This is a genomic window from Bacillus sp. ISL-41 (assembly GCF_018613235.1).
Classification (GTDB): Bacteria; Bacillota; Bacilli; order Bacillales; family Cytobacillaceae; genus Mesobacillus.
In genome coordinates this window covers 115,343-171,695 of the sequence record NZ_JAGGQP010000016.1, presented here as the reverse complement: position 1 = coordinate 171,695, position 56,353 = coordinate 115,343, and the positions used below count along the sequence as shown (strand labels likewise).

At 42.7% G+C, this 56,353-nt stretch carries 63 protein-coding genes, 2 pseudogenes and 1 riboswitch (1 of these 66 only partly in view); of the genes and pseudogenes, 54 read left to right on the top strand and 11 right to left on the bottom strand.

Annotated features, from left to right (window positions below; translation table 11 throughout):
- The first annotated feature begins 48 nt into the window (after positions 1–48).
- Positions 49–783, top strand: a complete 735-nt coding sequence (locus tag J7I80_RS07870) for a hypothetical protein (RefSeq protein WP_214737249.1) — start codon at positions 49–51, stop codon at positions 781–783.
- Between the two features lie 84 nt (positions 784–867).
- Here J7I80_RS07870 and J7I80_RS07865 read toward each other — a convergent pair whose 3' ends face one another.
- Both J7I80_RS07865 and mciZ read right to left on the bottom strand, forming a co-directional pair.
- A complete protein-coding gene (locus tag J7I80_RS07865; RefSeq protein ID WP_214737247.1) occupies positions 868–1,779 on the bottom strand; it encodes an aldo/keto reductase in 912 nt (303 codons plus the stop codon).
- A 60-nt stretch (positions 1,780–1,839) separates the two neighbouring features.
- The gene (gene mciZ / locus J7I80_RS07860; RefSeq protein WP_214737245.1) at positions 1,840–1,986 is read right to left on the bottom strand and encodes a Z-ring formation inhibitor MciZ; all 147 of its coding nucleotides are present in this window, start codon (positions 1,984–1,986) and stop codon (positions 1,840–1,842) included.
- A gap of 75 nt (positions 1,987–2,061) precedes the next feature.
- Between mciZ and J7I80_RS07855 the strand changes: the two genes are divergently transcribed.
- The 9 genes from J7I80_RS07855 to J7I80_RS07815 all read left to right on the top strand — a co-directional run bounded on the left by J7I80_RS07855 (position 2,062) and on the right by J7I80_RS07815 (position 10,051).
- On the top strand, positions 2,062–2,613 hold the full coding sequence (locus J7I80_RS07855; RefSeq protein WP_214737243.1) for an NUDIX hydrolase: 552 nt from the start codon (positions 2,062–2,064) through the stop codon (positions 2,611–2,613).
- Positions 2,614–3,777, top strand: coding sequence for an endonuclease Q family protein (locus tag J7I80_RS07850; RefSeq protein WP_214737241.1), 1,164 nt, complete (start codon positions 2,614–2,616; stop codon positions 3,775–3,777).
- 119 nt (positions 3,778–3,896) lie between these two features.
- Positions 3,897–4,538: a stage II sporulation protein M gene (spoIIM, locus tag J7I80_RS07845; RefSeq protein ID WP_214737239.1), complete on the top strand. Its 642-nt coding sequence runs from the start codon at positions 3,897–3,899 to the stop codon at positions 4,536–4,538.
- 115 nt (positions 4,539–4,653) lie between these two features.
- Positions 4,654–5,115, top strand: a complete 462-nt coding sequence (gene fur, locus J7I80_RS07840; RefSeq protein WP_214737237.1) for a ferric iron uptake transcriptional regulator — start codon at positions 4,654–4,656, stop codon at positions 5,113–5,115.
- A gap of 184 nt (positions 5,116–5,299) precedes the next feature.
- Positions 5,300–5,527, top strand: coding sequence for a YqzK family protein (locus J7I80_RS07835; protein WP_214737235.1), 228 nt, complete (start codon positions 5,300–5,302; stop codon positions 5,525–5,527).
- 5 nt (positions 5,528–5,532) lie between these two features.
- Positions 5,533–6,426 (top strand): site-specific tyrosine recombinase XerD, encoded by an 894-nt coding sequence (xerD, locus tag J7I80_RS07830; RefSeq protein ID WP_214737233.1) that lies wholly within the window; start codon positions 5,533–5,535, stop codon positions 6,424–6,426.
- 260 nt (positions 6,427–6,686) lie between these two features.
- Positions 6,687–7,868, top strand: coding sequence for a phosphopentomutase (gene deoB / locus J7I80_RS07825; protein WP_214737231.1), 1,182 nt, complete (start codon positions 6,687–6,689; stop codon positions 7,866–7,868).
- Positions 7,869–7,880: 12 nt separating this feature from the next.
- A complete protein-coding gene (locus J7I80_RS07820) occupies positions 7,881–8,705 on the top strand; it encodes a purine-nucleoside phosphorylase (protein ID WP_214737229.1) in 825 nt (274 codons plus the stop codon).
- Positions 8,706–8,746: 41 nt separating this feature from the next.
- Entirely contained in the window at positions 8,747–10,051 is a 1,305-nt protein-coding gene (locus J7I80_RS07815) for a pyrimidine-nucleoside phosphorylase (protein WP_214737341.1), read from the top strand.
- Positions 10,052–10,187: 136 nt separating this feature from the next.
- Here J7I80_RS07815 and J7I80_RS07810 read toward each other — a convergent pair.
- Positions 10,188–10,445 (bottom strand): annotated as a pseudogene (locus J7I80_RS07810) (transposase); the annotation flags it as partial.
- A gap of 399 nt (positions 10,446–10,844) precedes the next feature.
- Here J7I80_RS07810 and J7I80_RS07805 point away from each other — a divergent pair.
- The 11 genes from J7I80_RS07805 (at position 10,845) to J7I80_RS07760 (ending at position 19,754) form a co-directional block, all read left to right on the top strand.
- Positions 10,845–12,017: a D-alanyl-D-alanine carboxypeptidase family protein gene (locus J7I80_RS07805; protein WP_285289122.1), complete on the top strand. Its 1,173-nt coding sequence runs from the start codon at positions 10,845–10,847 to the stop codon at positions 12,015–12,017.
- 142 nt (positions 12,018–12,159) lie between these two features.
- Entirely contained in the window at positions 12,160–12,510 is a 351-nt protein-coding gene (spoIIAA, locus tag J7I80_RS07800; RefSeq protein ID WP_041965294.1) for an anti-sigma F factor antagonist, read from the top strand.
- A 3-nt stretch (positions 12,511–12,513) separates the two neighbouring features.
- Positions 12,514–12,954: an anti-sigma F factor gene (gene spoIIAB, locus J7I80_RS07795; protein ID WP_214737226.1), complete on the top strand. Its 441-nt coding sequence runs from the start codon at positions 12,514–12,516 to the stop codon at positions 12,952–12,954.
- A 13-nt stretch (positions 12,955–12,967) separates the two neighbouring features.
- A complete protein-coding gene (gene sigF / locus J7I80_RS07790) occupies positions 12,968–13,726 on the top strand; it encodes an RNA polymerase sporulation sigma factor SigF (protein WP_192470659.1) in 759 nt (252 codons plus the stop codon).
- Between the two features lie 489 nt (positions 13,727–14,215).
- Positions 14,216–14,833 carry a stage V sporulation protein AA gene (locus tag J7I80_RS07785; RefSeq protein ID WP_214737224.1) on the top strand — a complete coding sequence of 206 codons (618 nt, stop codon included), beginning with the start codon at positions 14,216–14,218 and terminating at the stop codon, positions 14,831–14,833.
- On the top strand, positions 14,823–15,245 hold the full coding sequence (locus tag J7I80_RS07780) for a stage V sporulation protein AB (protein WP_214737222.1): 423 nt from the start codon (positions 14,823–14,825) through the stop codon (positions 15,243–15,245). Before J7I80_RS07785 ends, J7I80_RS07780 begins: the two co-directional genes overlap by 11 nt.
- Positions 15,246–15,248: 3 nt before the next feature.
- Positions 15,249–15,371: a hypothetical protein gene (locus J7I80_RS23470; protein ID WP_285289119.1), complete on the top strand. Its 123-nt coding sequence runs from the start codon at positions 15,249–15,251 to the stop codon at positions 15,369–15,371.
- A complete protein-coding gene (spoVAEA, locus tag J7I80_RS07775; protein ID WP_192470656.1) occupies positions 15,350–15,928 on the top strand; it encodes a stage V sporulation protein SpoVABEA in 579 nt (192 codons plus the stop codon). The genes J7I80_RS23470 and spoVAEA overlap by 22 nt, the downstream gene beginning before the upstream one ends.
- A complete protein-coding gene (locus J7I80_RS07770) occupies positions 15,912–17,390 on the top strand; it encodes a spore germination protein (RefSeq protein WP_214737221.1) in 1,479 nt (492 codons plus the stop codon). Before spoVAEA ends, J7I80_RS07770 begins: the two co-directional genes overlap by 17 nt.
- 236 nt (positions 17,391–17,626) lie before the next feature.
- The gene (lysA, locus tag J7I80_RS07765) at positions 17,627–18,946 is read left to right on the top strand and encodes a diaminopimelate decarboxylase (RefSeq protein ID WP_214737219.1); all 1,320 of its coding nucleotides are present in this window, start codon (positions 17,627–17,629) and stop codon (positions 18,944–18,946) included.
- Positions 18,947–19,376: 430 nt separating this feature from the next.
- A complete protein-coding gene (locus tag J7I80_RS07760; RefSeq protein WP_192470653.1) occupies positions 19,377–19,754 on the top strand; it encodes a GNAT family N-acetyltransferase in 378 nt (125 codons plus the stop codon).
- A gap of 15 nt (positions 19,755–19,769) precedes the next feature.
- On the opposite strand, the gene J7I80_RS07755 is transcribed toward J7I80_RS07760, so the two are convergent.
- Entirely contained in the window at positions 19,770–20,297 is a 528-nt protein-coding gene (locus J7I80_RS07755) for a DUF309 domain-containing protein (protein ID WP_214737217.1), read from the bottom strand.
- Between the two features lie 128 nt (positions 20,298–20,425).
- Positions 20,426–20,521, bottom strand: a complete 96-nt coding sequence (locus J7I80_RS07750; protein WP_079509612.1) for a YjcZ family sporulation protein — start codon at positions 20,519–20,521, stop codon at positions 20,426–20,428.
- A 200-nt stretch (positions 20,522–20,721) separates the two neighbouring features.
- On the opposite strand from J7I80_RS07750, the gene J7I80_RS07745 reads away from it, so the two are divergent.
- The 18 genes and pseudogenes from J7I80_RS07745 to J7I80_RS23285 form a co-directional block, all read left to right on the top strand.
- Entirely contained in the window at positions 20,722–21,465 is a 744-nt protein-coding gene (locus J7I80_RS07745) for a segregation/condensation protein A (RefSeq protein WP_214737215.1), read from the top strand.
- Between the two features lie 4 nt (positions 21,466–21,469).
- Positions 21,470–22,063: an SMC-Scp complex subunit ScpB gene (gene scpB, locus J7I80_RS07740; RefSeq protein WP_214737213.1), complete on the top strand. Its 594-nt coding sequence runs from the start codon at positions 21,470–21,472 to the stop codon at positions 22,061–22,063.
- A 145-nt stretch (positions 22,064–22,208) separates the two neighbouring features.
- Complete coding sequence (locus J7I80_RS07735; protein WP_214737211.1) at positions 22,209–22,628, top strand: hypothetical protein; 420 nt, start codon at positions 22,209–22,211, stop codon at positions 22,626–22,628.
- Positions 22,629–22,789: 161 nt separating this feature from the next.
- On the top strand, positions 22,790–23,278 hold the full coding sequence (locus J7I80_RS07730) for a YpuI family protein (protein WP_214737209.1): 489 nt from the start codon (positions 22,790–22,792) through the stop codon (positions 23,276–23,278).
- 183 nt (positions 23,279–23,461) lie between these two features.
- Complete coding sequence (locus tag J7I80_RS07725) at positions 23,462–24,598, top strand: D-alanyl-D-alanine carboxypeptidase family protein (protein WP_214737207.1); 1,137 nt, start codon at positions 23,462–23,464, stop codon at positions 24,596–24,598.
- Positions 24,591–25,178 (top strand): nucleoside recognition domain-containing protein, encoded by a 588-nt coding sequence (locus J7I80_RS07720; protein ID WP_214737205.1) that lies wholly within the window; start codon positions 24,591–24,593, stop codon positions 25,176–25,178. Before J7I80_RS07725 ends, J7I80_RS07720 begins: the two co-directional genes overlap by 8 nt.
- A gap of 6 nt (positions 25,179–25,184) precedes the next feature.
- The gene (locus J7I80_RS07715) at positions 25,185–25,718 is read left to right on the top strand and encodes a spore maturation protein (RefSeq protein ID WP_214737203.1); all 534 of its coding nucleotides are present in this window, start codon (positions 25,185–25,187) and stop codon (positions 25,716–25,718) included.
- Positions 25,719–26,229: 511 nt separating this feature from the next.
- Positions 26,230–26,955 carry a 23S rRNA pseudouridine(2605) synthase RluB gene (gene rluB, locus J7I80_RS07710; RefSeq protein WP_214737201.1) on the top strand — a complete coding sequence of 242 codons (726 nt, stop codon included), beginning with the start codon at positions 26,230–26,232 and terminating at the stop codon, positions 26,953–26,955.
- Between the two features lie 64 nt (positions 26,956–27,019).
- Positions 27,020–27,541 carry a thiol-disulfide oxidoreductase ResA gene (gene resA / locus J7I80_RS07705; protein ID WP_214737199.1) on the top strand — a complete coding sequence of 174 codons (522 nt, stop codon included), beginning with the start codon at positions 27,020–27,022 and terminating at the stop codon, positions 27,539–27,541.
- A gap of 28 nt (positions 27,542–27,569) precedes the next feature.
- Positions 27,570–29,195, top strand: a complete 1,626-nt coding sequence (resB, locus tag J7I80_RS07700) for a cytochrome c biogenesis protein ResB (RefSeq protein ID WP_214737197.1) — start codon at positions 27,570–27,572, stop codon at positions 29,193–29,195.
- 12 nt (positions 29,196–29,207) lie between these two features.
- Positions 29,208–30,395, top strand: a complete 1,188-nt coding sequence (gene ccsB / locus J7I80_RS07695; RefSeq protein ID WP_214737195.1) for a c-type cytochrome biogenesis protein CcsB — start codon at positions 29,208–29,210, stop codon at positions 30,393–30,395.
- 112 nt (positions 30,396–30,507) lie between these two features.
- Positions 30,508–31,224, top strand: coding sequence for a response regulator transcription factor (locus J7I80_RS07690; protein ID WP_041965633.1), 717 nt, complete (start codon positions 30,508–30,510; stop codon positions 31,222–31,224).
- Positions 31,221–33,008 (top strand): ATP-binding protein, encoded by a 1,788-nt coding sequence (locus tag J7I80_RS07685; protein WP_214737193.1) that lies wholly within the window; start codon positions 31,221–31,223, stop codon positions 33,006–33,008. Before J7I80_RS07690 ends, J7I80_RS07685 begins: the two co-directional genes overlap by 4 nt.
- Before the next feature lie 442 nt (positions 33,009–33,450).
- A complete protein-coding gene (sigX, locus tag J7I80_RS07680; protein ID WP_192470640.1) occupies positions 33,451–34,002 on the top strand; it encodes an RNA polymerase sigma factor SigX in 552 nt (183 codons plus the stop codon).
- Positions 33,977–35,218: a hypothetical protein gene (locus J7I80_RS07675; RefSeq protein WP_214737191.1), complete on the top strand. Its 1,242-nt coding sequence runs from the start codon at positions 33,977–33,979 to the stop codon at positions 35,216–35,218. Before sigX ends, J7I80_RS07675 begins: the two co-directional genes overlap by 26 nt.
- A 397-nt stretch (positions 35,219–35,615) precedes the next feature.
- A complete protein-coding gene (locus J7I80_RS07670; protein ID WP_214737189.1) occupies positions 35,616–36,578 on the top strand; it encodes a M23 family metallopeptidase in 963 nt (320 codons plus the stop codon).
- Between the two features lie 68 nt (positions 36,579–36,646).
- A complete protein-coding gene (locus J7I80_RS07665) occupies positions 36,647–37,459 on the top strand; it encodes a histidinol-phosphatase (protein WP_214737187.1) in 813 nt (270 codons plus the stop codon).
- Positions 37,460–37,944: 485 nt separating this feature from the next.
- Positions 37,945–38,123, top strand: a pseudogene (locus tag J7I80_RS23285) (IS5/IS1182 family transposase); the annotation flags it as partial.
- A gap of 147 nt (positions 38,124–38,270) precedes the next feature.
- Here the strand turns inward: J7I80_RS23285 and serA are convergent.
- Positions 38,271–39,845: a phosphoglycerate dehydrogenase gene (gene serA / locus J7I80_RS07660; protein WP_214737185.1), complete on the bottom strand. Its 1,575-nt coding sequence runs from the start codon at positions 39,843–39,845 to the stop codon at positions 38,271–38,273.
- A 294-nt stretch (positions 39,846–40,139) separates the two neighbouring features.
- A riboswitch (FMN riboswitch) is annotated at positions 40,140–40,270 on the top strand.
- Between the two features lie 163 nt (positions 40,271–40,433).
- Here serA and J7I80_RS07655 point away from each other — a divergent pair.
- Positions 40,434–41,015, top strand: a complete 582-nt coding sequence (locus tag J7I80_RS07655; RefSeq protein WP_214737183.1) for an ECF transporter S component — start codon at positions 40,434–40,436, stop codon at positions 41,013–41,015.
- Between the two features lie 177 nt (positions 41,016–41,192).
- On the opposite strand, the gene J7I80_RS07650 is transcribed toward J7I80_RS07655, so the two are convergent.
- Positions 41,193–41,441, bottom strand: coding sequence for a ferredoxin (locus tag J7I80_RS07650; RefSeq protein ID WP_023627496.1), 249 nt, complete (start codon positions 41,439–41,441; stop codon positions 41,193–41,195).
- A 293-nt stretch (positions 41,442–41,734) separates the two neighbouring features.
- Here J7I80_RS07650 and J7I80_RS07645 point away from each other — a divergent pair, with 293 nt between their 5' ends.
- The 5 genes from J7I80_RS07645 to J7I80_RS07625 all read left to right on the top strand — a co-directional run bounded on the left by J7I80_RS07645 (position 41,735) and on the right by J7I80_RS07625 (position 46,236).
- Positions 41,735–42,781 carry a YpbB family protein gene (locus tag J7I80_RS07645; protein WP_251027652.1) on the top strand — a complete coding sequence of 349 codons (1,047 nt, stop codon included), beginning with the start codon at positions 41,735–41,737 and terminating at the stop codon, positions 42,779–42,781.
- Positions 42,772–44,271 (top strand): RecQ family ATP-dependent DNA helicase, encoded by a 1,500-nt coding sequence (locus J7I80_RS07640; RefSeq protein ID WP_214737179.1) that lies wholly within the window; start codon positions 42,772–42,774, stop codon positions 44,269–44,271. Before J7I80_RS07645 ends, J7I80_RS07640 begins: the two co-directional genes overlap by 10 nt.
- The gene (locus J7I80_RS07635; RefSeq protein ID WP_214737177.1) at positions 44,271–44,873 is read left to right on the top strand and encodes a CPBP family intramembrane glutamic endopeptidase; all 603 of its coding nucleotides are present in this window, start codon (positions 44,271–44,273) and stop codon (positions 44,871–44,873) included. Before J7I80_RS07640 ends, J7I80_RS07635 begins: the two co-directional genes overlap by 1 nt.
- Positions 44,866–45,585, top strand: a complete 720-nt coding sequence (locus J7I80_RS07630; RefSeq protein WP_214737175.1) for a LysM peptidoglycan-binding domain-containing protein — start codon at positions 44,866–44,868, stop codon at positions 45,583–45,585. The genes J7I80_RS07635 and J7I80_RS07630 overlap by 8 nt, the downstream gene beginning before the upstream one ends.
- Positions 45,586–45,777: 192 nt before the next feature.
- Positions 45,778–46,236 (top strand): YpbF family protein, encoded by a 459-nt coding sequence (locus J7I80_RS07625; RefSeq protein WP_192470630.1) that lies wholly within the window; start codon positions 45,778–45,780, stop codon positions 46,234–46,236.
- Between the two features lie 29 nt (positions 46,237–46,265).
- Here the strand turns inward: J7I80_RS07625 and J7I80_RS07620 are convergent, their stop codons facing one another.
- From J7I80_RS07620 to J7I80_RS07610, 3 genes are read right to left on the bottom strand one after another with little or no spacing between them, the layout of a single operon-like run.
- Complete coding sequence (locus J7I80_RS07620; protein ID WP_214737173.1) at positions 46,266–46,835, bottom strand: manganese catalase family protein; 570 nt, start codon at positions 46,833–46,835, stop codon at positions 46,266–46,268.
- A 26-nt stretch (positions 46,836–46,861) separates the two neighbouring features.
- Positions 46,862–47,122 (bottom strand): spore coat protein CotJB, encoded by a 261-nt coding sequence (locus J7I80_RS07615; RefSeq protein WP_214737171.1) that lies wholly within the window; start codon positions 47,120–47,122, stop codon positions 46,862–46,864.
- The gene (locus J7I80_RS07610; RefSeq protein WP_213368303.1) at positions 47,119–47,349 is read right to left on the bottom strand and encodes a spore coat associated protein CotJA; all 231 of its coding nucleotides are present in this window, start codon (positions 47,347–47,349) and stop codon (positions 47,119–47,121) included. Before J7I80_RS07610 ends, J7I80_RS07615 begins: the two co-directional genes overlap by 4 nt.
- Before the next feature lie 145 nt (positions 47,350–47,494).
- Between J7I80_RS07610 and J7I80_RS07605 the strand changes: the two genes are divergently transcribed.
- The 7 genes from J7I80_RS07605 to J7I80_RS07575 all read left to right on the top strand — a co-directional run bounded on the left by J7I80_RS07605 (position 47,495) and on the right by J7I80_RS07575 (position 53,946).
- Positions 47,495–48,127 (top strand): CBS domain-containing protein, encoded by a 633-nt coding sequence (locus J7I80_RS07605; protein ID WP_214737169.1) that lies wholly within the window; start codon positions 47,495–47,497, stop codon positions 48,125–48,127.
- Between the two features lie 269 nt (positions 48,128–48,396).
- The gene (locus tag J7I80_RS07600) at positions 48,397–48,783 is read left to right on the top strand and encodes a hypothetical protein (RefSeq protein ID WP_214737167.1); all 387 of its coding nucleotides are present in this window, start codon (positions 48,397–48,399) and stop codon (positions 48,781–48,783) included.
- A gap of 23 nt (positions 48,784–48,806) precedes the next feature.
- Entirely contained in the window at positions 48,807–49,583 is a 777-nt protein-coding gene (locus J7I80_RS07595; RefSeq protein WP_214737164.1) for a metallophosphoesterase, read from the top strand.
- Between the two features lie 76 nt (positions 49,584–49,659).
- Positions 49,660–50,574, top strand: coding sequence for a MerR family transcriptional regulator (locus tag J7I80_RS07590; protein WP_214737162.1), 915 nt, complete (start codon positions 49,660–49,662; stop codon positions 50,572–50,574).
- Between the two features lie 65 nt (positions 50,575–50,639).
- Positions 50,640–51,224: a genetic competence negative regulator gene (locus tag J7I80_RS07585; protein ID WP_214737160.1), complete on the top strand. Its 585-nt coding sequence runs from the start codon at positions 50,640–50,642 to the stop codon at positions 51,222–51,224.
- A gap of 351 nt (positions 51,225–51,575) precedes the next feature.
- Positions 51,576–52,853 carry a Glu/Leu/Phe/Val family dehydrogenase gene (locus J7I80_RS07580; RefSeq protein WP_167831393.1) on the top strand — a complete coding sequence of 426 codons (1,278 nt, stop codon included), beginning with the start codon at positions 51,576–51,578 and terminating at the stop codon, positions 52,851–52,853.
- Between the two features lie 118 nt (positions 52,854–52,971).
- On the top strand, positions 52,972–53,946 hold the full coding sequence (locus J7I80_RS07575) for a YpdA family putative bacillithiol disulfide reductase (protein ID WP_214737158.1): 975 nt from the start codon (positions 52,972–52,974) through the stop codon (positions 53,944–53,946).
- A 416-nt stretch (positions 53,947–54,362) separates the two neighbouring features.
- Here J7I80_RS07575 and J7I80_RS07570 read toward each other — a convergent pair whose 3' ends face one another.
- Positions 54,363–55,334: an asparaginase gene (locus tag J7I80_RS07570; RefSeq protein WP_214737156.1), complete on the bottom strand. Its 972-nt coding sequence runs from the start codon at positions 55,332–55,334 to the stop codon at positions 54,363–54,365.
- 102 nt (positions 55,335–55,436) lie between these two features.
- Here J7I80_RS07570 and prsW point away from each other — a divergent pair, with 102 nt between their 5' ends.
- Positions 55,437–56,108, top strand: coding sequence for a glutamic-type intramembrane protease PrsW (gene prsW / locus J7I80_RS07565; protein WP_214737154.1), 672 nt, complete (start codon positions 55,437–55,439; stop codon positions 56,106–56,108).
- Between the two features lie 144 nt (positions 56,109–56,252).
- Positions 56,253–56,353 carry the start of a spore cortex-lytic enzyme gene (gene sleB / locus J7I80_RS07560; protein ID WP_251027655.1) on the top strand. It continues 649 nt past the right edge of the window, so the window shows 101 of its 750 coding nt (coding positions 1–101); it begins with the start codon at positions 56,253–56,255; its stop codon lies off the right edge, out of view.

Here is a 56,353-nt window from a genome sequence, read left to right as displayed (position 1 = left end):
GTCCTGTGCGAAAGGGCAATAAGGTAAAAAAAGCAAAGGAGCAAAGCGTTGTTACTTATAACATTTTTACTCGCAGCCGGATTCGTGTTCATCCATTTGTTTTCTAGATTTTTACCTTTCCTCGACAACGTCCCTCGAAGCAGACTGCTTTCAGCTGCAGGAGGCATTTCTGTAGCCTATGTATTCATTCACCTGCTCCCAGAGTTGAATAAACATAACGAGGTCCTTGACAGGAGTATTCAATCAGGTGGCTTGAAGTTCTTCGAAAATCATACATATATTGTTGCTATGATTGGTTTGGCCATTTTTTATGGATTGGAGCGGATGGTAAAGACCTCTAAGAAAAAACAGCAAAGGGAAAACAATATGGACCGGGCTTCCAAAGGTGTATTTTGGATCCATATCGTTTCGTTTTTTCTTTATAACAGTTTGATAGGCTATTTATTGCTTCATGGAGAACAGGAAACGGTAACGGGACTGGTCTTTTACTTTATTGCACTTTCCGTCCATTTCATCACCAGCGACCATGCACTGAGGGAAGCGCATAAGGAAATGTATGATCGTGTAGGGAGATGGTTGCTTGCTGCCGCGATTTTGGCAGGCTGGGCAATCGGCATCACCTGGCAGGTGAATGAAAACATTATAGCCTTGCTTTTTGCCCTTCTTGCAGGTGGAGTTATCTTAAATGTAATGAAAGAAGAGCTCCCGGAGGAGAGGGAGAGCAACTTCTGGGCCTTTGCCGCTGGATTGGCCGGCTATACACTCTTGTTGATGCTGGCATAAGGTTTTGAAGTGGAATAGACTTGCAAAAAAGGAACACTTTCGCATGAGAAATGCCAAAGTGTTCCTTTTTTAGGTTTCCAGTTATTATCTGTGCTGGTCGTATTTATTTGCCTTCGTAATGGACTTAATCAACTTGATTTCTTCAGCGGACAGGGAAGCGGAACTCGCAGCCCTGGCATTTTCCTTGATTTGTTCCGGGGTGCTTGCCCCAGCGACAACTGAAGCTACTGCAGGGTTGGCTAAATTATACTGAATGGCGACTTCGGCAAGGGACCTGGATGAGGCGAGCTTCTCTTTCAATAAAGGAAGAACTTCTTCCAATTCCTCATAGCTGTAATCAAGATACCCTTTGGAAGCTGCCTTCTCGAGCATTCTGTCACTCAGCATGCCTTTAGCGACCGTGCCTCTCGTTACCACACTGATGTTGTGATCATGAAGGAACGGGAGTGCTTCTTCTTCAGGTCGGCGGTCAAGTATGCTGTATTGCATCATGACGGAGATGATGTTTGATTTTTGACCGTATTCACGAATGACATTCGGCCTAATGGACGAAATGCCGTAATACTTAATATAGCCTTCATCTTTCAATTCTTCAAAAGCCTCAATTGTTTCGTCAATATTGTCTTCGATTGTCCCCCCGTGCAGCTGATAAAGGTCAATATAATCGGTATTGAGTCTTTTCAAACTCTGCTTCACGGCTTCTTTAATGTATGCCTTCGATGGATCCCAGGTCCAGCTGTCTTTCGCGTCGGTCCAACGATTGCCGGCTTTCGTAGAGATGATGACCTGATCCCTGACTTTCTTCAAGGCTTGCCCGACAGTCTTTTCATTCTCCCCGAAATCATACAAGTCAGCGGTATCAAAATAGTTGATCCCTTCTTCCAAGGCAGCGTCAATCACCGCCTGTGCCTTCGAATAATCCGTTCCAAGCGACATACAGCCAAGGCCGATTTCACTGACAAACAAATTAGATGTACCCAGTTTACGTCTCTTCATAAGAAATCACTCCGATCCAATGTTGGTTTTATTTTAACGAAAGGAAAGGAGTGCAATCAACTATTCTGGACGGCGATCATGCTGGTTGACAGTCTCAACCCAATCTTTTACAAGTTCATGCTTTTTGCCATACTCTTTTAACGTGTGTTTGATTTCCCATGCTTTACCGGCTAGAGTGATTCCCTGGCCATGGACGTAAATTTTCATCCGTCTACTCCTTTCGGATAAGTATGATAAAATGTATGAGCATTTGATATCGGATTAGAACAGGAGTGGACATGCATGAAATCTCTTGAAGAAAAAACATTGAAGACAGAGCAGATTTTTACAGGAAAGGTCATTAGCCTGCAGGTAGACGATGTAGAATTGCCGAATGGAAAAACATCAAAAAGGGAGATCGTCAAGCATCCAGGTGCTGTCGCGGTCATTCCTGTCACAGCTGACAATAAAATTATCATGGTGGAACAATATAGAAAGGCGCTTGAGAGGACGATCATTGAGATTCCTGCGGGAAAGCTTGAGGCAGGTGAGAAGCCGGAAGTGTGTGCTGCGCGTGAGCTGGAAGAAGAGACGGGTTATGAGTGTGCCAATATGGAATGGCTGATCTCCTTCTACACGTCCCCGGGGTTCGCGGATGAGATTATCCATGTCTATAAAGCAACTGGGCTTGCTAAAAAAGCCAATCCAGCGGCAGCCGACGAGGATGAGTTTGTCAACTTGCTGGAAATTACCCTTGAAGAGGCAATCCAGCTTGTGAAAGAACAGAAAATTTACGATGCTAAAACAGCTTATGCCGTACAGCATCTGCAATTGCAGGAGGCATTAGAAAAGTAAATGAATGATTACTTCGTTGATCTGCACATCCATATTGGCAGGACTAAATCAGGCAGGGCTGTTAAAATCACCGGAGCAAAATCACTGACGTTCAGCAATATCATCCGCCATGCAAGGGATTATAAAGGATTGAATATGATTGGAGTCATAGACAGCCATTCACCGGAAGTGCTTGATGAAATGGAAGATTTGCTTGCAGCAGGTGAACTGCAGGAACATCCAGAAGGTGGACTTCATTATGGCGGGATGAGTATCATCCTTGGTTCCGAGCTTGAGATCAATGATGAAAGCACCCAGGGGCCAATTCATGTTTTATGTTATCTGCCCACCCTGCAGACGATGAGAGCTTTTTCAAGATGGCTTGAAAACCACATGAAAAATATTCATCTAAGCTCCCAAAGAGTCTATATTTCTGGACTTGTTTTGCAGAAGAAGGTTAAGGAACTAGGTGGTATTTTCATTCCTGCTCATGTATTTACACCATTCAAAAGCCTATACGGCAAAGGAGTCAAGAATTCTTTTGCTGAGGTTTTTGATGCGGACCTGATCGATGGCATTGAATTAGGCTTAAGCTCGGATACGAAAATGGCGGACCAGCTGGCTGAGCTTCACCGCTATTCGTTTGTAACGAATTCCGATGCTCATTCACTTGCAAAAATCGCGAGGGAATATCAGAAAATAGAAATGGCTGAGCCATCTTTCCGGGAACTGGAACTTGCATTAAAACAAGCGGAAGGCCGGGGTATCAAAGCAAATTTTGGTCTGGATCCGCAGCTTGGAAAGTATCATCGGACAGTCTGTGCAGAATGCCTGGCTTACAATCCAGCATATGGTGCAGCGTGCCCAGAATGCGGATCTGCCAAACAAATAAAAGGTGTCGCCGACAGGATTCAGGAATTAAGAACCTCAGAGGGAAATCAATTTGTGAGACCGCCTTATATCCACCAGGTGCCGCTCGAATTTATTCCAGGCCTTGGACCGAAAATGCTAGAAAAGCTGATGGATCATTTTGGTACAGAAATGGCCGTCCTTCACTCAGTGCCTCTCGATTCTTTAAAACAAGTTATTCCTGAAAAGACAGCCATAACGATAGATAGGGCAAGAAAAGGACTTCTCGCCTTCCACGCAGGCGGAGGAGGCAAATACGGGAAAATAACAGATTAAAAAAATCCGGTCAATTGGCCGGATTTTTGGTCTCTATTAAACCAAATTGGAAGCTTTGCAGTCATAGACTCTCTGTCCTTGCATATGATGGTAGTAACCAATATGCAGGAGGAAAAGAGATGAAGAAACGAAGGTACCAGGACGTCGCAGTAACCCATTTAAGAGAATATTCCTCAATCTATCTTTTTGTCATTGTCCTGTTTTTGATGGGAGTCATCTTTGGGGCAATAATAGTAAACAGCCTAAGCTTCACTCAAAAAGAAGATTTATTTTATTACTTATCACAGTTTTTCGGCCAGGCAGCATCCGGGAAAGTGGCGGACGGAAAGGATTTATTTTTACAGAGCTTTCTGCACAATGGAAAATTCATTGGGCTCATCTGGATTCTCGGGGTTTCAATCATAGGGCTTCCCGTCATTCTGATCCTGCTTTTCATGAAGGGGATGGTTGTCGGTTTCACGGTAGGCTTTCTCGTTAACCAAATGCAGTGGGACGGATTCCTCTTATCCTTTGTTTCCATCCTTCCGCAAAACTTCATCATTATACCGGTATTCATTATCACAGCGGCAATGGCGGTGACTTTTTCATTGAAAATGATTCGGAACCAGTTCATGAAGAAAATCAACCAGCCGATCATGCCGCAGTTTTTTAGATATATCTTTTCGTTTGTCGCTGCACTTATATTCCTTGCCCTGGCGGCAGGAGTGGAGGCATATTTATCTCCGGCACTATTGAAAGCAGTCATAAACTCAATAAATTAAAATCATTACTAAATAAAAATAACTATTGTTTCTTATTTGTAATAATTTTATTTTGAATCTCAATCCGCTTCTGATATAATATAAGAATAGTGGCGGGGGAGTGAGAGTTATCGAAATGGAAAACAGAATTGAGAGAATCAAGAAACAGCTGCATTCGTCCAGCTATAAATTAACGCCTCAGCGTGAAGCTACTGTTCGCGTGTTGCTTGAACATGAAGAAGACCACTTAAGTGCGGAAGATGTCTATTTGCTTGTCAAAGAGAAATCTCCTGAGATCGGCCTGGCAACAGTATACCGGACACTTGAACTGCTGACTGAACTGAAAATTGTCGATAAAATCAACTTCGGCGATGGTGTATCCCGTTACGATCTCCGCCAGGAAGGCGCTGCCCATTTCCACCATCATCTAGTCTGCATCGAATGCGGAGCAGTGGATGAAATCCAGGACGACCTTCTTGAAGATGTGGAAGAAATCGTTGAAAGAGACTGGAAATTTAAAATCAAGGATCACCGCCTGACCTTCCATGGCATTTGCCATAGATGCCAGGAAAAAGAAACAACCCAAACTGATGAATGATTTCAAAACCCTTTTTCCATTGGAGAAAGGGTTTTTTATTTTATTAAAATTGCACGAGGTTCAGGTATAATTCTTGTCCAAATTGGCATACAGATTAGTAAATAAGTAAAGTCGAATAGAACAGGATGCGCCTTTAAACAGGCGCCGTCAATTGTTCGATGTGTCGAGTTTGGAGGCAAGAAAAATGAAATCGTGGCTTGGGTTGGTCCTGCATACATTAAAGGTATTTATATTATTCACTGGATGCACAATCTTATTTTATTATGGTATCATGTGGATTAACGAAGAGTATGAAAGCTATCATCGTTATGACGCACCAGAGGGAGCGGCTATAAAGGTATCAGGAACCTTTGATGAAGAAAAGGGAAGTATGTTTGAAAGGCTGATACTGTTTTATCTGAATGGGGAGTAATAAAAATGGAAGACAGGCTCGACGACTTTATTCACTTTTTAGTAGTTGAAAAGGGACTTTCTAAGAACACAATCGTATCTTATAAACGTGACTTGAACAGTTATATCACATATCTTAAAAATGTTGAACAGCTTGGGGACTTAAATGGTGTGCAGCGACCGCAGATTGTCCATTTTTTAGGACATTTGAAAGACACAGGGAAATCTTCAAAAACACTGGCAAGGCATATTGCCTCTATTAGGGCTTTCCACCATTTCCTGCTGCGGGAAAAGGCGGTCGGCCATGATCCGACTGTCCACATCGAGAGCCCTCAGCATGAACGATCCCTGCCTAAAGTTTTGAGTATGGAAGAGGTAGAGACACTTCTCGACAGTCCAAAGCTGACGGACCATTTTGGCTATCGTGATAAGGCGATGCTGGAAATGATGTATGCCACCGGGATCCGGGTGAGCGAGCTGATCGGACTGACATTATCTGATGTCCACCTGACAATGGGATTTGTCCGCTGTATGGGGAAAGGGAGCAAGGAAAGAATCATACCGATTGGCAAAACGGCTTCTGATGCGATTGAACAATACCTTGAAAAAGGCCGTCCGAAGCTTGTATCGAAAAAACATAAGGATGACTCTTTATTTTTGAATCACCATGGCAAAGGCCTGTCAAGACAGGGTTTCTGGAAAATTCTCAAACGGCTTGCGACAGAAGCGGGGATTGAGAAAGAGTTGACTCCGCACACAATGCGCCACTCATTTGCCACCCATCTGCTTGAAAATGGAGCCGACCTTCGCGCCGTACAAGAAATGCTGGGCCATGCGGACATCTCGACGACCCAAATCTATACCCACGTGACAAAGACAAGGTTAAAGGACGTTTATACAAAATTTCATCCGCGCGCCTAGTAGCAGCTGAGTTTATGTATTCACCCAAGATGTTAAAATCGGCATGTCTACTCAAAAGGATAATAGTTTCATAGAATTGTCATAAAAGACCGGCCAAAAGCCGGCTTTTTTTCTTGTTTTTTTATTTTTATTTAGTACAATGGAGATGTCAGACTTCTGACAAATGAAAACGCAAGCATTCGATTAACTGAAACAAAAAAGGGTAACATAAAATTGTAAAAAGGTTAGTAACGCATTCACACTTTTAAGGAGGAGAAGGAATGTCGAATACATATAAAAGAGTATTTTTAATCGTCATGGATTCAGTAGGAATCGGAGAAGCTCCAGATGCCGAAGAGTTTGGTGATAAAGGATCCCACACACTTGGCCATATCGGAGAAAGAATGAATGGCTTGAAAATGCCGAACATGGGCAAACTCGGCCTCAGCAACATCGAGGAAATCCAAGGCATCACACCAGTTGAAAAGCCACTGGCCTACTATACAAAGATGGAAGAAGCTTCTAACGGCAAGGACACAATGACAGGACACTGGGAGATCATGGGTCTGAATATCCAGACACCATTCCAGGCATTCCCTGATGGATTCCCGGATGAATTGATTGCTGAGCTCGAAACACGTACCGGCAGAAAGGTCATCGGAAACAAACCGGCAAGCGGAACGGAAATCCTTGTAGAGCTTGGTGAAGAGCATATGAAGACGGGGGCTCTGATCGTCTATACATCTGCAGATTCAGTACTGCAGATCGCTGCTCACGAAGAAATCATTCCTATAGAAGAACTTTATGATATTTGTAAAATTGCCAGAGAACTGACGCTGGATGAAAAATACATGGTCGGAAGGGTCATCGCAAGACCATTTATCGGTGAACCAGGGGACTTCAAACGTACATCTAACCGCCATGACTATGCTCTGAAGCCATTCGGCAGAACAGTTATGAACGAACTGAAGGATTCAGGCCTTGACGTTTTGGCTATCGGTAAAATCTCAGATATATATGACGGAGAAGGCGTAACTGAATCTCTTCGCACTGTGTCCAATATGGACGGAATGGATAAATTGCTGCAAACCCTCGATCAGGATTTTACAGGCTTGAGCTTCCTGAACCTTGTAGATTTTGATGCTTTGTTCGGACACCGCCGAGATCCTGAAGGTTATGGCAAAGCACTAGAGGAATACGATGCCCGCCTTCCTGAGGTATTCGAAAAATTGAATGAAGATGACCTTCTCATCATTACTGCGGACCACGGAAATGATCCGGTCCATTACGGAACAGACCATACACGTGAATATGTGCCGCTCCTCGTCTATTCAAAAGGAATGACTGAAGGGAAAGAACTGCCTGTCCGTAAAACTTTTGCAGATATCGGTGCAACTGTTGCAGAAAACTTTAATGTGAAAATGCCAGACCACGGAACAAGCTTCCTAAATGAATTGAAATAAGGAGTGGATTACATGGATTACAATCAAATTCAAAATGCAGCATCTTTTATAAATGATAAGCTTAAGCAACAGCCGAAAATCGGGTTGATTCTCGGTTCTGGACTTGGTGTTCTTGCTGATGACATCGAAAACCCGGTTAAGATTCCTTACAACGAGATTCCAGGCTTTCCGGTTTCGACTGTAGAAGGCCACGCTGGCCAGCTTGTTTGCGGACAGCTTAGCGGTGTTGAAGTAATCGCCATGCAGGGGCGTTTCCATTTTTACGAAGGCTATAGCATGGATAAGGTAACTTTTCCGGTGCGCGTCATGAAAGAACTTGGAATTGAAAAACTGGTCGTTACGAACGCAGCTGGCGGCGTCAACGAGAGCTTTGAGCCAGGCGATTTGGTGATCATTACAGACCATATCAACAATATGGGAACAAATCCGTTGATTGGACCAAACGATTCACGTTTCGGCGTGCGTTTCCCTGATATGAGCGAAGCATACTCAAAGAAATTAAGAGCAGTCGCTAAAGAGGTTGCTGACAAGAACAACCTTCAAGTGAAAGAGGGAGTATATTTTGGCAACCCTGGGCCAGTTTACGAAACACCTGCTGAGGTACGGATGATTCGTACAATGGGCGGAGATGCAGTTGGTATGTCGACCGTTCCTGAAGTCATGGTAGCAAGACATTCTGGTTTGGAAGTCTTGGGAATCTCTTGCATTTCTAATATGGCTGCTGGAATTCTTGACCAGCCATTGAGCCATGATGAGGTAATCGAAACAACTGAAAAGGTGAAGTCAAGCTTCCTTTTGCTTGTAAATGAAATCGTAAAAACGCTGGGACAGAAATAATTAATAGCTTATCGGCTAAATAATAATAAGTGGTGATAATGATGAGAATGGTTGACGTTATCGAAAAAAAGCGAGACGGACATGAATTATCAACTGAAGAAATCCAGTTTTTTGTGGATGGATATACAGAAGGCTCGATTCCTGACTACCAGGTAAGTGCGCTGACAATGGCGATTTTTTTCCAGGGTATGACGGAAAAAGAACGCGCAGACCTTACAATGGCAATGGTGAAGTCTGGTGACCAGATTGACCTATCAGCGATTGAAGGCGTGAAAGTCGATAAGCATTCTACAGGTGGTGTAGGTGATACAACGACTCTTGTTCTAGGGCCTTTAGTGGCAGCTTTGGGTGTCCCGGTTGCAAAAATGTCCGGACGCGGACTTGGCCACACAGGAGGAACCATCGACAAGCTGGAGGCTGTTGAAGGATTCCATGTTGAAATCGACAATGAAGAATTCATCGATCTTGTCAATAAAAATAAAATCGCAGTCATCGGCCAGAGTGGAAACCTGACTCCGGCTGATAAAAAGCTTTATTCTTTGCGTGATGTAACGGCAACAGTGGACAGCATTCCCTTGATTGCAAGCTCCATCATGAGCAAGAAGATTGCCGCAGGTGCTGATGCAATCGTCCTGGATGTTAAAACAGGTGCTGGAGCATTCATGAAGACTCTTGACGATTCACGTGATCTGGCTAAGGCGATGGTCCGCATCGGAAATAATGTCGGCCGCAGGACAATGGCTGTCATTTCCGATATGAGCCAACCGCTTGGCTATGCGATCGGAAACGCTTTAGAGGTGAAGGAAGCGATTGATACATTGAAGGGTGAAGGTCCAGAAGACCTGACTGAACTTTGCTTGACGCTCGGAAGCCATATGGTATTCCTCGCTGGGAAGGCTGAGTCCCTTGGAGAGGCACGCAGCAAGCTGGAAGAAGTGATCAAGAACGGAACTGCACTTGAAACATTCAAAGTATTCCTGGCATCCCAGGGCGGTGATGCATCCGTAGTCGATGATCCAAGCAGGCTTCCTCAGGCAAAATACACCTTCGAGCTTGAAGCCAAAGCAGCAGGCTATGTATCTGAAATCGTCGCTGATGAAGTAGGAACAGCAGCCATGCTGCTAGGTGCAGGAAGAGCTACAAAGGAATCTGTTATCGACCTGGCAGTCGGCCTTGTGCTTCGCAAGAAAATTGGTGACAAGGTAGAAAAAGGAGAATCACTTCTAACAATTTACAGCAACTTCGAGGATGTAAACGAAGTGAAAGAAATGCTTTATGAAAATATTAAGGTGACAGACGAACATGTTGATGCACCGATTTTGGTTCATGAAGAAATTACAGAGTAGATAAGATCACTGGAAGCGAAGAGGCAACTCTTCGCTTCAGTTTGTAGACAGAAGAAGTTCGGAATGGTCTCATTCCGAACCCCTTTTGGGATTTCATCTGATTTTTCAAGGAAAATAGACTCTCTTCGCTATACTTCTAGGCCCTTACTGGACTTCTCCAAGTCCAGTTGGCCATCTTCTTCAGGTTCAGTGCAGCGAAAGTAAGCATCGCCTGCATCGACAATTTTTTAAGTCCCCTTAGTGTTGTCCAACGCATACCATGCTTTTCTATTGCATCTGCGAATACACGCTCAATGGTTTCCTTACGCTTCGCATAGATTTCTTTTACTTCTTCCTGATTGTGCCTCAAGTGGTCCGCTTCTTCCGCATACTCTTGCCAGATATGGCGGGTTACCACCTCAAGCGTTATATGGTTCATTTTAAAATTGACTTATATTTAGTTCCACGCTAAGTATAGAAACTCCTGTTGATTGGAGTGGAAGGCGCGTAGACTCCTGCGGGATCAGACGGACAGGTGAGACCCCGCAGGCGCCAACGGCGTCGAAGAGGCTCACCGCCGGCCCCGCGGAAAGCGAAGCGCCTGGAACGGAAATCAACAGCTCCCATTTTCCACCAAACAAAAAAGACTGTAGGCAAGTTCGATTTCCATCGAGTTTGTCTACAGTCTGATGCGAAGAGGCAACTCTTCGCTTTTTTCTGTGCAAAATATCGGATTTATATACCTTGTTTGTATAAAAATGGATTCATTGGAAAAAATAGACCCTATAAAGATAGGAGGGTTATGGCCATGAATCTGAAAAAGTTGACGAGTTTACTGCTTGTTTTTATGATGGGCGCTGCAATGATCTCCCCAAAAGGATATGCAAATGAAGGAGACTCGGGACTGGCCGATGACGCCAGTTCAGCTATTTTAATTGAACGTGATACTGGTCAGGTTCTATTTGATAAGAACAGTCATGAAAAGCTGCCGCCTGCGAGCATGACCAAAATCATGACGATGCTTTTGATCATGGAAGCGCTCGATGAAGGAAGGCTGAAGATGGACGAAAAGGTCCGTGCCAGTGAATATGCAGCTTCAATGGGAGGTTCTCAAATCTTCCTTGAGCCAGGAGAAGAAATGACAGTTGAGCAATTGCTGAAAGGAATCGCAATCGGCTCTGGCAATGATGCGTCTGTGGCGATGGCTGAGCGAATTGGCGGCTCTGAAGAAGCATTCGTCAAAATGATGAATGAAAAAGTAAAAGAGCTCGGACTGAAGAATACAGTATTCAAGAACACGACCGGATTGCCTGTTGATGGGCATTACAGCTCGGCGTATGACATGGCCATGATGGCGAAAGAATTGCTGAAGTACGAAAAAATCACCAAGTTCACCGGAACGTATGAAGATTATCTCCGTGAGGACTCTGATAAAAAATTCTGGCTGGTCAATACGAATAAGCTCGTGCGCTTTTATCCTGGAGTGGATGGGCTGAAAACAGGTTTCACAAATGAAGCCAAATATTGCTTGACGGCTACTGCTCAAAAGGATGGCATGCGTGCGATTGCAGTCGTGTTTGGGGCGCCTACTTCCAAGGCCAGGAATGCACAGGTAACGAAAATGCTGGATTATGCCTTCAGCCAGTACCAGACGCATCCTATGTTCAAGAAAGGACATGCACTTGGGAAAGCGGCCATTAGCAAAGGAGACCAGAAGACAATAAACGCTGTTACATCTGAAAGTGTATCTCTATTGACCAAAAAGGGAGCAGACGTAAAGGATGTAAAACAGAAAATCACTTTGAATAAAAGTCTTAAAGCACCTGTCGAAAAGGGTGACAGAGTAGGTACTTTGAAGCTGGTCAAAGACGGAAAAACCCTTGCAGAAACACCTCTAGTTGCCGATGCAAAGGTGGAGAAAGCCAGCTGGTGGATCCTGTATAAACGCTCGTTCGGGATGTTTACAAGAGCAGGAAGCCAGCAATAATCCAAATTTTCAACTAGAATTGTCGAAAACTCTGCCATTCCATCTAGTTTTAGCGAATAGGCACTAGTTTTGTTCTTAAGAAGGATTTGTCTTAATCAATGGAGAATTTGACTCACTATACCAGATAAGGAGGCTTTGGATAGTGAGTCTTAACATTGATATTGAAGTGAAGCATGACGTCTTATTGATTCGAGTTAGCGGTGAATTAGATCATCATACTGCAGACCAGCTTCGCGAGCAGGCAACAAAAGCCCTTGAAAACGAAGAAGTCCGCCACATTGTCTTGAACCTTGAACACCTCACCTTTATGGATAGTTCGGGTCTAGGGGTAGTTTTAGGAAGGTATAAACAAATCAAGCAGCTTCATGGAGAGATGGTCGTTTGTGCAATTTCTCCGCCAATCAAGAGGTTATTTGACATGTCGGGTTTATTCAAGATTATCCGTCTTGAACCGTCAGAAGAATATGCATTAGAGAGATTGGGGGTTGCTTGATACATGAAGAATGAAATGAATCTTCATTTTAGCGCACTAAGCCAAAATGAATCTTTCGCCCGTGTGACGGTTGCTGCATTCATCGCCCAGCTGGACCCAACGATGGATGAACTGACCGAAATAAAGACGGTAGTATCGGAAGCGGTAACGAACGCGATCATTCATGGATATGAAAGTAATCCAGATGGGAAAGTGTTTATTTCTGTGATGATTCAGGATGGAACTGTGGAAATGCTGATTAAGGACGAAGGAATTGGGATTCCAGATATCGATGAAGCCATGCAGCCTCTGTTTACATCCAAGCCTGAACTTGAAAGGTCCGGTATGGGCTTTACGATTATGGAAAATTTCATGGACGAAGTACAAGTGAGATCAGAGCCCGGCTTTGGGACAGAGATTCGTTTGAAAAAGCACCTGTCAAAGAGCAAAGCGCTGTGCAATTAAGGGAGTTCTGCCTATGGATGTGGAGGTAAAAAAGGATAATAGCCAAACGTATCTTAAGGACCATGAAGTCAAAGAACTGATTTTGAGAAGCCAGCAGGGTGACCAGGGGGCCAGGGACTTAATCGTCCAGAAAAATATGCGACTCGTATGGTCTGTCGTCCAGCGCTTCCTCAACAGGGGATATGAACCTGACGACCTGTTCCAGATTGGCAGCATCGGCCTCTTGAAATCAGTTGATAAATTTGACCTCTCGTATGACGTAAAGTTTTCGACGTATGCCGTTCCAATGATCATTGGTGAAATCCAGCGTTTCATCAGGGATGACGGCACCGTGAAGGTAAGCAGGTCACTAAAAGAAACCGGAAATAAGATAAGGAAAGCGAAGGATGAGCTTTCCAAAACATTGGGCAGGGTACCAACTGTCAATGAAATTGCCGAGTTTCTGGAACTCTCGCCTGAAGATGTGATCATGGCACAGGAAGCAAGCCGCAGTCCGGCATCCATCCATGAAACGGTGTACGAAAACGACGGCGACCCAATTACCCTGCTAGACCAGATTGACAACGGGGAAGAAGGCCGCTGGTTTGATAAAATTGCATTAAAAGAGGCAATTAACGAGCTCGACGAACGGGAAAGACTGATCGTGTATTTGAGGTACTATAAGGATCAGACTCAGTCCGAGGTCGCAGTCCGCCTGGGAATATCCCAAGTCCAGGTTTCACGTCTCGAAAAGAAAATACTGCAGCAAATGAAAGGCCGTATGGATCTTTGAATCCATATGGCTTTTTTGTCTGCAGGAAAAAGAGGCGTAATAATGCTCGGAAATCCCAGTTACTAGGAAAAGAGATCACCAATATAGCGTATGGCACCCGAAAAATCAAAATTCTGGAAAAATAGGTCACCAATAAGGCATATTGGTGCCCGGAAAATCAAGATACTGGAAAAATAGGTCACCAATGAAGCATATTGGTGCCCAGAAAATCAAGATACTGGAAAAATAGGTCACCAATGAAGCGTATTGGCGCCCGAAAAATCAAAATTCTGGAAAAAGAGGTCACCAATGAGGCATATTGGTGGCCAAAAAATCAAGAATCTGAAAAAACAGGTCACCAATAAACCCAACTAGTCCTTCCACAATAACCTAATCATCGTCTTTCTCTCTAATGCGCATCCCATCTTAACCAATTATTGGACTTCATGAAATAACTGCAGGAATCCATACTAAATATACGAGGAAAACACTGTGTTGGAAGTGAATCTGATGGAAAAAACGATTTATATCCGTATGCGGAATCGCGTTCAGGTCAAACCTGAGCAATCACTTTTGTTAAAGGATATTGCGCAGATCATTGCCAGCGAAGATATATTTCAGGAACTGGCCTCTCTTCAAGTTAAAAAGATTATGCCGAAGGACCATATTCACATTATCGATGTCATGAAGGTCATTCGTTTCATTGCTGGGATATATCCTGATCATGAAATCCAGACTGTTGGGCCTCCTCAAACGATCATCGAAGTGATTTACAAGAAAAAGGGGATGTCGGTTCCCTTCTTTATCCTTGTGTGGTTCCTGCTATTTTTCGGTGCAGCGTTGACTATCATGAACTTCCACGAAGATGTCAGCATGCAGTCGGTGCATCAGCGGCTTTATTTTATTATGACAGGAAAGGAAGTTGCGAAGCCGCTGTTATTCCAGATTCCCTATTCAATCGGCATTGGTCTGGGCATGATCCTGTTCTTTAACCATGTATTCAAAAAGAGGCTAAATGAAGAGCCGAGCCCGCTTGAAGTAGAAATGTTCAATTACCAGCAATCTCTTGATCAATACGTCATCCTGCATGAAAACAAGGAAAGCGTGAAACATCTTAATGACGATTAGTGTCTTGTTCATTGTTCTTATCGGGCTGGCAAGCGGGCTTGCTGTAGGGTCTGGTTTTGTTGCTTTCTTATCGGTTCTTGGAGTGATTCCCAGGCTAACACAGCTGACGAAGACAATGAAACTGATTTCCTGGTATGAGTGGGCAGTGGTACTCGGAGCTCTGCTTGGAACGGCAGGAAGCTTGAGAGATCCTGTGATGAATTTCTCTCCTTACGTGACTATTCCGCTTGGGTTGGCAGGGGGCGTCTTTGTCGGTATGCTGGCAGCTGCGTTGACAGAGGTCCTGAATGTACTCCCGATCCTCGCTAAAAGAGTCAGGGTAGATGACAAGCTTGAGACATTGTTGATGGCAATCGTGCTGGGCAAAATATTCGGATCATTATTCCATTGGATTTATTTCGTAGGACGTTGATTTTTGAATGCAGCTATAGGTAGTTTGACTGGAGTAGTTGCCCTGCCTACACCTGCAACGATAATAAATCCGGAAAAAATGAATGGCAGAAAGGACGGCAGAGAATGGCCGAAAAAAGGAAGGTAATCTTAATTACAGATGGTGATGATTATGCCCGGCGTGCAGTTGAGCATGTGGCTGCAGAAGTAGGCGGGCGGTGCATCTCTCTTTCACATGGCAATCCTTCTGTCCTTTCGGGGCCGCACCTTGTTAAATTAATCAAAAAAGCTGCAAAGGATCCTGTATTAGTTATGTTCGATGATAGTGGCTTTCTTGGAGAGGGAGCAGGAGAGAAAGCTCTTAAATACGTGGCTGAGCATGAAGATATTGAGGTGCTTGGAGCGATTGCTGTCGCTTCGAAAACTCATATGGCGGAATGGAGCCGCGTGGATTTTTGCATAGACCGGGAAGGTGAACTCACCCCCTATGGAGTGGACAAACATGGAATTCCAGAACTGGAAATGGGGAGAATTAACGGAGATACAGTGTACTGTTTGGATACGCTTGATGTCCCATTAATAATCGGAATAGGGGATATCGGTAAAATGGCACGCCGCGACCACTATAAAATCGGTTCGCCAATAACGAAGAAAGCAGTGGAAATCATCCTTGAAAGGAGCGGATTCTATGCCAAAGAACAATGACAAGCTGCCCATCCCGCAATCATTGGACGACGCTGAAAAATATATGAAAGAACACGTTGGCCTGGAAGCCAGTTTTGACCTTGGAGTCAGGAAACTGAAAATCCTTAAAAAGAATGTCCATTTTTATTATGTGAATGGTTTGTGCGATACTAGCTTCATCGTACATATTGTTGAAGAATTGGTGGACATCAATGATAACGAGAAACTTTCTACACATTTGCAAGAGATTGTCGAGAATCGGATTACCCACCAGTCTGTAGACAAGATCAAAACGATGGATGAGCTAGTTGATCAAGTTCTCTCGGGACTCATTGTTATATTGGTTGAGGGTGAACGCATAGGATTAGTGGTTGATGTCAGAAGCTACCCTGGTAGACAGCCACAGGAGCCTGATACAGAAAAGGTTGTGCGCGGATCCCGTGACGGCTTTGTTGAAAATATCATCGTCAATACAGCGTTGACAAGAAGGCGGATCAGGGATGAGAATCTGCGCTTTGAAATGATGAAGGTAGGCGAAAGGTCGAAATCAGACGTTGCGATTGGCTATATAAAAGATATCGCTAACCCTGATTTGATCAAAGTCATCAAAAAAGAACTGCAGGCTATTAAGATCGATGGCATCACGATGGCCGATAAAACAATTGAAGAATTTTTGGTGAAACAAGGCTATAACCCATACCCGCTGGTAAGGTATACGGAGCGTGCCGATGTAGCGGCGACCCATCTGCTAGAAGGACATGTCCTTATTTATGTTGATACATCTCCAAGCGTCATCATTACACCAACGACCTATTTCCACCATCTTCAGCATGCCGAAGAGTACAGGCAATCACCTGGTGTCGGGACAATGGTACGCTGGATACGATTCCTTGGGGTGCTCGCATCACTATTACTTTTGCCGTTATGGTACTTATTTGTTCAGAATCCCGATCTTCTGCCTGATAAAATTTCATTTATCGGGCCTAATGAAGACTCCAACATCCCGATCTTTTTGCAAATCATGCTAGCAGATGGAGGGATTGAGTTCCTGAGGATGGCGGCCATTCATACGCCGACACCGCTTTCCACTGCAATGGGTTTAATCGCTGCAGTCCTGATCGGGCAAATCGCCATCGATGTAGGGTTGTTCGTGCCAGAAGTCATTCTTTATGTGGCTGTTGCGGCAATCGGAACTTATGCGACACCAAGTTATGAACTTAGTATAGCGAACAAAATAGGAAGGGTATTCCTGTTGATTTCGACTGCTATATTCCATGTTCCGGGGTTTGTGGCAGGAACCACGGCCTGGCTGCTGCTGCTTGCCAGTATCAAGTCCTTGAACACTCCTTATCTGTGGCCATTCATTCCTTTTCACCCTATCGCCTTTATGCAGATATTGATCAGGAGGGCTGTGCCAGGTTCGAAAATCAGGCCTAGCATTGTCCATGCCCGAAACCGCTACAAGCAGCCATCAAAATCATGACAAGGTTGCAATTGCACGTTCCCTCAGATTATGGTAAAGTGTTTTTAATTTACTAAAGACTTAAAGCGAAAAATAAATAGACAGTTCATCAGATGAACTGTCTATTTATTTATCATTTTTCGGGACAGGATTTCAGGGTTTCACACAGCCATAGGACAAATTATGGCTGAATTAACTGAACAATGAAAAATTATATTTGAACAATGATTTTAATTGGCAAGGGATGAGGGGACAACATGGAATTTCATGGAACTGCAAAAGTTAATCGACTGGGGCACTTGGAAATTGGCGGTGTTGATACAATCCAATTGGCTGAAAAGTATGGAACCCCGCTGTACGTTTATGACGTTGCCTTGATCAGGGAACGGGCAAGAGCGTTTAAAAAAACATTCGAGAATGCTGGTATAACTGCTCAAGTAGCGTATGCGAGTAAAGCTTTCTCAACAGTGGCAATGGTGCAATTGGCAGCTGAAGAAGATCTTTCACTAGACGTCGTTTCTGGCGGAGAGCTTTATACGGCACTTGCTGCTGGCTTCCCGACAGAAAAAATTCATTTCCATGGCAACAACAAAAGCCGGGATGAGCTGATCATGGCCATAGAACATAATATTGGCTGCATCGTTGTCGATAACTTTTATGAATTGGACATGCTCAAGGATATTTGCAAAGAAAAGACTGCGGTGATCAAGGTTTTATTACGAGTGACACCTGGCATTGAAGCCCATACACATGACTATATTTTAACAGGACAGGAAGATTCGAAGTTTGGATTTGATTTACAGAACGGACAGGCTGAAGCGGCTTTGAAACTTTGTCTTGATAACAAAAATTTCGAAGTTCTTGGACTGCATTGCCATATTGGTTCACAGATTTTCGAAACAACAGGATTCATCCTGGCGGCACAGAAAATTTTTGAAAAGCTTAATCAGTGGAAAACGGATCTGTCTTTCGAGTCCAAAGTCCTCAATCTTGGCGGTGGATTTGGAATTCGCTATACAGACGAAGATGACCCAATACCGGCAGCTCAATATGTTGAAGAAATCATTGCGGAAGTGAAAAAGCAAGCTTCTCACTATTCGATGAATATGCCGGAAATTTGGATAGAGCCCGGTCGTTCTCTTGTCGGGGATGCTGGTACGACCCTTTACCGCGTTGGTTCACGAAAGGACGTACCGAATATTCGTCAGTACGTAGCTGTCGATGGAGGGATGAGCGATAATATTCGCCCAGCCTTGTACCAGGCTAAATATGAAGCAGTGCTTGCAAACAGAGTCATGGACAAACCTGAAGAGACTGTATCGATTGCCGGGAAATGCTGTGAATCTGGAGATATGCTGATTTGGGACCTCCCGCTGCCAAAGGCTGGAGACCGTGACCTTCTGGCTGTTTTTTGTACAGGTGCCTATGGGTATTCAATGGCGAATAATTATAATCGCCTTCCAAGACCAGCGGTGGTTTTCCTGGAAGATTCAAAGGATACCCTCGTCGTTCGCCGTGAAACATTTGAAGATATGGTAAAATTAGATCTTCCTTTCAAAGAAAAGGTGAAAAATTAAAGCTGCTCTCCCGCAGCTTTTTTTACAAGATAAGAAGTGAAAATCTACTTCGTTGGCTAAAAACCCGGTCTTGTTGTAAAATTACAGATTGGGAGGGATTCCGTTTGAGAAAGAACAACTGGCTGTTATTCGCATTATTACTTTTAATGTCTATTGGCTGGGGAGCTTATTACTGGTTTTTTATCGTACCAGGACAATAGGTTTCTGAAAAAATTTGAAGTATCGTTAGAGATTATGTATGATATTATCAATTGAATTAAATGAAGAACCATAAATTGAGGAAAAACATATAGTATCAAAATAGGGTTTTTACATGTAATTTTCTTCGATTCCATTTTAAGGGAAGATAGGGTTTAAATTAAATGGGATATGGGAAAAATAGTTCTGTTTTCATTCCATTATTATTGTCAAACCACAATGAGGGATATTTATGCTAATTCGATATAAAAAGGCATTTGAAAAGATTGCAATGGGATTATTATCTTTCATGCCAAATGAAAAGGATCTGAAAAAACTTCAGCAAACGATGAGGAATTATGAAGCAGATGATTCGTGGCAGCTGTTTTTATGGAAAGAAGGGGAAGATATCATCGGACTGTTGGGTGTTAACTTCACTGAAGAGAAAATGATGCAGCTTCTTCACATCTCAGTGAATCCATCACATCGCCATCAGGGAATTGGAAGGCGTATGGTTAATTCTCTGCAGGAGATGTTTCCAGAATGGACAGCAGCTGCAAATGCTGAAACAGCATCCTTTTTTGAAAAATGCATCGAGGAAGACAATAGTGTAGAAGGCAGTGGATGTTAATCCAGCTGCCTTTTATTATTCTCTGTTTTTCCTTTCCTCGAGAGCCATCCGCCGGTCTGAAATCACATCAGTTCGGTCACGTGTTGAGTGTCGATGGATTAAATCGGGATTTTGCAGATCGCTGCTTGCTCCCCATGTAAAACCATTTTTCCTGCATTCTTCATGGCAAAGCTTTTTAAGCTCGGAATCACATACAGGCAGGTTAAAGCTGGTGTATGGAAGTCTGTTTAGCAAGTCTTCCTTTCTTTTATCAAGTGTGCCATACAAAAGTTCAGGATCGATCCCCAAACGGCTTGTCGCTTCCTTGTCATCTGCAAAGATCTCCATCGCTTTAATTAAAGTCCTTGTTGCACCGGAAAAATTTTTACGGCGATGGTGGTAATTTGATACTGCCAACAGGATCAATGCAACCCAGATGGATTTTTTATTGCCGGAATCTGTCGCTTTCCAATATTCTTCCAGGATTTCGTGACATTCAAAATAATCCCTGTCTCCGTGGAAATGAGCGAGATATTGTATATAGGATATTGGATATTTTGTCATGAAATTACCCCCTATCAAGTACTACTAGCTTAGCATATATTCAATTAAAAGATAAAAAGCAGCGGTTGCAATCAGCCAAATATAAAAATGCCCGGCTGGTGCCGGGCATCTTCGTCTTTGGTACTGGCTTATAACCAGGCAGCACCAACGATGATGAGCAAAATGAAAAGCACGACAATTAATGCGAAGCCTGCTCCGTATCCATAACCTTTTCCATCAGACATTTAACATAACCTCCTAATAGTGAAATAGCCTAGTATTCATTTTCAGCATATGCAGCAACAGGGGGAAAGGTTTGGGCGGTTGTGCTATTTATAATAAAGACTTCAGTTTTAACGATGTAAATTAGTAATGGATAACATGAAGTTTATCTACTATACTTATATAATGATGCAGTTCAATATAGGAATTTTGGTGGGAAATGATGCAATATAACGTGAAAATCGAGGCCTTTGAGGGTCCTTTGGATTTACTTCTGCACTTGATCAATCGTTTGGAGATTGATATTTACGATATACCGGTAGCGGAAATAACGGAACAATATTTAATGTACATCCATGCGATGAAGGAATTGCAGCTTGATGTCGCAAGTGAATATCTCGTGATGGCAGCGACGCTGTTAGCAATTAAAAGCAAGATGCTTCTCCCTAAGCATGAAGAAGAACTGGAAGATGATTTTGAATTTGATGATGATGGGGATCCGCGAAATGAACTCGTGGAGAGATTGATTGAATATAAAAAATTCAAAGAGGCAGCAAGTGATCTTAAATCCCTTGAGGAGGAACGGGGTCTTATGTACACCAAACCTCCTAGTGACCTAACTGAATATGCCCATGAAATTAAGGGTGAAAATACCGACTTGAATATCTCTTTGTATGACATGCTAGGTGCATTTCAAAAACTTTTAAGAAGGAAGAAGCTGCAAAGGCCCATTTCAACCAAAATTGCCCGTCAGGAAATTTCCATTGAAAAAAGGATGGACGAGGTACTCAGCTTCCTGAAAGAAAGCGGCGAAAGGAAAAAGTTCTATGACTTGTTTCCTGAATCTGACCGAGAGCATATTGTTGTTACATTCCTGGCAATTCTAGAGTTGATCAAACGGAAAGAAATCGACATAGAACAAGAGCAGAACTTTGCAGAAATATATATGACAGCCAGAAAGGAGTAAGGGCGTGGGAATAGTGAAGTGGAAAGGAATATTGGAGAGCCTCCTGTTTGCCGCAGGTGATGAAGGATTGAGCATGAAGCAAATAACAGCTGTACTTGAAGTAGATGAAATCCAGGCAAATGAAATTGTTACCGGACTTCAGCAGGATTATGAAGATGACGAAAACCGCGGAATAACAGTCGTTCAGCTCGCTGGAGTATACCAGCTGGCCACGAAAAAAGAACATGCCGATTACTTAAAAAAGCTTGTGGAATCTCCTGGAACCGCGCACTTGTCACAAGCAGCACTTGAAACTTTGGCGATTGTAGCCTATAAGCAGCCAATTACAAGGGCTGAAATCGAGGAGATCCGCGGGGTAAAAACGGAAAGACCTCTTCATACTCTGTCATCAAGGGCTTTGATAAAAGAAGTTGGAAGAGCAGAAGGAACGGGACGGGCCATTTTATATGGAACGACTAAAGAATTTCTCGATTATTTCGGATTGAAAAATATAAGTGAACTGCCTCCGCTTCCTGATCATATTGAGGATGACGAATTGCAGGACGACGCAGATTTATTCTTTGAGAAATTCCAGGAAACAATGGAGACGGATCAATAGCTTTTGTGCACAAAGTTTGGAATTTATGATAAAATCAAAATAATTATTTGAGAAATGCAGGACGAGTGCCAGAATGCTGGCATCTTTCAAAAGCATTTCTTTCTACATAACAATTTTAGAATGAATGTCCAACGGGAGGAATACCATGCTTATAAAGCAATGTATTGGTTATGAACTTGAAAAAGAAAAATCAAACACCTCGGAGGATTTTTTCAACCGAAGCGAAGTAACATTTGTGGAAGAAGGCAAGGAGAAAACCCTGCATGTCCTTTATGTGAGGTATTTTGATGAGTTAGCTGGAAGTGTCACTCCATTTGAACAGGATCCAATCTTCAACACCGGAAGCAAGGAAGTATATATGAGGGATTTGGTGGCATTAGCTGCCTTATTGAAAAATCCGGGATATCGCCATCGTAAAAGGGTATATATAAATGAACAGAGAGAGTTCGCGGATATTTTCAAAGGTCTGGATTATAGCAAGGTACCTGGGATATACGAAGGCATCGAGCAAAAAGGCAGCTTTGAAGTGCGCTCTCCCTTGGATTATATTATCCAGCCGATATAGTTTCGTTAACTTTGTTGTCTTTACTCTCAGACTTTTAAGATTCGTGGTCGCGGGAATTCACTTTAATGAAACCCAATTCCAGAATTGAATCGACTAGGAAAGTCCGTCGCAAAGAAGCAACGTCGAAGGTGAAATGGTTAAAATCCAGTGGGGGTGTCAATTTGGGAAATACAATCGTAAAAACACAAATCGAGGAAGTAAGGGGATTTCTGGCGGATACCGTAATGAAGCTGGAGAACTACCTGAATCAAACAACCCTTGAAAAACTAAAACAAGGGCAGCCATCAGATGAAGAATACAATAAAACGATTCTTTCAAGCCTTCGAAAGCTTGCTGTATACTGTGATGAAGGCCTGGATGCGTGCAGGGTGATTCTGCAGGCAGAAGTCTTTTCAAAGCCGGCAGCTGAGAAGACGCTCTACCGAATCTACTATCAGTGCATTGAAGAATTCTTCTCTCCTAAAAACGATGCATGGTATGAGGACAGCAGAGCTGCTTATACTGGAAAAAATGCAATCAAGTTCAGGCAGCAAGTGCCGGCTGAATTAAACGAACTTATGGTCAGCCTTGAAAGTGGTTTTCAGAGAGCCCGCGAAGAACTTGAATATTACGAAACAGATTATCGGACAAAAATGCTTCAATCAAGATAATGATTACCACGGGAACAGCTATTTAACTGGCTGTTCCCTTTTTATTTGGAAATTGGCTGTCTGGCTTGCTCAAATTCAGGGAAATATTCAACTCGCCGCTGTTCTCGTCCTCCAATTTGTGTCATAACACTCCTTGTCCTGCATAAACTTGTACAAACTGCCAAAGGAGACGAGGGTCTGTCAATGAAAAGGATTGGGATGAAGTTATTGTTAATTGTCACTCTGTTGATCTACAGCATTCCTCAAACAGCGCAGGCTTCTGTGTCGGTAAGTGCCCGAAGCGCTATTTTGATAGAACAGGAATCTGGCAGGGTGTTATTTGAGAAAGATGCGCACAGAGTAAGCAGGATTGCCAGTATCACTAAAATCATGACTGCCATTCTTGCGATAGAATCTGGTAAATTGGATGAAAAGGTGAAAGTGAGCGAGAATGCTGTTCGTGCTGAAGGATCTTCCATTTACTTGAAGCCGGGAGAAAAGATCAGGCTGGAGGATCTAGTGTATGGTTTGATGCTGAGATCGGGTAATGATGCTGCTGTTGCAATCGCGGAATATGTTGGCGGCAGTCTGGATGGATTTGCTTACTTGATGAACGAAAAAGCGCAGCAAATCGGTATGGAAAATACCCATTTCTCCAATCCCCACGGGTTGGATGACCATGAGGACCACATTTCCACAGCATATGACATGGCTCTTCTTACACGGTATGCAATGGAAAATGAGGTTTATAAGGAGATTTCCGGTACAAAAATTCACAGGGCTCCTAATCCAACAGAAACATGGGACAGGGTATGGAAAAATAAGAACCGCCTTCTGACAGAGAAATATAAATATAGCACCGGTGGAAAGACTGGTTATACAAAACGGGCGAAAAGAACTTTGGTCTCAACCGCCCAAAAGGATGATTTTGAGTTAATCGCAGTCACTCTCAATGCGCCTGACGATTGGAATGACCACATCCAGATGTTTGAAACGGCATTTTCAAATTATGACATCGTGGAAATTCTTTCTAAAGGTAAAGTGAAAGGGATAAAGGGTTCGGATTATAAAAATAAAGTTTATCTGGACCATTCATTTGTATACCCGCTCACTTCAGAAGAAGAGGACCTGGTCAAAGTGGAATATAGATTGAAAAAAGCGGCACCAGTCGGAGAGGACACTCGAACTCCTATCGCAGGCCGGGCAAATGTCTTTATAGATGGTAAACAGATTGCAAGTTTACCTGTTTATTACCAAGTGGAGGAAAAAGAGAAAAACTCCTTCTTCGACCTTTTTAAAAATATTTTTACCTCAATAGCAGGGGTCCAGGATCATGGTTAACTATATCTGGGTGGTAATGATCTTAATTGGCCTTGGCTTTGCGATGGTGAATGGCACAATGGCTGAGGTGAACGAGGCTGTTTTTACGGGTGCTAAGGAAGCAATCACACTTAGTATCGGATTGATCAGCATCCTTGTTTTTTGGCTCGGGATGATGAGGATTGCGGAAGATTCTGGACTTTTATCAAAGCTTTCATCTTTATTTAAGCCTTTGATTTCAAAGTTGTTTCCCGAAGTCCCAGCCAGCCACCCGGCGATGGGCTACATACTGTCGAATATGATTGCGAATATGTTTGGGCTTGGGAATGCTGCTACACCTCTGGGAATCAAGGCAATGGAAGAACTAAAGAAGTTGAATGATGGGAAAAACGAAGCCAGCAGGTCGATGATCACTTTCCTTGCGATCAACACAGCAAGCATCACCCTCATTCCAACCACTGTTATCGCGATAAGGATGAATTATGATTCCGCCAACCCGACAGATATAGTTGGGCCGACTCTTGTGGCAACTGCTGTCTCTGCTTTTGCAGCGATATTAATAGACCGTTTCTTTTACTATAGAAGAAGCAAGAAGGGGTAAATCAAAATGGAAATTGTATCTGCGATATCACTATGGTTCATCCCTGTTTTGATCGCTTTTATCTTGATTTATGGCACGTATAAAAAAGTTCCCACATATGAAAGCTTTGTAGAAGGCGGCAAAGAAGGGATCAAAATGGCTGTTTCCATCATGCCCTTCCTGGTGGGGATGATGGTCGCCATTGCGGTTTTCAGGGCGTCAGGCGCACTTGATGTCATGGTGAATTGGATGCGGCCTGGACTTGAGATGGTGGGGATACCGGCAGAAATAGTTCCGCTTGCGCTGATCAGGCCGATCTCTGGTACAGCGGCACTCGGAATTACCAGCGACCTGATTGGTGTCCATGGGCCTGATTCTTTTATCGGAACTCTTGCAGCCACCCTTCAGGGAAGTACGGACACTACGTTCTATGTCCTCACCGTTTATTTCGGAGCCGTCGGGATTAAAAAAATGGGAGACGCACTCAAAGTCGGTCTCCTTGCTGACGCAGTTGCCATCATAACAGCTATTATCGTAGTCACGTTCATGTTCTCAAAATAAAGAAGATACCTTAAGCGGGTACGATAACTGAAAGTTTGTTTCATAGTGTGGGACAATAAACTGAAATATTCCGTTTAAATTGGTAACGACCCTTATTTCATTAAAAATAAGGGTCGTTTTTCCGTCTATTTCATTCAAATCGTTGGAATTTATCCTATTTAAAGCAATTAACCGGAATATCTCCACTTATTTCTGCCGTTCAATCACCCTCTATATACAATAGCCGGAAATTATCCGCGAATGAATTCTCATGCCTACAAGAATATCAACACTGAATAATAATAGAGCCTATTCTAATGGACAGAAAAACATTATTATATAAGAAAAACATCCGTTTAGCAGGAGAGCGTAACGAAACAATGTTAAAAAACAATTAACATTCCCTATTTATTTTTCGCTTTTTACACCATTGCTTACTTTGAAAACAGCGAGAGTTATGTCATAATTCATAAGGATGGATTAGATATTAATATTAACCATAGGTAATTGATATTAACTAGGAGTGACCTTAATGGAAAGACTGCAAAAAGTGATTGCTCATGCAGGAATAGCATCGAGACGAAAAGCTGAGGAAATGATCCTCGAAGGAAGGGTCAAGGTAAATGGCAGTGTTGTCAAAGAACTTGGCCGGAAGGTGACTTCATCTGACAGAGTCGAAGTGGATGGAGTCCAGATCGAGGGGGAAGAACCGGTATATTTCCTGTTTTATAAACCCCGCGGTGTTATTTCGAGTGTACAGGATGATAAAGGGCGCAAAGTGGTTACGGATTTTTTCCAGACAATCGAGCAGCGCATCTATCCTGTAGGGCGGCTGGATTATGATACATCAGGGCTGCTATTGTTGACGAATGATGGAGAATTCGCGAATCTGCTCATGCACCCAAGCAATGAAATTGATAAGGTGTATGTTGCAAAGGTTAAAGGAATCCCTTCAAAGGAAAAGCTGACAAGCCTGGCTAGAGGAGTCATGCTGGAGGATGGGAAAACTGCGCCGGCGAGGACAAAATTGCTGAGTGTTGATAAAAAGAAAGATTCCGCCATTGTTGAAATAACCATCCACGAGGGCCGTAATCGGCAGGTCAGAAGGATGTTCGACGCAATCGGGCACCCGGTATTAAAGCTGAAAAGGGAAAAGTATGGATTCCTGACGCTAAATGGCTTACGGACGGGGGAAATCAGGGAGCTTACACATCATGAAGTGAAACAGCTCCGTGTCCTGGCTATGAAAAAGTCTTAGACTTACTAACATGGATGTAGTTAGAATGTTATAATGAGGGAGAAATACGGTGGGAGGTTTAGGAATGAAAAATAAACGTCTAATCACTAGAACAATTATTCTCGCGGTTATGGCTCTGGCAGTTGGCTATACTTTGTACGCTAACATGAATAAAGATAAAAACCAGAAGATTGTGATTGGAAAACCTGCTCCTGATTTTGTCCTTGTTGATATGGAAGGGAATAAACACAGGCTTTCTGATTATAAAGGGCAAGGAGTTTTCCTTAATTTTTGGGCAACATGGTGCAAGCCATGCGAGCGGGAGATGCCTTATATCGAAAATCAGTACCAGCAGTTCAAGGATCAGGGTGTCCAGGTGCTGGCAATTGACTCCGGTGAATCAGAACTTGCCGTTAATAGGTTTATTGAGCGAAAAGGCATGACTTTTCCAGTTCTGATCGACGAGGGACCAGTACAGGCAGCGTATGGAATCAACCCGTTGCCAATAACCTTCTTGATTGATAAAGAAGGAAATGTCGTAAAAAGCCATACTGGGGAATTATCTGAAGAAACAGTCCGTGAATTCATGGAACAGATTAAACCTTAAAAAGTAAGGGGAACAGGGAGTTTTTACTATGAACGAAGTAAAATGTGAGTGCGGCCATGTAAATCCGCAGGGAACGATCCTATGTGAATCTTGCGGAAGAGTGCTGGAAGAAAAAGAGAAAGAAAAGCAGCTCGTTGATATGCGCTATGAAGGAAGTGCGCGCCGATCACAAACCTATAACAAGACATTCATCGATAAAATCTGGAATTTCTTTTCTTCAGTGAAAGTTGGGGTTTGGCTAATCGTCATCCTCTTAATTGCATCTTCTTTAGGAACGATTTTTCCACAGGAAATGTACATTCCGCCCGTCATGCCTCCATGGGAATACTATGAAGAGCAATACGGTTGGATGGGAAAGCTTTACTATGATCTTGGCTTCCACAACCTCTACAGTTCCTGGTGGTATCTGCTTTTGATCGCAGCTTTAGGTATATCACTTGTTATCGCAAGCCTTGACAGGGTGGTTCCCTTATACAGGTCATTGAAAAACCAAAGGGTTTCAAGACATGAGAGCTTTTTGAAGCGCCAGAGAATGTTCAGCGCTTCAGATGCGGTCCTAACAGATGAAGCATTAGGAAAAATCAAGGAAAATCTGACGAAAAAACGCTATAAGCTGCGCGAGGAAAATGGCGATATCCTCGCCGAAAAAAACCGTTTTTCACGCTGGGGCCCATATGTAAACCACCTAGGCTTGATTATCTTTTTGATTGGCGGCATGCTCAGATTCGTTCCTGGAATGTACGTGGATGAAATCCTGTGGCTGAGGGAAGGCGAAACAAAAGCAATTCCTGGCACAGAAGGCCGCTATTATCTTGAAAACAATCAATTTATCTTCGAAGTCTATGATAAAGATAAAGATGAGGAAGTCTTTCAGGATGCAATCAACAAAGCAGGAACTGTAGTTAAAAACTATCAGACTGACGCTACTTTATACAAGAGACAGGGAGAAATTGTCCCGGGTGAAAAACCTGAGCTTGAAAAGATTCGTGACCAGGCTATCCAGGTGAACAAGCCTCTGAAAATCGATGGCTTTGCCTTGTACCAGGTCGATTACAAACTTGATGAAATGAGCAAAATGGCTTTTACACTCGAAAATAAAGAGACAGGGAAAATGTTTGGTGATGTGACTGTAGACTTATATGACCCAGAAATGAAGTACGATTTAGGAAATGGGTACAAAGTCGAAGTGATGAGCTATTTCCCGGATTTTGAGTTCAATGAAGATGGGGAACCGGCAACGAAGTCCCGAATTCCCAATAACCCTGCTTTTATTTTTAAAATGTTCTCTCCTGAGAATACAGAAGGTGAAGTCAGTTTCGTAGCCATCAGGCAGAATCTCGAGCCTTTGGGTGAAAATGACTACAAGATGACATTCGCAGGGATTGAAACGAAGAATGTAACGGCCCTTACTGTCAGAAAAGACCATACCCTTTGGATCATTGGTCTTGGTGGATTAATATTCATGATTGGTGTCATCCAGGGGGCATATTGGAACCATCGACGTGTATGGTTAAGAAGAATAAATAACCAGGTATGGACTGCGGCACATACAAATAAAAACTGGCATGGTTTAAAAAGAGAGCTAGAAGAAGTCTTTTCCGATTCCGGAATAGAGGCTCCTGAGGACCAGGTGGCAGAAGAAAAGAAGGAGTAAGGAGGGAAAATAATGGTTGAGTTGAGTTCTAATTTTCTGTTTGCAGCGTTTATCCTCTATCTAGTCGGCATCTTGTTTTTCGGGGGAGCTATTAAGGATAAAAGGCATGCTGATAAAAAAAATGCCCCAAATAAATGGGCGAATATTGGAGTCATTGTAACTATTGCGGGTTTCCTTTCCCAATTGACATTTTTTATCTTAAGATGGATTGCTTCCGGTCACGCACCGGTCAGCAACCTGTTTGAATTTACGACATTCTTCGGCATGTCATTGGTAGGAGCATTTATCTTCATTTATTTCATGTATAAAACTCCATTGCTGGGACTGTTCACATTGCCTGTGGCTGCTTTGATCATCGCCTATGGAAGCATGTTCCCAAGGGAAGTCACTCCATTGATTCCGGCGCTTCAAAGCTACTGGCTCCATATTCACGTAACGACGACAGCGATCGGACAAGCAATCCTGGCGATCAGTTTTGCTGCTGGTTTGATTTATCTCGTTAAAAGTGTTGACCAGACGAAGAAAACAAAAAGTACATTATGGCTTGAAGTTGTCTTGTTTGGCTTGATCAGCACGCTTGGCTTCGTGTTTGTTTCAAGTTTCTTCGCAGCAACAGATTATACAGCGAATTTTAACTATATCAACAAGGATGGCCAGCCTGCCACAGAGGAATATACAATTCCAGCTTTAGTGGGACCGCATCAATTTGAGCTGACTGATAAAGACCGTTTTAAACCATTATTCGAGACACCTGCAATCATCAGTGCAAAGAAGCTGAATACTGTTATTTGGTCGCTCGCAGCGGGTATAGTATTATATGTATTACTAAGACTCATCCTGCGGAAGCGAATTGCTGCGGCATTGCAGCCATGGACGAAGAACATCAATATGGATCTCGTTGATGAGATTGGCTATCGTTCTGTATTGATCGGCTTCCCGGTATTCACGCTTGGCGGACTGATTTTTGCGATGATCTGGGCTCAGATTGCCTGGACTCGCTTCTGGGGCTGGGACCCAAAGGAAGTTTGGGCATTGATAACCTGGCTTTTCTATGCGGCCTTCCTGCATCTGCGCCTTTCAAAAGGGTGGCATGGAGAAAAATCCGCATGGCTTGCGGTCATTGGTTTTATCATTATCATGTTCAACCTGGTAGCAGTTAACCTTGTAATTGCAGGTCTGCATTCTTATGCAGGTTCCTAATTTGTGTCAATTTTATGACTGCCTTCACTGTCTTAAGTGAAGGCCTTTTTTAAAAAATCATGGCAAGTAGACGCATGTTTATGTAAAATAATCGCAGGGAGGGATATACCTTATGGAAAAAGACGTGAAGATTTTAGTAGTGGATGATGAAGAAAGAATCAGACGATTATTGAAGATGTATCTTGAAAGAGAGAATTATATAATTGATGAAGCCGAAGATGGAAATGAAGCGCTGGCAAAATCGCTTGCCAACGATTATGACGTAATCCTTCTAGATTTGATGATGCCTGGGAAAGACGGAATCGAGGTTTGCCGTGACCTTCGTGAAAAGAAGTCAACACCTGTGATCATGCTTACCGCGAAAGGTGAGGAAGTGAACAGGGTACAAGGCTTCGAGGTAGGGACTGATGATTACATCGTTAAACCGTTCAGCCCTCGTGAAGTTGTGCTGCGCGTAAAAGCAATGCTTCGACGCTCATCGAGCACAAGTTACCTGCAGACTGAGACGACTGCAAAAGACGTGATTGTTTTCCCTCATTTAACCATTGATAATGATGCCCATAGGGTTTTAGCTGATGGCAAAGAAGTCAGCCTGACGCCTAAGGAATATGAATTGCTCTACTTCCTTGCGAAAGCCCCTGATAAGGTTTTTGATCGCGAGCAATTATTGAAGGAAGTTTGGCATTATGAATTTTTCGGCGATTTGCGTACGGTAGATACTCATGTTAAAAGATTGCGCGAAAAGCTGAACAAAGTATCTGAACAGGCAGCAAAGATGATTGTGACAGTCTGGGGTGTTGGCTACAAGTTCGAGGTAGTCAATGAATGATGTTTTGGCGCAGTGTAGTAGGTAAGCTTTGGATTACCATCCTTTTGCTGGTTTCATTTGTATTGTTCATCCTGACAGTTATGCTGATGGAATTCTTTGAAAATTATCACATTAATGAAACCAGGAAAGGAATGACCAATACTGCAGAAAAAATAGCAAGGGTACTGGAAGATCATCCCGGCCAGGAGGAACAATTAGGTCTTGAAATTGCATGGGAAATGGTCGACGATGACTCCAGGGTAACGGTCATTAAAGATCAGAATACGTATTTTTACTCACCTGGTGGAGAAGACACGACACATGTACCCATATCATTTTTTATGAATGACGAGGATCTCTCTGCTGTTTTTAAGAATGACAAAACGGTAGATATCATTACTTCCATGCCAGGTATTTCAAACGATGTTGATGATACCCAATATTTAATGATCGGTGTTCCGTTGCACCAGTTTGAAAATGAAAATGGCGCAGTCTTCATTTATCAGTCACTAGAGGTAATGGAAGAGACGACCAGGCTGACCACCAAGTTCATCTTGCTCGCTGCCGGCGTTGCAATAGTCCTGACGACAATTTTTGCATTTTTCCTGTCCACAAGGATTACTGCTCCATTGCGAAAAATGAGGGAAGCAGCCTTTGAAGTTGCCAGAGGTAAGTTTGATACAAAGGTGCCAATCCTCACCCATGATGAAATAGGGGAATTAGCGACTGCCTTCAATCAGATGGGCAGGCAGCTGAAATTCAACATGAACGCATTGAGTCAGGAAAAAGAACAGCTGACAAGCATCCTCAGCAGCATGGCAGATGGTGTGATCACATTCAATCGTGATGGTACAATTTTGATTACCAATCCGCCTGCCGAAATCTTCCTGAGATACTGGTATTATGAGCAGGGTCTGGCTTCCGAAAATACAGATGCCGTGCCATCTGAAGTCATGGAGTTATTCCAGCTTGCCGTCAATACGGAGAAAGAGCAGGTTGGGGAGATTACGGCCCAGGGAAGGACATGGGTAATCATCGTCAGCCCGCTTTATAATAAGAGATTCATCCGAGGAGCTGTAGCTGTTGTCCGCGATATGACAGAGGAACGAAAGCTCGACAAAATGAGAGAAGACTTCATCGCAAATGTTTCACACGAATTAAGGACGCCGATTTCGATGATGCAAGGATATAGTGAAGCAATCGTCGATGACATCGCGCAAACAGATGAAGAAAAGAAGGAAATGGCCAAAGTCATTTACGATGAATCCCTAAGGATGGGCCGACTTGTTAATGAACTGCTCGATTTAGCCCGTATGGAAGCAGGACATATTCTTCTTAACGTTGAAACCGTCGAGATTAGTCCTTATGTCAATCGGATCATCCGTAAATTCCATGGCCTTGCGAAGGAGAAGGGGATTGAGTTAACTGTCCACTTCGATTCAGAAGAAATTGATTTTCGATTTGATCCAGACCGCATCGAACAGGTCCTTACCAATTTGATTGATAATGCAATCAGGCATGTCCCGGATTCTGCATCTGTTGTAATCAGCGGTAAAACCGATGAACGCGGCTTATATTTTGAGGTGAGCGACCAGGGGCCTGGTATTTCTGAGGAAGACTTGCCATTCTTATTCGAGAGATTCTATAAAGGCGATAAGTCAAGAACTCGAGGCGTATCGGGTACGGGTCTTGGACTAGCCATCGCCAAGAATATTATCGACGCACATCGAGGGAATATCTCGGTAAAAAGCAAACTCGGACAAGGTACGACATTTTCCTTTTTCATCCCTCGAAATATTGAATAACTTGCCGACTATTCTTGATTCACAAGGAACAATTAACGAGTCCATTCCGTTTTTGGGATGGGCTTCTTTGTCTTTTGGAAACGAAAAATCGTTAATATGGCTCTATCGGACAAACTGAAGTGGAACTTAGGGGAAAGTGTCCGTTAGAGCACCTCTATCGGACAAATGCGAGTGGCAACAAGGAAAAAGTGTCCATAAGAACTCCTCAATCGGACAAATCTAAAGAAAATCAGGAGAAAATTGTTCATTAGTACCCTTCCAACAGATTTATTTATTCTATAGCCTGCTTCATTTTGGAAAACCATTATAATTTTACGTAACTTCATCGAATATTTTGTCCGCGAAAATTCCTTCCATTTCCATTCTAAAAATAATATAGTTAATATGAAACTTTTATTAATACTTTACGACTAATCTAATGAATACGGAGGCGAATAGAGCTATGAACTCCGTTTTTGATGAATTGTATCAAAAATATCATCATGACGTTTTTCAATTTTTATTTTATATGGTAAAAAGCAGGGAGCTGGCTGAAGACCTTGTACAGGAAGTCTACATCCGCGTATTAAAGGCGTATGATCGGTTTGAGGGAAAGAGCAGTGAAAAGACATGGCTGTTTTCGATTGCCAAAAATGTCGCGATTGATCATTTCCGCAAACAGAAGGGCTGGAAGCAGCGATTGCTTGAATCCTTTGATATGTCTGCACGCCAGGTAAGGGACGATCAGCCCCTTCCTGAAGAAATGGCACTTCAAAGTGAAGAGATCCAACTGATGTACAAGTGCCTTGACCAATGCACGGTTGACCAGAGAATGGTCATCATCATGCGCTATATACATGAATTAACGATAAGCGAAACAGCAGAAGCTTTATCATGGACGGAAAGCAAGGTAAAGACGACTCAGCACCGTGCTTTAAAGACATTGAAAAAGCTGATGGAAGAAATGATTGAAAAGGAAGGGATGACTAGTGAAAAAGTCACAGCTAAGCGATAAGCAGCTAGAAGAAATCCTCGGCCAAATGCCTAAGATAAAAGATCATCGCGACTCTCGTGACATTTATCAGAATATCGCCCATCGTGTAGAAAAAAGAAAGAAAATGCCAGCCTGGGTTATTCCAGGCGCAGCTCTTGCCGCTGTGCTCTTCCTCGCCTTTATTCTTTCTCCGGGCTTGCTGGGTGTCAACCAGTCATCTCATGAAAGCATGGATCGCAACTCCGCAACTGGAGCCGAATCTTCAATGGAGATGGATACAGCTGCCAGGGATGATTCGGCAAATGAAAAAAGTACTGGGGAACAGGAAAACACATTCATGGCGGAGTCAGCAGATGGTGAGCAAAAAAAGGCGGATTTCGCTGCATTGGATCAAGCAGACCCTTATGACGGCCTGATTTCTATATATGCAGAAGAAGTAGACACCGAGACTACGGAACTCCTTACCTATGCCATTCCCGACCAGCAGGTTATGACTGTTGTCCCAGTTACTGTTACAATACCCAAGCAAGAAGGAAAAAGCTGGATTGACAGCTATACGGAAACAATGCCGATGTTAAAAGAAGAGGAATGGGGATTAACCGAGTACTATCCAATGGATGCATCATGGAGTTACGATGAAGCGAAGAAGGCATTGACAATGGATGTAAAACAAACTCACCCGTATCAATATGGAAGTGCTGCAAACGTTATTTTTGTTGATTCCATGACACAGAATTTTTCGCAAGCAGGGATCGATAAAATGGTACTGACTACAGAGAGCAAACCTGGGATAGACATGGGCAACTATGGCGCTATGAAGGAGCTGCCAATCAACACGGGAACTTCTAATAGAAGAGCTTACTTGTTCTTGCCAGTGGAAGGCATGCCTAACCCATACCTTGTACCGACTAAAGAACAGCACAAAACAATTGGTGAAGCATTTTTGCAGATGATAAAAGGTGATGAAATAGGCTACCTTTCACCTTCTCTTCCGGATAGTTTCAAGCTGGCCCAAACGGAACAAAATGAAGATAAAGTTTTAGAGATTACTCTTGATGAGGATACAACTTTAGACGAAAGTTTCCTGCCGAATCTCGAGGCGATCCTAATGACTGCAAGCGAGTTTGATTACTCAGGTGTCAGGTTCACAAATGCGAATATTGATCAGCTTGGACCTTTCAATCTGAACGAAGTCCTCCCGCTGCCACTCGCTCCAAACAAGAAAAATATCAACTAAAAGAAAGGCCATCAGGTCTTTCTTTTTTTGTTTCTTAGTAAATTATAAAATTATTTATTTGTGGATAACTACATGTAGTATTCTTAATCCAGCTCCAGCGCCTAGCCCCTCGAGTCGCTTCGGTCGGCCCAATGAAGTCAAAGAACGACTTCAATGTTCGGCCATCCAGCGCTTGTCGGGGCTGAACGAGGCGCTTGCGCTTTTTGTTCTGGAGGGAAGTGGGACCTCAATACCGAAACAAAAACAAATTTTCCTTCTTTTGCATAAAAAAGCAGTTTCCCACCAATTATAACGAATGTGCTTTTTTTAGCTGCTGATTTTTCCAACCAAACAGTTCTATTTTTGTACAGGCTGTCATAGGGATGGAAAGGGATGTAAAAAGTTAAGGAGGAAGAAAATGCAGGATTACATAAAGCGTTTACTCATTGCCGGGATCATGGCACTCTGTATCAGCTTATTATTTCTTGGCGGAAAGCACTCTCAGGCAGAAATGCTCGATTTAACAGAATTGACTTCAGATTGGATTTGGCCTGCCGATGGAGTTGTAACGGATTTATATGGAACCCGACATGGCCACCATAAGGGAATTGACATTGCTGGTGAATTCAAAACACCAATACATAGCGTTGATAAAGGGGTAGTTACAAAATCATATTATTCGGGCTCATACGGACATGTAGTGTTCATTAAGCATGAGAATAACCTGGAAACTGTATACGCCCATTTGAATAAAAGGAATGTGAAAGAGGGGCAGGTTGTTAAGCAGGGAGCTGTGATCGGCCTGATGGGGAACACAGGGGATTCCTCTGGAGTTCATCTCCATTTTGAAATCCACAAGGATAACTGGACATACGAAAAAGAAAATGCTGTAGATCCTGTATTGGCTTTAGGTGAAGCAGCTGTAGGACAGCCTATTTTAGCTATGGAGAAAAAAGGAAGTGAAGTGACGGTAGAGACAATTGCCAAGCTTCGCTTGATGGATAATATTGATATTGGCAATAAAGGCGGTAGCTACCATGTTGACAATGCAAACGCAAATTCAGAAAAACTAGCTGCTGCTGAGCATCAGCCTCTAGCAAAGCATACCGTCCAAAGAGGCGAGACGCTTTGGTCAATCGCTGGACAATATGACACTTCTGTAGAAAAAATCAAGAAAGAAAATAATATGAACAGCGACCAGATTTCTACAGGAGACGTTTTAATAATCGAGCGCTCAGCTGAAGAGAGTTATGTGGTTTCATCTGGGGATACACTAATCTCTATTGCAAGAAAGACAAACACTTCTGTTGAAAAATTAAAAGCTTTGAACAATTTGACATCTGATACAATCCAGCCGCAGCAAATATTAATTACCCGATAATCAATCCTTGTCCCCCGCTGTTATCTGAAAGTATAATAGGTAAAACGGTCACAAAGGGGATGGATACTATGCTGACGGATTACCACAACCACCTGGAAAGAGGCACTTTGACGCTGGACTATTTGAAGCAGTTTACTGATATGGCCAATAAAAGGGGAATCCAGCATTTCGGGATTTCTGAGCATGCATATCACTTCTACCAGACTGCAGATATCCTGCGCAACAGCTGGGTGGATGAACGCAGATTCTATGATATGGCTGATTACGTTAATCTTTTTAAGGAAGCATGGAAAAATGAAATTGACGTTAAAATGTCAATTGAGATGGATTACACTCCTGGCAAGCATAGGGAAATGGAACAGTTCATCAACAGCTATGAGTTTGATTATGTGATAGGATCGATCCATTGGATTGGCGATTTCGGGATTGACCTGGCTGAATATCGTAAAGAATGGGACAGAAGAGATTTATATGAAGTTTATAAAAGTTATTTTGACCAGGTGGTAACACTGGCTGAATCTAATCTTTTCGATATCATAGGGCACATTGATCTTGTGAAGATTTTTAAATATGTCCCTGAAGATGAAAGCTTCCTTTTGGAACAGTACGATCGCTCGACATCAGCGCTAGCACAATCCAAGACCTGTGTGGAAATAAGCACTGCAGGATTGCGGAAGCCTACTCAGACATTGTATCCAGACAAAAGACTATTGCAGATGTGCTTTGATAAGAATATACCGATTGTTTTGTCTTCCGATGCCCATGTACCTGAGCATGTCGGTGCTGATTTTGGCAAGGCCCTGGAACTAGCACGAGAGGTTGGCTATGAAGAAATCATGACATTCTCCAAAGGTGAAAGAAAATCTTTTCCGTTGGGATAAAATGGGAAATGAAAAGTGCTGGAGATAAACAAACTCATACTAAACACCTTACTGTTCAAAAAAACAGGCCACGTTAACTGGAGGCCACTGAAAAAGTTCATAAAGGTAGCCTTTAGTAAATTGGCCGGTTGATTTCCATTCCAGGATGCTTCGCTTTCCGCGGGGCGTGCGGTGCCTCCTCAGCGCTAAAGCGCCTGCGGGTTCTCACCTGTCCCGCTGATCCCGCAGGAGTCTGCGCACCTTCCGTTCCAATCAACCTGGTGCTTAAATCGAGATTCTTTATCAAACTATAGAACGTCCAAATCCCTGACTTTTTTAACGGATTTGGACGTACTTTGCTTTCTAATGAAGGTAATCTTTTTAAAATGGGTGGTTCCAATGATGCCAATACAACAATCAATTAAGCTAAGTCCTTATATGGGTCTCTATGACCTTATCGTGCCAAAGGATAATATGTTGCGCCAGTTAAATGATCTTGTCGACTTCACTTCAAGGAGAAATCCAAGGAACGCTATAAAATAGAGGCAAAGAATAGCGAGTTAAAACACAGACACGGGTATGATGTAGCCACTTCCTCGGGTCTAATTGGCATGCAAATGCAAGGTGCCATGGCCATATTTACGGCAATTTAAAAAGAATTCTAAAACTGATAGGGCAACCATAGAGGGAAAAGGACAAATACAAGAAAAAAAGCCGGTCCAATTTCAAAAATATGGAATTGGACCGGCTTTTTTAATTTTGGTTCTCAAGTACAGCTAAAAAATGGGAGGATTTTCAGTGGCTTCGTTAACTGGAGGCCTGTTTGCTGTGCTTAGAGCAATATGCTATTGATCGTGACAATGTCCTGCAGCGACTCAAGCTTGCCGATCATCTCATTTGAAAGGGGCTTGTCAAACGAAAGGACCATGATGGCTTCGCCGCCGGCCTCTTTTCTTCCGACCTGCATGGTCGCAATGTTCACGCCATGGTCACCCAGGACCTTTCCTACATGCCCGATAACCCCAGGACGGTCCATGTGCTGGATATACAGGAGGTTCCCTGCAGGGTGGAAATCAATGTTAAAACCGTCCAGATTGACAATCCTTGGCCCGTAATGGTCAATGTAGGTTCCTCTGGCTGTAAAAGTTTCTCCGTCTCCGCTTGCTGTTACTGTTATGGTATTTGCGTAGCCAAAGGAATTTCCTGTCACTTTTTCCCCAACCATGATTCCGCGCTCTTTTGCAATGTGAATTGCATTTACTTCGTTTACTTTCACATCAATGCGGTTTTCGAAAAATCCGGCAAGGAGCGCCTTAGTTAAAAAAGAGGTCTCGAGATCCGCTGCAGTACCTGAATAGGTGGCTGTCAGCTCGCTGATTCCTTTGTTATGGCATTCTGAGACAATCTTCCCCATTTCCTTCGCAAGCTGGTGGTAGGGTTGGATTTTTTCATAGATTTCTTTAGACATTGCCGGGAGATTAATCGAGTTGGCCACAGGTTTATTCTCAAAATAAGTCCTGATTTCTCTGGCGACCTGGGTTGCAACATTCAGCTGTGCTTCTTTTGTAGAAGCTCCGAGATGTGGGGTGGCAATAACTGAATCAAACTTAAGTAAAGGGTGATCCTCTGGGGGTTCAACTTCGAATACATCCAGTGCAGCGCCGGCAACATGACCGTTCTCAATATAATGAGCGAGAGCCATCTCATCAATGATTCCTCCTCTCGCACAGTTGAGGAGATAGACGCCTTTTTTAGTTTGGCTCAATGTTTTTTCATTGAGAAGTCCTTTCGTTTCTTTCGTCAAAGGTGTGTGGACCGAGATAATATCAGTTTCTGCGAGGACCTCGTCAAAGGAGGATAATTGAACTCCCAAAACATCTGCCCGCTCTTTAGTCAGGAATGGGTCATATACCTTTACAGACATCCCAAAAGCTCGGGCTCTTTTTGCGAGCTCAGAACCAATCCTTCCCAAACCGATAATGCCTAGGATTTTTCCATAAAGTTCATTTCCAATAAACTTATTTCTCTTCCATTCTCCATTTTTTACAGTGGAGTGTGCCTGCGGGATGTTCCGCATTAAAGCAGACATCATCGCAAAGGTATGTTCTGCGGTAGAAATGGTGTTTCCATCCGGAGCGTTTACGACGATAATTCCTCTCTTTGTCGCTTCGTTGATATCGATATTGTCTACACCGACACCTGCCCGGCCCACGATTTTTAGTGCTGGCATACGATCGAGCAGCTCTTTGGTGACTTTCGTTGCGCTCCTGACTAACAGGGCATCAACCTCTTGTAAATCGGTTATCCCTGAGTCAACACCCCCGATATGTACCTGGATTCCTTCGTGTTCTAATAATGGCTGTAAGCCTTTTTCCTTTATTGAATCTGCCGCCAGAACCTGAAACATTTTTTGCTCACTCCTTATTAAGAAATAAAGTAGTAATTTTCTGATTATTTTACAAAACGAATATTCTTTTGTCAAACTCTCAAATTGTTCATGAATACAATGCAAGCGCTGCCAAATTCAATTGAATTATTCTAAATATATTCTGTTAATCCGAATTTAGCAGAATTTTTTTCAATCATTAACCTCTTTTTGACCAAAATACATTTAAAGTATTTCAGACAAAAAATCGTCACAAGCATACACCTTCACAAAATATCTTTTTTTCAGTATAATAAACTTGTTAAATTAAATATGGTCTATCTTCGGGGCAGGGTGAAATTCCCGATCGGCGGTAATGAGATACATTCTCTAAGCCCGCGAGCCTAAGGGCAGGATTTGGTGCGATTCCAAAGCCGACAGTATAGTCTGGATGGGAGAAGATGGAGGTTCTGCAGACGTTCGAAATTGCAGGTTTCGAACGGTTATTTGGCATACCCTTCACAATTCTCCCTCAAGTTAAGAAAACTTGAGGGTTTTATTTGTTATGGGTATGTGATTGCCGAATCTTTCTTCTTTATGTGAGATGGATCTCTATAAGGAGAGAGGAAAATGAAAAAATTTAGTGTCAAAGCAATGGTCTCAATTGGTATGCTGAGCAGTATCTCGTATGTATTGATGCTGCTGAATTTTCCGCTGCCGCCGTTTCCAAAATTCTTAATGGTCGATTTCAGTGATATACCTGCATTGATTGCTGCGTTGATTTTTGGTCCGGCTGCCGGTATTTTAGTAGAATTCTTGAAGAATACGCTTGATTATTTTATGACAGGCAGTGATACGGGTGTTCCTGTTGGGCATGTTGCCAACTTTGTTGCAGGTGTTTTATTCATCCTTCCAACCTATTATATCTATCAGCGGATGAAATCCAATAAGGGAATGACGTTCGCGTTGGTGGCTGGTACAACAAGTATGGCCATCCTGATGAGTGTCCTGAACTATTACGTGTTCCTTCCTGCCTACACATTGTTCTTGAATATGCCGGCAATGTCTGGACCGGAAACGCGAGCCATGATAGTCGCAGGGATTTTACCATTCAATTTCGTTAAAGGCTTACTGATGTCTGTCATATTCATGCTGATCTTCACAAGGATGAAAACATGGATCGAGAGACAGCAAGCTTTAAAAAGTGCATAAATTCATTATGAATTCTAATACAAAAGCAACGGTCTGCTGCACCGTTGCTTTTTAATTTTTTAAATGCGATGTACAGAGGTCATCATTCATACACGGATAGACAGCAAATAAAAGTGATAATCCAACGTAATAACTTCAAAAAAAATTCCCGCCTGTAAGCGGGAATTATGTATTTTCTTATTCGAATTTAGTAGCATCTCCATTAAATGGCTCATCTGCAACTTTGATTGAGTCAGTTGGGCAGCCTTCGAATGCATCCATCATGTCGTCAATTAATACATCGGGGATCTCAACGATACCTTCGTTTTCATCAAGTGTTACGAATGCGATGCCTTCATCGTCGTAATCGTAGATGTCTGGAGCAGCTGCACCGCAAGCTCCACATGCAATACAAGTTTCTTTGTCAACAATTGTGTACTTAGCCATGATATAATTCCTCCCAAGTGTTTAACAATAATATGCTGTTTCCACCGAAACAGTGAAAACGTATTCCTCATACCTATTGTAAAACTGTATCGCCAACATTTCAATAAAAAAAGTATTGAGAATGCTTATCACACAAGGCGTTGAATGGTTTTTCCGTTGAAAATAAAACATTTTACTAGATATTTTCATGTTAAAATAATGTTAGATTATTTTTCTGCTATAGTGGGCGCCGAATATTATCGTGCCCTTTGCTTAATTTTTCATTCCAGGGTGATTTTATGGAGATAACATATTTGGAAACAGTTGTTTTGTCTATATTGAAAAAAATCAATGGCGAAAGAACCATTTATTCGCTATTTCATCTTCTTCAGGGCAAACGTTCTTCGCAGACGATACAAGACGCGCATTTGTATAAAATCACCCCATATTTCCATACATACCCTTCAGTTACCCGTGCAGGACTCGAAAAAATGATTGATAGGCTGAAGCAAAGGGGAATGGCAGAGGAAATTGCGGAAACGAAGGTAATATTAACGGGCAAGGGAGAGAAAGCGCTTGACCAACAGTTAGCTGAATACAAGCTTCCTGATTATCTGAATGGCTGGAAATATCATCAGGTGACGGACTCTTTTTGGGAAAGGTTGACGTTGCTGATCCAGGTGAGTTCTAATCTGATCAATCACCAACGCTCCTTTATCCCGGTAAGAAATAAGCGAGAAACCCTTATTTGGGTTAAACATTACATCAAGCAGCAAAATGAAGATCGTTACAAGCTTTCTGAAAGGCTTTATCATGAGCTGATCTCTGCTCTTGATAATGAAAATACGAGACCCGAATTGGTTGTTATTAGACTGACTGGCTTTAAGAAAATTGGATTAACCACTCTGCAGGCTGCTGAAAAGACTGGTCTGGAACCGGCTCACTATCATTACGAATTCTTAAATTGCTTACATGCAATGTTTGACAGGGTGATAGAGAACGAACATGCCTATCCATTGCTTAGTGGGTTGATCATAAAGGCGGAGCGCAGCGTTCCCTTGACGATTTCAACTGACAAAACCTATAGATTAATGCAAAGGGGTTATACCCTGGAAGAGATTGCAGCTGTCCGAAACCTTAAGCAAAGCACAATAGAAGATCATGTTGTGGAAATTGCTCTTTCCATCAAGGACTTTAATATAGATCACTATGTTCCTAATGACAAAAGGGAAAGGATCCTTCTCGCAGCTCAGCAGAATTCCGCAAAAAAACTAAAGCAAATCAAGGAACAAGTGGCTGATGCCTCCTATTTTGAAATCAGGCTTGTTCTGGCTAAATATGGTGATATGGAATGGAATTAAAAAACTATTTAAAAAGGTATTTTGGGTTCGAGGATTTCCGTCCAGGGCAGGAAGAAACGATCCAATCGGTTGTAGGAAAAAAACATACGATTTCCATGCTGCCAACTGGAACGGGTAAGTCCCTGTGCTACCAGCTTCCAGGTTACCTGGTGGACGGGCCAGTCTTGATTGTTTCACCGTTGCTGTCCCTTATGCAGGATCAGGTTGAGCAGATGATGGCGATGGGTGAAAAGAGAGTTATTGCCTTGAATTCCTTTTTGTCACCACAGCAAAAAGGCAAAGCAATGGAAGAACTCGAAAGGTTTCGTTTTATTTTCATTTCTCCAGAGATGCTGGGAATTGATTCTGTATTAAAGCGGATTAAAAAATTGTCTGTCTCGCTTTTCGTTGTAGATGAGGCCCATTGTATTTCTCAATGGGGATATGATTTTAGGCCGGACTATCTCAAGCTTGGGGAGTTCAGGGAGAAGCTGGGCCATCCTTTGACGCTTGCACTGACAGCCACGGCCTCAGAGGAAGTCCGAAGGGATATAGCTGAAAAGCTCCATTTAGGAGATTGGAATGAAGTGGTTTATTCTGTGGACAGGCCCGCTATTTCTCTTGCCTTGGAATTCGCATCTGCCTTTCAGGATAAGCTGGACCGGACAGTTGAGCTGGTGAAATTTTTTAAAGGACCCGGGATCATTTATTTTTCCAGCAAGAAAGTCGCTGAGCAAACAGCGGCGCATATGAGGGAAAAAGGAATCACGAATGCCATGGCCTATCATGGGGGCCTGGATCCGGAAAGCCGGATCCTTATCCAGCAGCAATTCATCAATGGCCAGCTTGATGTGGTTTGTGCTACAAGCGCTTTTGGAATGGGTATTAATAAAGAAAACGTCCGTTATGTGATTCATTTTCATATGCCAATGCAAATTGAATCATACCTTCAGGAAATAGGAAGGGCGGCAAGGGATGGCCGCGATTCAATTGCCGTCTTGATTTACACTCCAGGAGACGAACAGCTGGCGTACCAGCTCGCTGAAGGTGAGCTCCCTGATCAATACCAGATTGAAAGGCTGTTTGCCTTTATAATTGATAACCAGCTCCATTATCATGATCTTGACGGACGTGCTGAAGAGCTGTCAATGATATGCGGCTTCACTGAGATCCAATGGAGGATTGTCGAGGATTACCTCTCTAGTATTGAAACGATAGATTATAACAAGGATAAAAGGAGCCTCGGACAATTAATCGAAAATCGTCTGCAGGTAAAAAATAAGCAAATTAAGAAGATGCTTGAATGGATTCATACACAGGAATGCAAGAGGGCTTTTATTTTAGGTATGTTTGGCGAAGAAATCCAGGATCGGCCCCGTAATTGCTGCAGTAATTGTGGTATAAATATAGATCATTTTGAAGAAACCGAACCAGCCGGCGGGCAATGTGACGCTGCGTTGGACTGGAAGCAGGAATTGGCTTCAATTCTATTGATGAGAGAGCGGATATAATGAAAGATCGATATAAGGAAACCGTGGCAGGGCTTACTGAAAAAGAACTGCTGTTCCATTTAATCGCTACGCAAATTTTACTATTAACGATATCAGCAATATTAGGTATGATATTGTTTGATAGCTTCAATGAGTTTGAAGGATTATTTATTTGGAGAGACTGGAATATTTTGTTGGTTGGTCTCACTGCGGGAGCTGCAGTCATTGTTATGGACTTCATCTTCATGAAATATCTGCCGAAGTCCTACTATGACGATGGAGGCTTGAACGAAAGGATATTTAAGAATAGAAGTGTAGTCCAGATTATGCTGATTGCCGCTATGGTAGCAATTAGTGAAGAAATTCTTTTTAGAGGTGTCATTCAGACAAATACCGGGTTAATCATATCGAGCATAATTTTCGCAGTCGTCCATTATCGCTATCTGTTCAATTGGTTTTTGTTTACTAATATAATTTTATTGAGTTTCTTGATTGGCTATATTTATATGGTGACAAATAATCTTGTTGTCACAATCGTGATGCATTTTTTCATTGATTTTATCTTAGGTTTGATCATTAAATTCAGGACTCAAGCAACAATTGGGGGTACAGGCAGTGAATAAGGAAAAACCTATAAGGGACCAGGCTGAGCGGCTGAGAAAAAGAGTGGAGCGCAAAACTGAGCATACTACTGAAAAAAAGGAATCCCTCCCGCCAAGAAGTGAGATGCACAGGCAAAAACAGAAAAAAACTAAGGTTAAAGTAAAGTACCCTGTAATCAGGCTGATGGCTCTGTTTTTCATCCTGCTGCCTATTTCTTTTTTCAGCATTATCTCATACCTGGATGGTGTGAAAACGCCTTTGAATAAGTCACAGGAACGTGCAGGGGTGGAAATGATCAATGTTGAAGGCCAGGATGAACGTAACAGTAAGGACCAGGAAGAAGCAGACCAGGAAGCGCCATCCTATGAAGAAATTGCCGATCCAGATGGAATCGATGTTGTGACAGCTGGACCTGCTCCGTCAAGCAGCGGGGACAAAAATACTGCGGAAGAAGCAGATGGAGAAAAAGATAGCGGAAAAATAACCGCTCCAGCCTCAGCTGAGCCCGTAAATGAATCTGCAGCTGCAGAAGACACAACTGCAGATGAAGAAGTACCAGAAAATAGTGAAAAGGTCATCTATCATACTGTAAAACCAAATGAAACATTGTTCAGAGTAGCAATGACCTACTATAAATCCCAGGATGGAATTCCAATCATTAAAAAAGCAAACAACATTCAGGGAAATGAGATTCAAGCAGGACAAGTATTGAAGATACCTATTAAAAATTAGCCGGAGAGTGAAAAACTCCTGGCTTTTTTTGATTGTTTGCCTTTAATGGAGCGTGCATTTTAGTCAGAGAATTGGACGTCTTGCTCCTATGAGAAGTATGGGAGTCGAACTAGATTCTTTTTCTTTTTTATAAGGCAATATCATAACTCCAAGGACAAGTTCATAAAAATGATATAAAGGGGAGGGCTTGGCATGGAACAGGAAATCGAGAACCTTGATAATCGGACGGACCCTGCGACTAAAAGGATGCTGCAGAACTTAATTGAGCGAAAGCGAAAGTTTGACCGGTTTAAATCCAGACATCTTTTGTCAGTATGGGTGACGATTGGATTTATTTCAATCTACTTCTATTATCTCTATGTAACGGTGCTGCAGCCTTATTCGTATTCATTCGCTGAGATTTTTTCCGTGTATGTCCAGAATTCTGCAAATTTATATTTCCTCATTTTAACGGTAGGGACCTATGGATTGATGATTCTGTTAAAAGAGAAGCGCGAAAAGGCAGAGAAAGAATACCAGGCACTAAGGTGTGAAATTGTGGACAGAAGTAAGGATTTATGGAAAAAAGAAGAGGAATGGAAAAATCGCCATATTGTATTTGACATGATGAAGAAGAAGTTTGATATCAATCTGTTTCATGAAAATAAATAGAAGCATCCAAAAGGGACGCTTCTATTTTTTTAAAATATTCTCTTTTTCCCTTGTTCATCCTTTAAAATCTCCACTGCTTCACGGAAGCGCTGGGAATGGATGATTTCCCGTTCGCGGAGGAATCTTAATCCGTCGTTTAGATCAGGGTCGTCGCTCATGTTAATAATCCACTGATATGTTGCTCTCGCCTTTTCTTCAGCCGCAATGTCTTCATATAAATCAGCGATTGGGTCGCCTTTTGCCTGAATATAGGATGCGGTCCACGGAACACCTGCAGCATTATGGTAGAAAAGGGCACTATCATGATTCGCATAATGTGCATCTAGTCCAGCCTGTTTCATTTGTTCCGGAGTGGCATCTTTTGTTAATTTGTAAATCATCGTTGCTATCATTTCCAGGTGGGCGAATTCTTCTGTGCCAATATCGGTCAATAAGCCGATTACTTTATCAGGAATCGTATAGCGCTGGTTTAAGTATCTGAGTGCCGCAGCTAATTCTCCGTCAGCTCCGCCATATTGCTCAACCAGGAATTTGGCAAGCATGGGATTACAAGTGCTTACTTTTACGGGATATTGCAGTTTTTTTTCATAAAGCCACATTTTCCTTACCCCCTCCTAATTTGAGTTTAGATCTGCCAAGGCCAAGGACCGTCATCCCAGTTCCATGGATAACCAGAGTAGCTGTTGCCGAATTGCTGGAGAGGTCCATACATACTTTCAACGACTTTCTTCAATCGTCGTCTTTCTTTTGCGAACTGGTTAAACTGATTGATGGCTTCATAATCCTCTGGGTGGGTATCAAGGTACAAGGTGAGTTCGACAAGAACAAAATCTACTGCCTGGAGTTCTTCCATGGCTGCATAGAACTCTTTCGGTAATTGTTTCATGAATGATCATCCTCCCTTGGAGCCTCATAAGGTGAATACCAAGGATCATAGAAAACCTTCCACAGCGTTCCTGTCCTTAATGCCTGCATTGGCGTAAACTGTTCTAGATTGGGCGGCTGAAAGCCTAGGAATAAATTTGGTGGCGTGGAATACGTTTTCGCCTTGATCGGCGGACAAGGGTCGAAGGGACTGGCGTACGGATACCAAACTCTTCTGTATGTTGACAAGCTAAGCCCTCCTCTATATAAACTTCATTTCATTTTATGAGCAAAATTTTATTTCATGTTAAATTTATCTAGGAAAGAAGGGATTTTTGCAGAAATGCAGAAATATATAAGACAGGGCAGTACTTAAAAATTCGAGGTGAGTGGAATGTTTGTTAAAAGTATCATGATTCCGAAGTATAAATGTATAACCGCACAATTGGATGAAACATTGCAAAGTGTTCTTGAAAAGCTGGATGGAAATGAAATTGATGGCGTACCCGTACTGGACGGCGATCAATATGCAGGTGTGGTCACAAGATATGGCATCTACCAGGAGTACTTCAAGACAGGGGGAGAGAAGGGTGATTTCCTCCAAAATAAGGTTGCTCGTGATGTACTTTGCCTTCAGGAACAAATCCTCCATGGCATTGAAATCTTCGAAAGTACCTTGGTGAAATTGAAGGATATCCCGCTGATGGCGGTAGTCGATGAAAAGGGGAAATTCCAGGGAGCTGTAACTCGCTCTGATGCCCTGGACCAGTTCCAGAGTGCATTTGGAGTACATAGAGAGGGCGTCAGGATTGCGTTTACTTCTGTGGAAACAGAAGGACGTATCGCACGACTGGCTGATATCGCCCACCAGTTCCATGAGCACATCATCTCATTGGTTACATTTGATGAAACAGACAAGCTTGTCCGCAGGATTGTCATGAAGATCGAAAAGAAAGACAACATTGACAAGTTTGTCAAGAAGCTGGAAGAGTCTGGGTTCCGCATCCTTGATATCCATGAAGTTTGATTTTTTCAAAGATAAGAAGGATAATCTTTTTCTATGAAAAATGTCAGCTACAGCGCCTAGCCGGTTTTCATCCCTGTTAGTTCTCGAGTATCTTGCGAAAAGCGTTAGCTTTGAGCAGCTCGAGACGTTTCGGTCCGCCCAATGAAGTCAAAGAGCGACTTCACTGGTCGGCCCTCCAACGCTTGTCGGGGCTGACCAAGGCGATTCCGCTTTTCTATACGGAAATAAAGACAAGGGCCTTTCATACATTGTGTATGGGAGGTTTTTGTATGCTTTGGAAAGTTTTCAGGCTGGTCATTGGACTGCTTTGCGGTTATCTGTTCATCATTTCGCTGTCAACAATCTTTTCTTTTCACTCAGGGGACTTCCTTGGAGAGTTTATTCTGAACCCTTTTGAGTATCTTGCCGGGATAGTGGCTCTTGTATTCGGGATGTATGCAATGGGGGGGCTGATCAGGGACGGGGGAGTTGGTGTGATAGCTGCAAATAAAGGCAAAAAGGGGGCAGGAACTGATATTATTCTGGCAATCACCTGTCTAGGCTCATTTTTTTTGCTGCTGCCCCTGGGTGTTTGGCAGACAGCAATTTTTTTCGTTTTCTGTTTGCTTTATGGTATGATGTCTTTTAGCTCACCAGAGGACGGAAATGAAAGCTAGATAAAGTATTGCGGGAGGCAAAAATGGAGATTATTTTTTTCATCCTTGGAATGCTGCTGATTGGCAGCTTCCTTTTACTATATATGTATCGCCAGGCCTTTGCTGACAGAGTGCTTGAGCAGGAAATACGATTGAAGGGATTTCCGGAGAGCTTCGGGCCAGTCAATATCTTTTTTATATCAGATATCCATAAGCGGATTATTCAAGATACTATAATTAGCTCGGTGAAAGGAAAGGCCGACCTTGTGGTTATTGGCGGTGACCTTGCTGAAAAAGGTGTTCCCTTGGAGAGGGTTTCTGCCAATATTGAAAAGTTGAAAACGATTGGCCCAGTTTTTTTCGTCTGGGGAAACAATGATTATGAATTCAATTCCCATGAACTTGACTCACTTTTGTACCACTTGGGTGTTAAAGTACTGGACAATACCGCAGTTAAATTTGAATCGAATGCGGGGGACGTAATGCACGTTCTAGGGATTGATGATTTAAGTCTTGGTAAAAGCAGACTGGATCTCGCCATCCGTGATGCTGAGGAAGAAGGATTCAGGATCCTTATCAGCCATAACCCTGCCATCGCTAACAGCCTCAAGCCAGAACACGATATCCGCCTTGTATTGAGCGGTCATACTCACGGGGGACAAATCAGGATATTTGGTTTTGGTCCCTATGAACTAGGCGGGATCAAAAAGAAAAATGGCGCCACAGTGCTGACCAGCAATGGCTATGGAACCACAGGAGTCCCTTTAAGACTGGGGGCAAAGGCTGAGACGCATCTCATTACATTGGTTTCAGATTCCTGAAAAGCAGATTGAAGTTTTACAGCAAAGCCAAGACATGGATATAATCGGTAATACAGGTATTGATGGAGGTTTTAGCATGGGCAATGGCGCAGGTAAATACAATATAAAGGCAGTATCCCAAATGCTTGGTATCCAGCCTGGTACCCTTAGGGCCTGGGAAAGAAGATATCAGATGATTGCCCCTGTAAGAAATGAATCCGGTCATCGATTATATACCGAGGAACATGTAGAAATATTACGGTGGCTGATTTCAAAAATTAATCAAGGTTTTACGATCAGTCAGGCTGTGACTTTGCTTGAGAACTCTTCTTCTATTTCCTTGGAGAAGGCTGAACTGCCTAAAAGGGACAGGGTCGATGAAATTGGAGACAAGCTATTGGCTGCACTTCTGGAGTTCGACAGCTCAAAAGCTCATGAATTAATCAATGAGGCGTTTAGTCTATTTACAATTGATAAAACTGTTATCGATTTATTGGGTCCCATTTTGATTAAAGTGGGTGATTTATGGGAAGAGGGTAGTATAACGACTGCACATGAGCATTTTGCTTCGTCATTTATACGTTCGCGAATAGAAGGAATATCAAATTCTTTCCCGCACAGCTCTTTCCTTCCAAAGTCAATTGCAGTTTGCGGGCCCGGTGAAAAACATGAACTCGGTTTGTTAATCTATACGCTTTACCTAAGGCGAAAAGGCTTTGAAGTTATCTTCCTTGGCACAAGTATAGCCGAGAATGATCTAGAGGTAGTTGTGGAAAAGATTAAACCCAAATTTCTTTTCTTCTCCTGCACTCTGGATGAAAATAGAAAGGCAACCTTGAAGCTTGCCGAAGAAATGAAAAAGATTAATCCGGACCTTATCATTGGGCTCGGTGGAATAGCATTTGATTCCATGCCGTTAGAGCAGCAAGAAGAATATCGGGAGTACATTGTAGGAATGACAAGAGCGGAATGGGAAATGTGGTTAAAAAAGCGCATTGATCAATTTAAATAACTCACCAACCTGCGATATTTTCATAAACTACAATAAGAGCTTTGTCGATGGCAGGGGGCATGAATATGCGCTTGGAACGATTAACCAACAATAAGATTAAGATATTCCTTACGATAGATGACTTATCCGACCGGGGATTGACCAAAGAAGATATATGGAAAGATTCGTTGAAGTGGCATCAGCTTTTTCATGATATGCTTGAGGAGGCCAGCGAGGAATTCGATTTGGATATCATCGGTTCAGTTGCAGTGGAAATTTTTTCATTGCATGCCCAGGGGATGGTCATGATTGTCACTATGATCGAACAGGATGAAGATGAGGAGCAGTTCGATGATGGGATTATAGAAATGCAGGTCACGCTCGAAGGAAGCGAAGACATTTTGTTTGAGTTCGAGAATATCGAGGACGTGATCCAGCTGGCGAAAAGATTATTGGACGCCGGTATTATTGGAGGCAGTCTGCATTTCATGAATGACCATTATTATTTGCTTATGAATGGAATATTGCCTGATGAGGCCGATAAGACGGTTTCTATCATGGCAGAATACGGAGTTCCATCAATATTGAGCATCCACAGACTGCTCGAGTATGGGAACGAGATTATGGAAGAACGTGCAGTCGAAAGCCTTGTCCATTATTTTATGAAATAATGGAGGGGTTTCGGCTTTTTTTATGGGAAATACTGTGTTTGAGAGGTGGTTTCGTGCTCAAGTCCCTGCAGCAACTTTCCTGATTGCCAAAGAAAGAAATCAGAGAATTTTACTGGGGTGTTTACGGCCAAAAACGACTCTTAAAATACTGTATTATTACCATTCAATGTCTTATTATTCAGTCAATTTATTATTAAACCAATAATAATAAGGGCTTGAATGGTAGCGTTTTCATTCAATAATCAAAAAATGCGGAAAACTGTTTTTTTCTTCTTGCATAAAATAACCAAAGGTGTATACTAATCCATGAAAGCAGACAACATCCGCAAAAGTGATTTAGGAGGTTTATCAATGGTAGCCGCAAACGGTAATGAAAATCCAAATAAAGAAGACAAACATGACGTCTTACGATCTACACAAACTGTTATTCACAAGGCTTTGGAAAAACTCGGATACCCAGATGAGGTTTTTGAGCTTTTAAAGGAGCCGCTCAGGATGATGACAGTGAAAATTCCTGTCAGAATGGATGACGGATCTGTTAAAGTCTTTACTGGCTACCGGGCGCAGCACAATGATGCAGTGGGTCCAACAAAGGGAGGAATACGTTTCCATCCAAACGTATCAGAGAAAGAAGTAAAAGCCTTATCAATCTGGATGAGCTTGAAATGTGGTATTGTCGATCTGCCGTACGGCGGCGGAAAAGGCGGGATCGTTTGTGATCCTCGCGACATGTCATTCAGGGAACTGGAAAGATTGAGCCGTGGATATGTCCGTGCGATCAGCCAGATCGTAGGACCAACAAAAGACATCCCGGCACCAGATGTTTTCACAAACTCGCAGATTATGGCTTGGATGATGGATGAATACAGCCGTATAGATGAATTTAACTCTCCAGGATTCATTACAGGCAAGCCGCTGGTACTCGGTGGTTCACATGGTCGTGAATCAGCAACAGCTAAAGGGGTTACGATTTGTATCCGCGAAGCTGCAAAGAAAAAGGGAATTGAACTTGAAGGCGCAAGAGTTGTCGTCCAGGGATTCGGTAATGCCGGAAGCTACTTAGCAAAGTTTATGCACGATGCTGGAGCAAAAATCATCGGTATATCTGATGCTTATGGTGGTCTCCATGATCCTGAAGGACTTGATATCGATTACTTGCTTGACCGTCGAGACAGTTTCGGTACTGTAACCAAATTATTCAATAATACAATTACAAATAAAGAATTGTTGGAACTTGATTGTGACATCCTTGTTCCAGCTGCGATAGAAAATCAGATTACTGAAGAAAATGCCCATAATATCAGGGCCAGTATCGTCGTTGAGGCAGCAAATGGCCCAACAACTCTGGAAGCAACAGAAATCCTTACAGAACGCGGCATCCTGCTGGTTCCGGATGTACTCGCTTCTGCAGGCGGCGTAACGGTTTCTTACTTTGAATGGGTCCAAAATAACCAAGGTTATTATTGGACAGAAGAAGAAGTGGAAGAGAAGCTTGAAAAGGTGATGGTGAAATCCTTCGACAGCATCTATGATACAGCCCAGACACGCAGAGTAGACATGCGTCTTGCTGCTTACATGGTCGGTGTCCGCAAAATGGCTGAAGCTAGCCGTTTCAGAGGCTGGATTTAATATTACCAAAGGGTTCTTCATTGAATCTTAAGATGAAATCTCCTATCATTTAATGATAGGAGATTTTTTATATATGCTTTTACGGTTTATATAGATCCATAAGGAGTGATTTTGCAACATGAATAAGGAAGATGTCATTATTGTAGGGGGCGGTCCCTGTGGTCTTGCCGCCGCGATTGCTTTGAAGAAAAAGGGCTTTAATCCAATTATCATTGAAAAAGGAAATATTGTGAATGCGATTTATAATTATCCCACTCATCAAACCTTCTTCAGCAGCAGTGAAAAGCTGGCCATCGGCGATGTTCCCTTCATAACCGAGAACCTTAAACCAAAACGAAATCAGGCATTGGTGTATTACCGTGAAGTGGTCAAACGCGAAAAACTTCGAATTAATAAATATGAAAAGGTGACTGAAGTTATAAAACAAGGCGATTCCGCTTTCGAGGTTTCAACGGATAAACAGCAATACACCGCCCAAAATATCGTGATTGCGACTGGTTACTATGATCATCCGAATCTCATGGGAATACCAGGCGAAGATTTATCCAAGGTTTCCCATTATTTTAAGGAAGCCCATCCTTTCTTCGATATGGACGTTGTGGTCATTGGCGGGAAAAACTCCAGTGTGGATGCTGCGATTGAGCTGGAGAAGGCAGGGGCGCGAGTGACCGTATTGTACCGGGGAGCAGAATATTCACCAAGCATCAAACCGTGGGTGCTTCCCGAATTTGAAGCGCTTGTCAGGGCAGGTTCTGTAGAGATGGTATTTAATGCAGAAGTAAGAGAGATTCAGGAAGACTATGTGATTTATGAGCTTGAAGGGGAAAAGGTGAAATTAAAGAATGATCATGTTTTTGCGATGACTGGCTACCGTCCGGATCACGCCTTCCTTGAGAAAATGGGTGTGAAAATCGAAGCAGATACAGGTCGGCCGTATTTTGATCCGGAAACAATGGAAACAAACGTGCCAGGCATTTTTATTGCAGGAGTAATTGCTGCCGGGAATAATGCTAACGAAATATTCATCGAAAATGGACGCTTCCATGGCGGACAGATTGCTGAAGCGATATCAAGCAGAACCAAGAATGGATAAAGGCGGGGGATATCCCGCCTTTTATATTTTCAGAAGAGAATATTGCTGCGAAAAGCAAGCTGTGGGAGCAACCTGAATTCATTGGTGCCCTGATTTTCCTGAAAATGGATATTTAGGTCACCAATAGGCTTGATTGGTGCCCTGTTTTTCCAAAAAATAGGATTTTCAGGTCATCAAGAGGTTTCATTGGTGCCTGTTTTCCCGAGAAATGGATTTTAGGTCACCAATAGGCTTCAATAACACCTGAATTTTCCCAAAACAAAATCTTTTGGTGACCAATCAGCCTTTGGCGAGGGTTACCCCAAAAAATGATTTTCTAGATGATAATCCACCTATAGTATTCTATAGTAAAAAATAAAAAAGCAGTGTCTGAATGAATTCAGGACACCGCTTTTTCGTGTGTTATTACGTCAATTTTAGAACATGAACATCTCATTAATTTCAGCCATCTGATCCGTTTTAGCAAGGGCAACAAGCAGTTTGATCCTTGCTTTCTGACCGTTCAAACCGTTTGAAAAGATGACGCCTAATTCTTTCAGGTGCTTGCCGCCGCCTTCATATCCATAAACATCCTGGACTATGCCGGCAAAGCTTCTGGAAACGATGACAACCGGGATATTGTGCTTGAGAAAATCTTGTACACCCTCAAGTGCTGAGGGCGGAAGATTGCCTTGTCCAAGTGCTTCGATCACGACACCATCGACGCTTAAGTCAAGTATGGCTTGCAGCAAAGAAGAGTCCATTCCAGCGTGTGCTTTAACCAGGGAAACTTTTTTGCTGATGTCCGCCACCGGATAGTTTTCGTGTTTCGTAGGAGTGTGATGGAAAAGAACTCCCCTTTTTGTCACTATCCCGATTGGGCCATATTGCGGGCTCTGAAAGGTTGAGATATTGCTTGTATGTGTCTTGGTCACGTTGACAGCCGTGTGAATTTCGTCATTAAGGACGACAAGTACTCCTTTTCCCTTTGCATCCGGGCTTAATGCCACTCTTATTGACGATATTAAATTATACAGGCCGTCAGAGCCGATTTCATTGCTGGATCTCATTGCACCAGTAACGACGACAGGGAAGCTTGCCTGGCAAGTGAGATCGAGGAAATATGCTGTCTCTTCCAGTGTATCTGTCCCATGGGTAATGACTGCTCCATCGATGTAGCCTTTTTTATCATAATCCTCTAGGATATATTTTAACTCCATCATCTCTTTTGGTGTAATGTGCGGAGATGGCAAATTGAAGGGCTCTTCTACAATAAGTTCAGCAAGATTGGATAAATGGTCGGTTCCCTGTGTCAGAGGGTTATTCGCCCCAGGTTTGACCGCTCCGCTTGTATCCTCGCTCATGGAAATGGTACCGCCAGTATGAATCAGTAAAATATTCTTCTTCAAAACTATTACCTCCGAAAGACCATTAAGAAAGAATAATAATCCATTTTCTTTCTTCTAATTACATGATACGATTAAAAAAACAAATTGAAAAGAGGACAGCATATGCTGGGAATAGTTACTGCCGGGGTAGCTCCGGGTCTGGCGCTGTTAAGTTATTTTTATTTAAAGGACCAGTATGAGTCAGAGCCGCTATCACTGGTGTTTAAGATGTTTATTTTCGGTGCGTTGCTTGTATTTCCGCTTATGTTCATTCAATATGTGCTTTCTGTCGAGGGATTGTTCCAGGGGGACTTCACCAAAGCGTTCGGAACAGTTGGTCTATTAGAGGAATTCTTTAAATGGTTTATTCTTTATTATACAATTTTCCAGCATATTTCTTTTGATGAACATTATGATGGAATTATCTACAGTGTGGCTGTGTCCCTGGGTTTCGCATCAGCTGAGAATATCTTTTATCTGCTTGCCAATGGCCTCCAGGACGCAATTGGGAGGGCGCTCCTGCCTGTATCCAGCCATGCGCTTTTTGGAGTGATAATGGGTTACTATATAGGGAAGGCAAAGTTTTCCCCCGGGGTTCAAAAGAAGTGGATCATACTTTCACTAATGGTGCCAGTCCTTCTGCATGGTGTCTATGATTTCATCCTTATGACCAGGGAAGACTGGTTGGTTCTGATGGTTCCATTCATGATTTTCCTTTGGTGGCTGGGACTAAGAAAAGTGAAAAAGGCGAGAATATTGACCCTGCAGCATATTGAAAAGCAATATCCAATCTGAAAAACTCTTCATTCTTAAAAAATGGAGGGTTTTTTTGTTTTGTGGAATAAAAGTCAACTTTTAACAAAAAATAGGTGTAATCTTTTAAGTTCATATCTTTGGGGGTTGCATTCAATGAAGAAATATCGGTCTATCTTGAAGGTGATGGCCGCGCTGGCTTTGATCATGTCATTAGGGCAATTAAGTGTAATCGATCAAAGGGCTGAGGCGTTTACAAGTCAGGTGCTCCAGCAGGGTGCGGTAGG

Excerpts from the sequence above, each read along its gene's own strand:
- J7I80_RS07865 (WP_214737247.1), bottom strand. The coding sequence starts at position 1,779 with ATGAAGAGACGTAAACTGGGTACATCTAATTTGTTTGTCAGTGAAATC.
- mciZ (WP_214737245.1), bottom strand. The coding sequence starts at position 1,986 with ATGAAAATTTACGTCCATGGCCAGGGAATCACTCTAGCCGGTAAAGCA.
- J7I80_RS07855 (WP_214737243.1), top strand. The coding sequence starts at position 2,062 with ATGAAATCTCTTGAAGAAAAAACATTGAAGACAGAGCAGATTTTTACA.
- J7I80_RS07850 (WP_214737241.1), top strand. The coding sequence starts at position 2,614 with ATGAATGATTACTTCGTTGATCTGCACATCCATATTGGCAGGACTAAA.
- spoIIM (WP_214737239.1), top strand. The coding sequence starts at position 3,897 with ATGAAGAAACGAAGGTACCAGGACGTCGCAGTAACCCATTTAAGAGAA.
- fur (WP_214737237.1), top strand. The coding sequence starts at position 4,654 with ATGGAAAACAGAATTGAGAGAATCAAGAAACAGCTGCATTCGTCCAGC.
- J7I80_RS07835 (WP_214737235.1), top strand. The coding sequence starts at position 5,300 with ATGAAATCGTGGCTTGGGTTGGTCCTGCATACATTAAAGGTATTTATA.
- xerD (WP_214737233.1), top strand. The coding sequence starts at position 5,533 with ATGGAAGACAGGCTCGACGACTTTATTCACTTTTTAGTAGTTGAAAAG.
- deoB (WP_214737231.1), top strand. The coding sequence starts at position 6,687 with ATGTCGAATACATATAAAAGAGTATTTTTAATCGTCATGGATTCAGTA.
- J7I80_RS07820 (WP_214737229.1), top strand. The coding sequence starts at position 7,881 with ATGGATTACAATCAAATTCAAAATGCAGCATCTTTTATAAATGATAAG.
- J7I80_RS07815 (WP_214737341.1), top strand. The coding sequence starts at position 8,747 with ATGAGAATGGTTGACGTTATCGAAAAAAAGCGAGACGGACATGAATTA.
- spoIIAB (WP_214737226.1), top strand. The coding sequence starts at position 12,514 with ATGAAGAATGAAATGAATCTTCATTTTAGCGCACTAAGCCAAAATGAA.
- sigF (WP_192470659.1), top strand. The coding sequence starts at position 12,968 with ATGGATGTGGAGGTAAAAAAGGATAATAGCCAAACGTATCTTAAGGAC.
- J7I80_RS07785 (WP_214737224.1), top strand. The coding sequence starts at position 14,216 with ATGGAAAAAACGATTTATATCCGTATGCGGAATCGCGTTCAGGTCAAA.
- J7I80_RS07780 (WP_214737222.1), top strand. The coding sequence starts at position 14,823 with ATGACGATTAGTGTCTTGTTCATTGTTCTTATCGGGCTGGCAAGCGGG.
- spoVAEA (WP_192470656.1), top strand. The coding sequence starts at position 15,350 with ATGGCCGAAAAAAGGAAGGTAATCTTAATTACAGATGGTGATGATTAT.
- J7I80_RS07770 (WP_214737221.1), top strand. The coding sequence starts at position 15,912 with ATGCCAAAGAACAATGACAAGCTGCCCATCCCGCAATCATTGGACGAC.
- lysA (WP_214737219.1), top strand. The coding sequence starts at position 17,627 with ATGGAATTTCATGGAACTGCAAAAGTTAATCGACTGGGGCACTTGGAA.
- J7I80_RS07760 (WP_192470653.1), top strand. The coding sequence starts at position 19,377 with ATGCTAATTCGATATAAAAAGGCATTTGAAAAGATTGCAATGGGATTA.
- J7I80_RS07755 (WP_214737217.1), bottom strand. The coding sequence starts at position 20,297 with ATGACAAAATATCCAATATCCTATATACAATATCTCGCTCATTTCCAC.
- J7I80_RS07750 (WP_079509612.1), bottom strand. The coding sequence starts at position 20,521 with ATGTCTGATGGAAAAGGTTATGGATACGGAGCAGGCTTCGCATTAATT.
- J7I80_RS07745 (WP_214737215.1), top strand. The coding sequence starts at position 20,722 with ATGCAATATAACGTGAAAATCGAGGCCTTTGAGGGTCCTTTGGATTTA.
- J7I80_RS07735 (WP_214737211.1), top strand. The coding sequence starts at position 22,209 with ATGCTTATAAAGCAATGTATTGGTTATGAACTTGAAAAAGAAAAATCA.
- J7I80_RS07725 (WP_214737207.1), top strand. The coding sequence starts at position 23,462 with ATGAAAAGGATTGGGATGAAGTTATTGTTAATTGTCACTCTGTTGATC.
- J7I80_RS07720 (WP_214737205.1), top strand. The coding sequence starts at position 24,591 with ATGGTTAACTATATCTGGGTGGTAATGATCTTAATTGGCCTTGGCTTT.
- J7I80_RS07715 (WP_214737203.1), top strand. The coding sequence starts at position 25,185 with ATGGAAATTGTATCTGCGATATCACTATGGTTCATCCCTGTTTTGATC.
- rluB (WP_214737201.1), top strand. The coding sequence starts at position 26,230 with ATGGAAAGACTGCAAAAAGTGATTGCTCATGCAGGAATAGCATCGAGA.
- resA (WP_214737199.1), top strand. The coding sequence starts at position 27,020 with ATGAAAAATAAACGTCTAATCACTAGAACAATTATTCTCGCGGTTATG.
- resB (WP_214737197.1), top strand. The coding sequence starts at position 27,570 with ATGAACGAAGTAAAATGTGAGTGCGGCCATGTAAATCCGCAGGGAACG.
- ccsB (WP_214737195.1), top strand. The coding sequence starts at position 29,208 with ATGGTTGAGTTGAGTTCTAATTTTCTGTTTGCAGCGTTTATCCTCTAT.
- J7I80_RS07690 (WP_041965633.1), top strand. The coding sequence starts at position 30,508 with ATGGAAAAAGACGTGAAGATTTTAGTAGTGGATGATGAAGAAAGAATC.
- J7I80_RS07685 (WP_214737193.1), top strand. The coding sequence starts at position 31,221 with ATGATGTTTTGGCGCAGTGTAGTAGGTAAGCTTTGGATTACCATCCTT.
- sigX (WP_192470640.1), top strand. The coding sequence starts at position 33,451 with ATGAACTCCGTTTTTGATGAATTGTATCAAAAATATCATCATGACGTT.
- J7I80_RS07670 (WP_214737189.1), top strand. The coding sequence starts at position 35,616 with ATGCAGGATTACATAAAGCGTTTACTCATTGCCGGGATCATGGCACTC.
- J7I80_RS07665 (WP_214737187.1), top strand. The coding sequence starts at position 36,647 with ATGCTGACGGATTACCACAACCACCTGGAAAGAGGCACTTTGACGCTG.
- serA (WP_214737185.1), bottom strand. The coding sequence starts at position 39,845 with ATGTTTCAGGTTCTGGCGGCAGATTCAATAAAGGAAAAAGGCTTACAG.
- J7I80_RS07655 (WP_214737183.1), top strand. The coding sequence starts at position 40,434 with ATGAAAAAATTTAGTGTCAAAGCAATGGTCTCAATTGGTATGCTGAGC.
- J7I80_RS07650 (WP_023627496.1), bottom strand. The coding sequence starts at position 41,441 with ATGGCTAAGTACACAATTGTTGACAAAGAAACTTGTATTGCATGTGGA.
- J7I80_RS07640 (WP_214737179.1), top strand. The coding sequence starts at position 42,772 with ATGGAATTAAAAAACTATTTAAAAAGGTATTTTGGGTTCGAGGATTTC.
- J7I80_RS07635 (WP_214737177.1), top strand. The coding sequence starts at position 44,271 with ATGAAAGATCGATATAAGGAAACCGTGGCAGGGCTTACTGAAAAAGAA.
- J7I80_RS07625 (WP_192470630.1), top strand. The coding sequence starts at position 45,778 with ATGGAACAGGAAATCGAGAACCTTGATAATCGGACGGACCCTGCGACT.
- J7I80_RS07620 (WP_214737173.1), bottom strand. The coding sequence starts at position 46,835 with ATGTGGCTTTATGAAAAAAAACTGCAATATCCCGTAAAAGTAAGCACT.
- J7I80_RS07615 (WP_214737171.1), bottom strand. The coding sequence starts at position 47,122 with ATGAAACAATTACCGAAAGAGTTCTATGCAGCCATGGAAGAACTCCAG.
- J7I80_RS07605 (WP_214737169.1), top strand. The coding sequence starts at position 47,495 with ATGTTTGTTAAAAGTATCATGATTCCGAAGTATAAATGTATAACCGCA.
- J7I80_RS07600 (WP_214737167.1), top strand. The coding sequence starts at position 48,397 with ATGCTTTGGAAAGTTTTCAGGCTGGTCATTGGACTGCTTTGCGGTTAT.
- J7I80_RS07595 (WP_214737164.1), top strand. The coding sequence starts at position 48,807 with ATGGAGATTATTTTTTTCATCCTTGGAATGCTGCTGATTGGCAGCTTC.
- J7I80_RS07590 (WP_214737162.1), top strand. The coding sequence starts at position 49,660 with ATGGGCAATGGCGCAGGTAAATACAATATAAAGGCAGTATCCCAAATG.
- J7I80_RS07585 (WP_214737160.1), top strand. The coding sequence starts at position 50,640 with ATGCGCTTGGAACGATTAACCAACAATAAGATTAAGATATTCCTTACG.
- J7I80_RS07580 (WP_167831393.1), top strand. The coding sequence starts at position 51,576 with ATGGTAGCCGCAAACGGTAATGAAAATCCAAATAAAGAAGACAAACAT.
- J7I80_RS07575 (WP_214737158.1), top strand. The coding sequence starts at position 52,972 with ATGAATAAGGAAGATGTCATTATTGTAGGGGGCGGTCCCTGTGGTCTT.
- prsW (WP_214737154.1), top strand. The coding sequence starts at position 55,437 with ATGCTGGGAATAGTTACTGCCGGGGTAGCTCCGGGTCTGGCGCTGTTA.